The organism is Enterobacter chuandaensis (genome assembly GCF_003594915.1).
Taxonomy (GTDB): domain Bacteria; phylum Pseudomonadota; class Gammaproteobacteria; order Enterobacterales; family Enterobacteriaceae; genus Enterobacter; species Enterobacter chuandaensis.
Map to the genome: position 1 here is coordinate 459,099 of NZ_QZCS01000002.1, position 43,298 is coordinate 502,396.

41 protein-coding genes, 2 tRNA genes and 2 pseudogenes (1 of these 45 only partly in view) are annotated in these 43,298 nt (G+C 55.0%); 13 read left to right on the forward strand and 32 right to left on the reverse strand.

What is annotated here, in order from left to right; genetic code table 11:
* From D5066_RS05385 to proB, 4 genes are all read right to left on the reverse strand, one after another.
* Positions 1-837, reverse strand: partial view of a tyrosine-type recombinase/integrase gene (locus D5066_RS05385; protein WP_114260541.1) — the 5' portion only. It extends 345 nt beyond the left edge of the window; 837 of the gene's 1,182 nt are visible here — the first part of the coding sequence; its start codon is at positions 835-837; its stop codon lies off the left edge, out of view.
* Positions 838-999: 162 nt separating this feature from the next.
* Positions 1,000-1,075 (reverse strand) — tRNA-Thr (locus D5066_RS05390).
* Between the two features lie 111 nt (positions 1,076-1,186).
* Positions 1,187-2,440, reverse strand: a complete 1,254-nt coding sequence (proA, locus tag D5066_RS05395) for a glutamate-5-semialdehyde dehydrogenase (protein ID WP_119915288.1) — start codon at positions 2,438-2,440, stop codon at positions 1,187-1,189.
* Between the two features lie 11 nt (positions 2,441-2,451).
* Positions 2,452-3,555: a glutamate 5-kinase gene (gene proB / locus D5066_RS05400; protein WP_014882684.1), complete on the reverse strand. Its 1,104-nt coding sequence runs from the start codon at positions 3,553-3,555 to the stop codon at positions 2,452-2,454.
* 305 nt (positions 3,556-3,860) lie between these two features.
* Here proB and phoE point away from each other — a divergent pair, with 305 nt between their 5' ends.
* Complete coding sequence (gene phoE, locus D5066_RS05405; RefSeq protein ID WP_028012086.1) at positions 3,861-4,913, forward strand: phosphoporin PhoE; 1,053 nt, start codon at positions 3,861-3,863, stop codon at positions 4,911-4,913.
* A 110-nt stretch (positions 4,914-5,023) separates the two neighbouring features.
* On the opposite strand, the gene crl is transcribed toward phoE, so the two are convergent.
* From crl to gpt, 3 genes are all read right to left on the reverse strand, one after another.
* Positions 5,024-5,425 carry a sigma factor-binding protein Crl gene (crl, locus tag D5066_RS05410; protein WP_119915289.1) on the reverse strand — a complete coding sequence of 134 codons (402 nt, stop codon included), beginning with the start codon at positions 5,423-5,425 and terminating at the stop codon, positions 5,024-5,026.
* A gap of 57 nt (positions 5,426-5,482) precedes the next feature.
* A complete protein-coding gene (gene frsA, locus D5066_RS05415; RefSeq protein ID WP_080328114.1) occupies positions 5,483-6,727 on the reverse strand; it encodes an esterase FrsA in 1,245 nt (414 codons plus the stop codon).
* Positions 6,728-6,831: 104 nt separating this feature from the next.
* Positions 6,832-7,290 carry a xanthine phosphoribosyltransferase gene (gpt, locus tag D5066_RS05420; RefSeq protein WP_003863205.1) on the reverse strand — a complete coding sequence of 153 codons (459 nt, stop codon included), beginning with the start codon at positions 7,288-7,290 and terminating at the stop codon, positions 6,832-6,834.
* Between the two features lie 257 nt (positions 7,291-7,547).
* Between gpt and pepD the strand changes: the two genes are divergently transcribed.
* Positions 7,548-9,005 (forward strand): cytosol nonspecific dipeptidase, encoded by a 1,458-nt coding sequence (gene pepD / locus D5066_RS05425; RefSeq protein WP_119915290.1) that lies wholly within the window; start codon positions 7,548-7,550, stop codon positions 9,003-9,005.
* A 61-nt stretch (positions 9,006-9,066) separates the two neighbouring features.
* On the opposite strand, the gene dinB is transcribed toward pepD, so the two are convergent.
* The gene (dinB, locus tag D5066_RS05430; RefSeq protein WP_119915291.1) at positions 9,067-10,125 is read right to left on the reverse strand and encodes a DNA polymerase IV; all 1,059 of its coding nucleotides are present in this window, start codon (positions 10,123-10,125) and stop codon (positions 9,067-9,069) included.
* A gap of 158 nt (positions 10,126-10,283) precedes the next feature.
* Here dinB and D5066_RS05435 point away from each other — a divergent pair, with 158 nt between their 5' ends.
* Positions 10,284-11,147 carry a glycerophosphodiester phosphodiesterase family protein gene (locus D5066_RS05435; RefSeq protein WP_119915292.1) on the forward strand — a complete coding sequence of 288 codons (864 nt, stop codon included), beginning with the start codon at positions 10,284-10,286 and terminating at the stop codon, positions 11,145-11,147.
* Between the two features lie 30 nt (positions 11,148-11,177).
* Here the strand turns inward: D5066_RS05435 and nqrM are convergent, their stop codons facing one another.
* From nqrM to D5066_RS05470, 7 genes are read right to left on the reverse strand one after another with little or no spacing between them, the layout of a single operon-like run.
* Positions 11,178-11,378, reverse strand: a complete 201-nt coding sequence (gene nqrM, locus D5066_RS05440; protein WP_119915293.1) for a (Na+)-NQR maturation NqrM — start codon at positions 11,376-11,378, stop codon at positions 11,178-11,180.
* A 2-nt stretch (positions 11,379-11,380) separates the two neighbouring features.
* Positions 11,381-12,604 (reverse strand): NADH:ubiquinone reductase (Na(+)-transporting) subunit F, encoded by a 1,224-nt coding sequence (gene nqrF / locus D5066_RS05445; protein ID WP_080328119.1) that lies wholly within the window; start codon positions 12,602-12,604, stop codon positions 11,381-11,383.
* A 10-nt stretch (positions 12,605-12,614) separates the two neighbouring features.
* Positions 12,615-13,211, reverse strand: a complete 597-nt coding sequence (gene nqrE / locus D5066_RS05450; protein WP_003863217.1) for an NADH:ubiquinone reductase (Na(+)-transporting) subunit E — start codon at positions 13,209-13,211, stop codon at positions 12,615-12,617.
* 6 nt (positions 13,212-13,217) lie between these two features.
* The gene (locus tag D5066_RS05455) at positions 13,218-13,847 is read right to left on the reverse strand and encodes an NADH:ubiquinone reductase (Na(+)-transporting) subunit D (protein ID WP_119915320.1); all 630 of its coding nucleotides are present in this window, start codon (positions 13,845-13,847) and stop codon (positions 13,218-13,220) included.
* A gap of 1 nt (position 13,848) precedes the next feature.
* Complete coding sequence (locus tag D5066_RS05460; RefSeq protein WP_119915294.1) at positions 13,849-14,643, reverse strand: Na(+)-translocating NADH-quinone reductase subunit C; 795 nt, start codon at positions 14,641-14,643, stop codon at positions 13,849-13,851.
* Positions 14,636-15,871, reverse strand: coding sequence for an NADH:ubiquinone reductase (Na(+)-transporting) subunit B (locus D5066_RS05465; RefSeq protein WP_119915295.1), 1,236 nt, complete (start codon positions 15,869-15,871; stop codon positions 14,636-14,638). The genes D5066_RS05460 and D5066_RS05465 overlap by 8 nt, the downstream gene beginning before the upstream one ends.
* A gap of 2 nt (positions 15,872-15,873) precedes the next feature.
* A complete protein-coding gene (locus tag D5066_RS05470) occupies positions 15,874-17,217 on the reverse strand; it encodes a Na(+)-translocating NADH-quinone reductase subunit A (RefSeq protein ID WP_119915296.1) in 1,344 nt (447 codons plus the stop codon).
* A 298-nt stretch (positions 17,218-17,515) separates the two neighbouring features.
* On the opposite strand from D5066_RS05470, the gene dpaA reads away from it, so the two are divergent.
* Positions 17,516-18,256 carry a peptidoglycan meso-diaminopimelic acid protein amidase gene (dpaA, locus tag D5066_RS05475; RefSeq protein ID WP_080328124.1) on the forward strand — a complete coding sequence of 247 codons (741 nt, stop codon included), beginning with the start codon at positions 17,516-17,518 and terminating at the stop codon, positions 18,254-18,256.
* Here dpaA and D5066_RS05480 read toward each other — a convergent pair.
* Positions 18,227-18,994 carry a class II glutamine amidotransferase gene (locus D5066_RS05480; protein WP_080328125.1) on the reverse strand — a complete coding sequence of 256 codons (768 nt, stop codon included), beginning with the start codon at positions 18,992-18,994 and terminating at the stop codon, positions 18,227-18,229. The two genes, dpaA and D5066_RS05480, sit on opposite strands and share 30 nt — an antisense overlap.
* Positions 18,995-19,042: 48 nt before the next feature.
* Positions 19,043-19,621: a D-sedoheptulose 7-phosphate isomerase gene (gene lpcA, locus D5066_RS05485; RefSeq protein ID WP_119915297.1), complete on the reverse strand. Its 579-nt coding sequence runs from the start codon at positions 19,619-19,621 to the stop codon at positions 19,043-19,045.
* A gap of 239 nt (positions 19,622-19,860) precedes the next feature.
* Here lpcA and fadE point away from each other — a divergent pair, with 239 nt between their 5' ends.
* From fadE to D5066_RS05500, 3 genes are all read left to right on the forward strand, one after another.
* Positions 19,861-22,305, forward strand: coding sequence for an acyl-CoA dehydrogenase FadE (gene fadE / locus D5066_RS05490; protein ID WP_119915298.1), 2,445 nt, complete (start codon positions 19,861-19,863; stop codon positions 22,303-22,305).
* Positions 22,306-22,711: 406 nt separating this feature from the next.
* The gene (locus D5066_RS05495; protein ID WP_119915299.1) at positions 22,712-23,806 is read left to right on the forward strand and encodes a DUF8093 domain-containing protein; all 1,095 of its coding nucleotides are present in this window, start codon (positions 22,712-22,714) and stop codon (positions 23,804-23,806) included.
* A complete protein-coding gene (locus D5066_RS05500; RefSeq protein ID WP_119915300.1) occupies positions 23,803-24,063 on the forward strand; it encodes a MarR family transcriptional regulator in 261 nt (86 codons plus the stop codon). The genes D5066_RS05495 and D5066_RS05500 overlap by 4 nt, the downstream gene beginning before the upstream one ends.
* 316 nt (positions 24,064-24,379) lie before the next feature.
* Here D5066_RS05500 and D5066_RS05505 read toward each other — a convergent pair.
* Positions 24,380-24,628, reverse strand: a pseudogene (locus D5066_RS05505) (Tn3 family transposase); the annotation flags it as partial.
* Between D5066_RS05505 and D5066_RS23300 the strand changes: the two are divergent.
* Both D5066_RS23300 and D5066_RS05515 read left to right on the forward strand, forming a co-directional pair.
* A pseudogene (locus D5066_RS23300) lies at positions 24,628-24,780 on the forward strand (IS4 family transposase); the annotation flags it as partial. The pseudogenes D5066_RS05505 and D5066_RS23300 sit on opposite strands and share 1 nt — an antisense overlap.
* 95 nt (positions 24,781-24,875) lie before the next feature.
* Entirely contained in the window at positions 24,876-25,646 is a 771-nt protein-coding gene (locus D5066_RS05515) for an amidohydrolase (RefSeq protein ID WP_041911141.1), read from the forward strand.
* A 76-nt stretch (positions 25,647-25,722) separates the two neighbouring features.
* Here D5066_RS05515 and D5066_RS05520 read toward each other — a convergent pair whose 3' ends face one another.
* The 9 genes from D5066_RS05520 to dnaQ all read right to left on the reverse strand — a co-directional run bounded on the left by D5066_RS05520 (position 25,723) and on the right by dnaQ (position 34,816).
* Complete coding sequence (locus D5066_RS05520; protein ID WP_119915301.1) at positions 25,723-27,324, reverse strand: gamma-glutamyltransferase family protein; 1,602 nt, start codon at positions 27,322-27,324, stop codon at positions 25,723-25,725.
* A 9-nt stretch (positions 27,325-27,333) separates the two neighbouring features.
* Positions 27,334-28,209, reverse strand: a complete 876-nt coding sequence (locus tag D5066_RS05525) for an ABC transporter permease (protein ID WP_119915302.1) — start codon at positions 28,207-28,209, stop codon at positions 27,334-27,336.
* A 2-nt stretch (positions 28,210-28,211) separates the two neighbouring features.
* Positions 28,212-29,153, reverse strand: a complete 942-nt coding sequence (locus D5066_RS05530; RefSeq protein ID WP_119915303.1) for an ABC transporter permease — start codon at positions 29,151-29,153, stop codon at positions 28,212-28,214.
* An 18-nt stretch (positions 29,154-29,171) separates the two neighbouring features.
* Positions 29,172-30,686, reverse strand: coding sequence for an ABC transporter substrate-binding protein (locus D5066_RS05535; protein ID WP_208861678.1), 1,515 nt, complete (start codon positions 30,684-30,686; stop codon positions 29,172-29,174).
* A gap of 2 nt (positions 30,687-30,688) precedes the next feature.
* The gene (locus D5066_RS05540; protein WP_119915305.1) at positions 30,689-31,771 is read right to left on the reverse strand and encodes an ABC transporter ATP-binding protein; all 1,083 of its coding nucleotides are present in this window, start codon (positions 31,769-31,771) and stop codon (positions 30,689-30,691) included.
* On the reverse strand, positions 31,768-32,781 hold the full coding sequence (locus D5066_RS05545) for an ABC transporter ATP-binding protein (protein WP_119915306.1): 1,014 nt from the start codon (positions 32,779-32,781) through the stop codon (positions 31,768-31,770). The genes D5066_RS05540 and D5066_RS05545 overlap by 4 nt, the downstream gene beginning before the upstream one ends.
* Positions 32,778-33,497 carry a FadR/GntR family transcriptional regulator gene (locus D5066_RS05550; RefSeq protein WP_080328132.1) on the reverse strand — a complete coding sequence of 240 codons (720 nt, stop codon included), beginning with the start codon at positions 33,495-33,497 and terminating at the stop codon, positions 32,778-32,780. Before D5066_RS05550 ends, D5066_RS05545 begins: the two co-directional genes overlap by 4 nt.
* Positions 33,498-33,875: 378 nt before the next feature.
* Positions 33,876-33,952 (reverse strand) — tRNA-Asp (locus tag D5066_RS05555).
* Between the two features lie 132 nt (positions 33,953-34,084).
* Positions 34,085-34,816, reverse strand: a complete 732-nt coding sequence (gene dnaQ / locus D5066_RS05560; protein WP_080328133.1) for a DNA polymerase III subunit epsilon — start codon at positions 34,814-34,816, stop codon at positions 34,085-34,087.
* A 64-nt stretch (positions 34,817-34,880) separates the two neighbouring features.
* Here dnaQ and rnhA point away from each other — a divergent pair, with 64 nt between their 5' ends.
* Entirely contained in the window at positions 34,881-35,348 is a 468-nt protein-coding gene (rnhA, locus tag D5066_RS05565; RefSeq protein ID WP_010426635.1) for a ribonuclease HI, read from the forward strand.
* On the opposite strand, the gene D5066_RS05570 is transcribed toward rnhA, so the two are convergent.
* A complete protein-coding gene (locus tag D5066_RS05570) occupies positions 35,349-36,065 on the reverse strand; it encodes a class I SAM-dependent methyltransferase (protein ID WP_119915321.1) in 717 nt (238 codons plus the stop codon).
* Positions 36,066-36,097: 32 nt separating this feature from the next.
* Between D5066_RS05570 and gloB the strand changes: the two genes are divergently transcribed.
* Together gloB and mltD are read left to right on the forward strand one after the other, a co-directional pair.
* Positions 36,098-36,856 (forward strand): hydroxyacylglutathione hydrolase, encoded by a 759-nt coding sequence (gene gloB / locus D5066_RS05575; protein WP_119915307.1) that lies wholly within the window; start codon positions 36,098-36,100, stop codon positions 36,854-36,856.
* A gap of 68 nt (positions 36,857-36,924) precedes the next feature.
* A complete protein-coding gene (gene mltD / locus D5066_RS05580) occupies positions 36,925-38,289 on the forward strand; it encodes a murein transglycosylase D (RefSeq protein ID WP_080328135.1) in 1,365 nt (454 codons plus the stop codon).
* Positions 38,290-38,341: 52 nt separating this feature from the next.
* Here mltD and D5066_RS05585 read toward each other — a convergent pair whose 3' ends face one another.
* The 3 genes from D5066_RS05585 to D5066_RS05595 form a co-directional block, all read right to left on the reverse strand.
* Entirely contained in the window at positions 38,342-39,115 is a 774-nt protein-coding gene (locus tag D5066_RS05585) for a class I SAM-dependent methyltransferase (RefSeq protein ID WP_119915308.1), read from the reverse strand.
* 75 nt (positions 39,116-39,190) lie between these two features.
* Positions 39,191-39,991: an endonuclease/exonuclease/phosphatase family protein gene (locus tag D5066_RS05590; protein WP_047347395.1), complete on the reverse strand. Its 801-nt coding sequence runs from the start codon at positions 39,989-39,991 to the stop codon at positions 39,191-39,193.
* Positions 39,992-40,127: 136 nt separating this feature from the next.
* Positions 40,128-41,303, reverse strand: coding sequence for an MFS transporter (locus D5066_RS05595; RefSeq protein WP_119915309.1), 1,176 nt, complete (start codon positions 41,301-41,303; stop codon positions 40,128-40,130).
* 104 nt (positions 41,304-41,407) lie between these two features.
* Between D5066_RS05595 and yafC the strand changes: the two genes are divergently transcribed.
* Complete coding sequence (gene yafC, locus D5066_RS05600) at positions 41,408-42,313, forward strand: DNA-binding transcriptional regulator YafC (protein ID WP_080328138.1); 906 nt, start codon at positions 41,408-41,410, stop codon at positions 42,311-42,313.
* 28 nt (positions 42,314-42,341) lie between these two features.
* On the opposite strand, the gene dkgB is transcribed toward yafC, so the two are convergent.
* Positions 42,342-43,145, reverse strand: a complete 804-nt coding sequence (dkgB, locus tag D5066_RS05605) for a 2,5-didehydrogluconate reductase DkgB (RefSeq protein WP_119915310.1) — start codon at positions 43,143-43,145, stop codon at positions 42,342-42,344.
* Between the last annotated feature and the right edge of the window lie 153 nt (positions 43,146-43,298).

Sequence of the window (43,298 nt, forward strand, 5' to 3'; positions counted from 1 at the left end):
AGTCGACAATGGCACAAGGTGTGCCCTACGCATTTTCATCCTTTCCGCAGGAATTTCCCAAATAGCGTTATCTAGATCAAATTCTGACCATAAGGACGCACGTAATTCGATGGTTCTAACGCCAGTAATCATGAGTAATTTTGTGGCTATCTGGACAATCCGACTTCCGGTGTAACCGTTTAAAGCACGCAGAAAATCAGGTATTTCATCAGCCTTTAGGAACGGGAAGTGATTTGATTGATGCACTTCGAGAGCACTAGAGAGATCTGCTGCAGGATTAAATTCAGCCCTTCCTGTAGCTATCGCATAACGAAATACCTCTGAACAACGCTGTCGAACTTTCCGCATTTTCTCTAACGCACCGCGTTTCTCAATTTTACGCAGCACATTAAGCAGTTCTAGAGGCTTAATTTCGCCGACAGGTCTTTCCCCTACATAAGGAAAAATGTCGTTCTGAAACGCTTCCATTATGTCTGAGGCATAGCCCTCTGACCATTTGGTAGACTTCATCTGATGCCATTCTGTGGCTATCTTTTCAAACGCGCTCTCGGATTCCGTTTGTAAAGCAAGCTTTTGCTCTTTTCGAACCTCGCTCGGATTCTTTCCTTCGGCTACCAGTTTTCGGGCATCGTCGCGACGAGAACGCGCATCGGCAAGTGTGATCGTCGGGTACACACCCAGCGAGATCATTTTTGGTTTACCGGCAAAACGATAACGGAACCTCCAACTCTTGCTTCCATTAGGTTCTATAAGCAAAGACAGCCCTTGCCCATCTCCAAGTGTATAGGCTTTAGCTTCAGGCTTAGCGCGGCGAATCTGCATATCGTTTAAAGGCATGTGTATAGAAATCCGGACCGAACAGGAACATATACACAATCCTATACACATTCAGTACCGGATTCTACTGGATGGTTACGGACACCCATGGACTTAAAAGAATAAAAAACGTTATAAATCAGATGTGTTATGGACTAATACGGACGTTTGAAGAAGTTGAGATGGTGCCGATAATAGGAGTCGAACCTACGACCTTCGCATTACGAATGCGCTGCTCTACCAACTGAGCTATATCGGCCCTGAAAGGCCAGTTACGAATGTAACCACGGGGCAAAAGGTTAGATCTATCCGGGTGACGCGTCAATGCCCTTTTGAATCAAACGGCTATTTTTGCATCACCCGTGACTATTTACGCACGAATCGTATCGTCACCGAAGCCGATCCACTTGTAAGTGGTCAGTGCTTCCAGCCCCATCGGACCGCGCGCGTGCAGTTTCTGCGTGCTGACAGCGACCTCTGCGCCAAGCCCAAACTGACCGCCGTCGGTGAAGCGGGTAGAGGCGTTCACATATACCGCAGAGGAATCCACTTCGTTCACGAAGCGATCGGCATTGCGCAGCGTGCGCGTCAGGATGGCGTCAGAGTGCTGCGTGCCATGTTCACGGATGTGCGCAATGGCGTCGTCGAGATCGGCAACAATCTTCACGTTCAGATCCAGTGACAGGAACTCGTCGTCATACTGTTCCGTTTTTACTGGAACAACGTTTGCCGGGCCATCCTGAAGCAGCGCGATCGCGTTAGTATCAGCGTGCAGCGTCACGCCGCTTTCCGCCATCTGTTTGCTCAGCGCTGGCAGGAAGGTGCTCGCAATCCCCTGATGCACCAGCAGCGTTTCCACGGTGTTACAGGTGCTTGGACGCTGGGTTTTGGCGTTGACGATAATCTTCAGCGCCGGTTCAATCTCGGCGCTGTCGTCCACCACGATATGGCATACGCCGATACCGCCCGTAATGACCGGAATGGTCGACTGCTCTCGGCACAGCTTGTGCAGGCCCGCGCCACCGCGTGGGATCAGCATGTCGATGTATTTGTCCATACGCAGCATTTCATTGACCAGCGCGCGGTCAGGACTTTCGATCGCCTGTACGGCACCCGCCGGTAAGCCACACTCTTCCAGCGCCTGCTGGATGACTTTTACCGTCGCGGCGTTGGTGCGCCAGGTCTCTTTCCCACCGCGCAGAATGGCGGCGTTACCGGTTTTCAGGCACAGGGAAGCGACGTCGACCGTCACGTTTGGACGGGCTTCATAAATCACACCGATGACGCCGAGCGGCACGCGGCGACGCTCCAGACGTAAACCGCTGTCGAGCAGTCCACCGTCAATTACCTGCCCTACCGGGTCGGCCAGATTACAGACATGACGGACATCGTCGGCGATACCTTTGAGGCGCGCCGGGTTCAGCGCCAGACGGTCGAGCATCGCTTCGCTCAGACCGTTACGACGCGCTTCCAGCAAATCCTGCTCGTTGGCGAGCAGAATGTCCTGGGACTGAGCTTCCAGATAATCAGCGATTTTTTCCAGCACGCGGTTTTTCTCGCGGCTGGAAAGGAGCGCCAGTTTGTAAGAGGCGGCCTTCGCGGCAGCGCCCATTTGTTCCAGCATGTTCTGGCTCCTTAACGAATAATCATGTCATCGCGATGCACGGCAACCGGGCCATATTCATAGCCCAGAATGGCGTCGATCTGCTGCGAGTGGTGACCCGCAATGCGGCGCAGAGCATCGCTGTTATAACGGCTTACGCCGTGGGCAATGTCGCGGCCTTCCAGGTTACGGATGCGGATCACTTCACCACGGGAGAAGTTGCCTGTCACGCTTTTAATTCCTTTAGGAAGCAATGAACTCCCTCGTTCCAGAATCGCGGCGGTTGCCCCTTCATCAACGGTGAGTTCACCCGCAGGAGGCGCGCCAAAGATCCAGCGCTTGCGGTTCTCCAGCGGGGATTCCTGGGCGTGGAAGCGGGTTCCCACAGAGATACCTTCCATGACGTCACCAATCACGCCAGGGCGACTCCCCGCCGCAATAATGGTGTCGATACCAGCGCGGCATGCCACGTCGGCGGCCTGCAGCTTAGTCCCCATACCGCCCGTTCCCAGGCCAGACACGCTGTCACCGGCGATAGCGCGCAGGGCATCATCGATGCCGTGAACGTCGGTAATCAGCTCGGCTTCCGGGTTGGAGCGCGGATCTGCGGTGAACAGCCCCTGCTGATCGGTCAGAAGCAATAATTTATCGGCACCGGCCAGAATCGCGGCCAGCGCAGAGAGGTTATCGTTGTCACCCACTTTGATTTCGGCAGTGGCAACGGCATCGTTTTCGTTGATCACGGGAACGATATTGTTATCAAGCAGCGCACGCAGGGTATCGCGGGCGTTCAGGAAGCGCTCTCTGTCTTCCATATCGGCACGCGTCAGCAGCATCTGCCCGACGTGAATGCCGTAGATGGAGAACAACTGTTCCCAGAGTTGAATGAGTCGGCTTTGTCCCACGGCGGCCAGCAGCTGTTTAGAGGCGATCGTCGCGGGGAGTTCGGGGTAGCCCAGGTGTTCACGCCCGGCGGCAATTGCCCCGGAGGTAACAATCACGATTCGATGCCCTGCGGCATGCAGCTGAGCGCACTGACGTACAAGCTCAACAATGTGGGCGCGATTTAGGCGGCGCGATCCGCCTGTTAACACACTGGTACCGAGTTTTACCACCAGCGTCTGGCTGTCACTCATGATTCTCTGCCGTTCAACGATAAGGGAAAGTAATGTCGAACGAACGTTTTAACAGGAGTCAGCCCGGTTGCCAACTGCCTTAGTGCATCACCAGGCACTTTGTTGCGCGGGATCAGGAAGCGTAGCGGCAGAATTTGACAAATTTATTACCGAAATAATAAATCACAGTTTTTTAAAATTATTCTTAGTTTGTCATAAAAGTTTCATTCCAGAACGATAAAACCCTTCCTGTTTTTTCACGGGACTTAAGCATGAGCTTATCGTCCAGCGAATTTTTAAAGCGCGTTTATAAGACAGGATCGAAAATGAAAAAGAGCACTCTGGCATTAGTGGTTATGGGCGTGGTAGCTTCCGCATCTGTTCACGCAGCAGAAGTTTATAATAAAAACGGTAATAAACTGGACGTGTACGGCAAAGTGAAAGCTATGCACTATATCAGCGATGATGACACCAAAGATGGTGACCAGACGTACGTTCGTTTCGGTTTTAAAGGCGAAACCCAGATTAACGATCAGCTGACGGGTTACGGCCGTTGGGAAGCTGAATTTGCGGGTAACAAAGCGGAAAGCGACTCCTCGCAGAAAACGCGTCTGGCGTTCGCCGGTATTAAACTGAAAGACTTTGGTTCTCTGGATTACGGCCGTAACCTGGGCGCGCTTTATGACGTCGCGGCATACACCGATATGTTCCCTGAGTTCGGCGGTGACGGCCTGGCACAGACCGACAACTTCATGACTAAACGTGCCTCCGGACTGGCCACCTATCGCAATACCGACTTCTTTGGCATGGTGGACGGTCTTGATATGACCCTGCAGTACCAGGGCAAAAACGAAAACCGCGACGTGAAAAAGCAGAACGGTGACGGCTTTGGTACGTCTCTGGCCTATGACTTCGGCGGCAGTGATTTCTCCGTCATTGGTGCTTATGCTAGCTCCGATCGCACCAACGCGCAGAACCTGCAGGCGCGCGGTGAAGGTAAAAAAGCCGAGGGCTGGGCAACCGGTCTGAAATACGACGCGAACGATATTTACCTGGCCACTATTTATTCTGAAACCCGCAATATGGCCCCTATCTCCGGTGGTTTTGCAAATAAAGCGCAAAACTTCGAAGTGGTTGCACAATATCAGTTTGACTTTGGTCTGCGCCCATCCGTGGGTTATGTACAGTCCAAAGGTAAAGATATCGAAGGCATTGGCGACGAAGATATCGTGAAATATATTGACGTGGGCGCCACGTATTACTTCAACAAAAACATGTCCGCGTTTGTTGATTATAAAATCAACCAGATTGACGACGATAATAAGCTGGGCGTGAGCAGCGATGATATCGTTGCGCTGGGTGTGACGTATCAGTTCTAAGATTATCTAAATAAGAAAATCCCGGCATATAAGCCGGGATTTTTTTGCCCAGGGTAAAGCGGTCTGCTGCCCTCACCCCGGCCCTCTTTCACAGGAAGAGGGAGAAACCATTACGCGGTCAGCTTCACCGCTTCGCTGGAAAAGTCATCCGCTGGCTCGAACTTCAGATCCAGAGTTGCCAGCAGTGCGCTCGCCTTGTCGTGAAACTCTTTCAGGGTATATTCCAGGCGATCGATCACTTCCTGATCTTTGATGATGGCGGCCTGCCAGTTGCCGTCTTTATTAAACAGGCCAAACTGGTAGCTATAGGTAAAACGCTTTTCCTCTGCTTCCATTTCCATCCACCAGCCCCAGAATTCACGTTTTTCGGGTGCAGGCTTCACGTTGACGCAAACAGCCAGGCAGTCGAAAAAAAAGCGATTCTCTTCACACTGCTCTTCTCGAATATACGGGCCGAGAGCCATAAATTTCTTAATCAGCCTACTTTTCGGGTGTCCACTCGGTAACGTCATTGCGATCTCCTTTTGTGAAGCCACTGTTTTATCAAACCAGCGAAATTTAGCAATCTATTAACACAATCTCTGAGCGATCCAGCGCGTGATCTCTTTCAAGGCTTTGTCAAAATTCTGATACACCGGGCTGAACGGCACCTCAAGCAATTTGCCATCCGCAGATGACGAAGTGATTAAGCGTGACTCCTCCTCCGGGCTGAAGGGATCGTTTTTCCAGAAACCGGACAGCATAGGCGTCGGGCAGCGGCGCCCCAGCAACCCTTGCGTTTTTAACGAGTAGCGATTGAGCTCAACGCGCAGCGCTTCGTCTGATGCATCATGCATGCCAAGGCGACTGGCCAGCACGTCAAGATACATCTCCGGCACGCTGCCCTGGCGGGCAGGATCGCTGAGCAGGGCATGAACCACTGGCCCCAGACAGGCAACTGCTTTCAGACGTGAAGATTCAAGGTAGGCCAGACGCACCGCGACGTTCGCCCCAAAACGGAAACCAAATGCCGCCACGCGGGTATGATCAACCCAAGGAACATTTTCCAGCGCTTTAAGCGCATGCTGGTGCAGCAGGCTCGAATCCTGCGTTAACTTCCACTTCGATGAGAAGCCAATGGAAGGCATATCGAGCGTCAGCATCGCGATCCCTTTTGGTGCGAAGTAGCGCTCATACAGGCTGTAATAGTCAATTTGCAGGGAATCCAGACCACCGCACATCAGCACGGTCGGGAACGGACCGTCGCCTTCAGGCATGTGCAGGAAGCCGGTAACGGGCGCACCGCCCGGAACGGCGAACTCAAGCTCGCGCATCTGACCCGGCAGACGCTGAGCCGCCTCTTCATAGGCGCGATTCGCCAGCGCCTGAGCCTGTTCAGCCAGCTCGTCCCCTTTTAAATGCGGGTACGCGGCAATGGCGTAGAGGTTGGCCGCATGCAGCCAGTGCTTGCCGCTTCGCGTGGCATCCTCTTCCTGGCTGGCTTTTTGCTGCCACAGCATCGCCTGTTTAGACCATTCGTAGATCCAGTTTCCGCCCCGGTAGCCCACCACCGTGTCGTAGAGTTCGCTGTCGGTACGCTCAGACTCGCTCATCACGATACGCGCCTGCACATCGAGGATTTCACGGGGATCAATACCGCGCCAGATCCACATCAGGCGGTTAATCATGCGATACCAGTGGGGCACGTTTTTACCGTCTAACGCAGACTGGACGGCAGGCATGGTCCCCGGATTAAACCGACGCACCAGCGTCGACGTTTCAGGGTGTTTGAAACGGGGTTTGAAGAGAGTCTCGGTGAGATTCGCCTGCGTCATTGCGTTGCCTCCATGGATACGTCATATAGTGCCCATTGTAACGCGTGGCGGGGTAAAAAGAACAACGCCCGGCATAGCCGGGCGTGTAAAGTTACGTGCGGGAATTAACGGCCTGAAATAGGCGGTACGAAGACCACGCCCATATCCCATGGCTGTTCAATCCAGGTATCCTGCGGGATATCAATCACGTAATCATCAACCAGCGGGCGGCCTGCCGGTTTGGCGAAGATCGTCACGAAGTGTGCTTTTGGATACATTTCGCGGATAGCCACCGCGGTGCCGCCGGTGTCCACCAGATCGTCGATAACGATGAAGCCTTCACCGTCGCCTTCAGCGCGTTTCAGCACTTTCAGCTCACGCTGGTTGTCATGGTCATAGCTGGAGATGCAGACGGTATCGACATGACGAATACCCAGCTCACGTGCCAGCAGCGCCCCCGGTACCAGACCGCCACGGCTGACGGCAATAATGCCTTTCCACTGTTCGGAAGGCATCAGACGCGCAGCCAGTTTGCGTGCGTGAATCTGCAACATGTCCCAGGTGACGACGTATTTTTCGCTCATGTGAAGTGTCCCAGCCTGTTTTTATACGGCTTAAAAAAATGAGGGTGAACCAGGTTGCGCGAGATTATAGAGATCTGGCGCACTAAAAACCAGTGTTTAGCGCTCCCTGCCTGAGTTTTTACATGCTTTATGCTACCAGCCAGCAGAGAAAGTGGTATTCTCAGTTGCATCTCGCAAGCCTGTCTTGTGGTAACTATTAACCTGCTAACCCTGTGGCCTGCAACCCTGTTTGCAGCGCCTCGACAAGGAGACTTATCGTGTCTGAACTGTCTCAATTATCTCCACAGCCGCTGTGGGATATTTTTGCGAAAATCTGCTCCATCCCACACCCGTCTTACCATGAAGAACAGCTTGCCGAACATATTATGGGTTGGGCGAAGGAAAAAGGTCTGCACGCTGAGCGCGACCAGGTTGGCAACATTCTGATCCGCAAACCTGCCACCGCAGGCATGGAAAACCGCAAACCGGTTGTGCTGCAGGCGCACCTGGACATGGTGCCACAGAAGAACAACGACACCGTTCACGACTTCACCAAAGACCCGATTCAACCGTACATCGACGGCGACTGGGTAAAAGCACGCGGCACCACGCTGGGTGCGGACAACGGCATCGGTATGGCCTCTGCGCTGGCGGTGCTGACCGACGACAGCGTTGAGCATGGCCCACTGGAAGTGCTGCTGACCATGACCGAAGAAGCGGGCATGGACGGCGCATTCGGTCTGCAGGCAAACTGGCTGCAGGCGGATATCCTGATCAACACCGACTCCGAAGAAGAAGGTGAAATCTACATGGGCTGCGCGGGCGGGATTGATTTCATCTCTACCCTGCCGCTGTCCCGCGAAGCGATTCCTGCGGGCTTCCAGACCTTCAAGCTGACGCTGAAAGGGCTGAAAGGCGGTCACTCCGGCGGTGATATTCACCTGGGTCTGGGTAACGCCAACAAACTGCTGGCACGCTTCCTGGCGGGCCACGCGGCCGAGCTGGACCTGCGTCTGGTGGACTTCAACGGCGGTACACTGCGCAACGCGATCCCACGCGAAGCCTTTGCCACCGTGGCGGTGCCAGCGGCGAAAGCGGACGAGCTGAAAAAACTCTCCAGCGTCTACCTGGATATCCTGAAAAACGAACTGTCGGCGAAAGAGAAGAACCTGACCGTGGTGCTGGAATCCGTGTCTACGGATAAATCCGCCCTGACCGCGCAGTCTCGCGACAGCTTCGTTCAGCTGCTCAACGCGACGCCAAACGGCGTTATTCGCAACTCTGACGTGGCGAAAGGCGTAGTGGAAACCTCCCTGAACGTGGGCGTGGTGACCATGAGCGATGACAGCGCAGAGATCATTTGTCTGATTCGTTCTCTGATCGACAGCGGTAAAGAGTACGTGGTGAGCATGCTGGAATCCCTGGGCACGCTGGCCGGTGCGAAAACCTCCGCTAAAGGCAGCTATCCTGGCTGGCAGCCGGATGCAAGCTCTCCGGTAATGGCGCTGGTGCGTGAAACTTATCAGCGTCTGTTCAACAGCACGCCGAACATCCAGGTGATCCACGCGGGTCTGGAATGTGGTCTGTTCAAGAAACCGTATCCGGACATGGACATGGTCTCTATCGGGCCAACCATCACCGGTCCACACTCTCCGGATGAGCAGGTTCATATTGAAAGCGTCGGCCATTACTGGACGCTGCTGACGGAACTGCTGAAGGCGATTCCTGTTAAATAATACCCTCACCCCAGCCCTCTCCCTCAAGGGAGAGGGTGAACAACCTCGTGCCACCGGGCAATTACAATCCCAAAACCAACTGACGTTCCAACTGCGGATCCAGCAGCGTAACGTGCAATCCCACCAGCCTCACCCCTCGCCCGCCCCGGCGTTCTTCCCATGCCTTTTTCGCGGTTGCGATCAGATCCTCTTTATTGAGACGCGGCCAGACGTGCTCCTGCGTTGTCTGTTGAAAGTCATTAAATTTCAGTTTGATGCCCTGTCTGGCAATCAGTAAATCAGGTTTTACTTTGATCAGGCGTCGTTCCAGCTCCGGATAGAGCTGTTCCGTAATAATGGTTTCGCATTCCGACCAGTCATGGATGTCTTCGCTCAGCGTGCGCTCAACGCCGACGGATTTCCGTAGCCGTTCGCTGTTCACATCACGATCGTCAATCCCCTGGCTGCGTTCCCACAGCACGCGGCCAAACTTCCCAAAGCGCTTGAGCAACATCGCAAGGTCGCTTCGCTGCACATCTTCGCAGGTGCGTAATCCCATTTTTTCCAGCTTCGCGGCGGAAACTTTGCCTACGCCGGGGATTTTGCCAAGCGGCAGCGTTTTTAGAAACGCAGGAACCTCTTCAGGAGTGATGACGTACTGGCCGTTGGGTTTATTTAAATCGGAGGCGATTTTGGCAAGAAACTTAACGGGCGCGACGCCTGCCGACGCGGTCAGATTCAGCTCGTTGAAAATCGTCTGGCGGATCTCCTGCGCCATCAGCGTGGCGGAGCCGTGACAGTGCACGCTGTCAGTGACGTCCAGATAGGCTTCGTCCAGCGATAGCGGTTCAATCAGTGAGGTATAGCGAGAGAAGATTTCGCGTATATGGTTTGACGCTTCTTTATAGGCGTCAAAGCGCCCCGGCAAAAGGGTAAGGTGCGGGCAAAGTTTTAGAGCCATTGCCGTCGGCATGGCGCTGCGCACGCCAAATTTGCGTGCAGGATAGTTGGCGGTGCTGATCACACCGCGCTGAACGCGGCTGCCGCCAATAGCGATGGGAATATCCCGCAGCGCCGGGTTGTCGCGCATCTCCACTGCGGCAAAAAAGCAGTCCATATCGACATGGATTATTTTGCGCATCGGTCATACCACACATGTATTTATATACAGTATAACAAAAGGAAAAAAATGCGTCAGCTATTTTCCTTACTCACAGTTGTCATATAAATGTGTTACAAACATGCGTAATAAAACCTTTATATACATATATTTAGCAAATTAATGGAGCGTAATTATTCATGAAGAAAATTCTCTCGATTTCGTTACTGTTTCTGGCGAGTGCTGCATCTGCTAACCCTGCGATCGTTGCTCACCGGGGCGGGACTGCGGATGCACCTGAAAACACCCTGCCAGCCATTAAGCTTGCGCTCGAAAACAAAGCAGATATCGTCTGGATAACCGTGCAATTGAGTCGGGATGGTGTACCGGTTCTTTACCGACCAGTCGATCTGAAAGCGTTAAGCAATCTACAGGGAAAGGTGTCACAGTATACCGCTGAGGAACTGGCGAAGGCGGATGTCAGCGTTAAGTGGAAAGATAAGAACCTGCCGGAAAGCCTGCTGAATGCCTCAATACCCACCCTGAAGTCGGTACTGACCACCTGGCCAAAAACGCGGTTTTTCATTGATATTAAATCCCCGGATGCCGATCCGGCGACCATGGGCATCGCGCTGCTGAACGTGTTGAAAGAGACCAACAGCCTGAATCGCATTCGCGTCTATTCTACGGAGGATCGCTATCTGGATGCGTTGCCTGCTGAAATCCCCCGCTTTGTCACACGCAGCGAAACCCGCACGCGTCTGGCCACTGTTTCGTTGAGCCACGAATGTCTGTCCCCCTCGAAAAAAATGGACGATTACTGGTATGGACTTGAGTTAAACCGAAAAGTAGAGGTAGTCGAGAAATTCACCTTAGGCGAAGGTATCTCCCCCGCAACGTTAACGTGGGACAAAGAGGCCGTTGACTGCTTCCGCTCTCAGGGCAATGCCCATCTGATTTTTATCGGTGTGAACTCTGAAGAAGATTACCAGAAGGCGAAAACATTGGGTGCCGACGGTGTTCTTGTGGACTCACCAGCCAAAGCCAGAAGCTGGGCAAAATAAATGATAAAGGCCGCATGAAGCGGCCTTTTTCTAGATGATCCTCTGCTGGTCCCGGGCCATCCGTTTTTTACGTGCATCGCACGGTTCGGGGCAGTCGCACACCTTTTCCATTCCGATGGAAGAGATACCGCCACAGCTGCCCTGAATGCTTTTACGCTTGATGATCCAGCCTAATGACATGCCGAAGATCACCAGAAAAAACACCGCAAAGGTTGCCAGAAAGGTCAGCATGATCAGCCTCCGAAATCATCAAGGAGGATGTTCTCATCTTCCACACCGAGATCTTTCAGCATCTTGATCACGGCGGCGTTCATCATTGGCGGACCACACATATAGAACTCGCAGTCTTCCGGTGCCGGATGCTGTTTGAGGTAGTTTTCATACAGCACGTTGTGGATGAACCCCGTATAGCCCGTCCAGTTATCTTCCGGCTGCGGATCGGAAAGCGCCACGTGGAAGGTAAAGTTCGGATTCTCACGCGCCAGCTGTTCAAACTCGTCGTCGTAGAACATTTCTCGCAGCGAGCGCGCACCGTACCAGAAGCTAATTTTACGCTTGCTGCTAAGACGTTTGAGCTGGTCGAAAATGTGCGAGCGCATAGGAGCCATACCCGCACCGCCGCCGATAAAGACCATTTCAGCGTCAGTATCTTTGGCAAAGAACTCACCGAACGGACCGGAGATCGTCACTTTGTCACCCGGCTTGAGGGACCAGATATACGACGACATCACGCCCGGCGGCGCGTCAGGCACATTCGGTGGCGGCGTGGCGATACGCACGTTGAGCATAATAATGCCCTTCTCTTCCGGGTAGTTAGCCATGGAATAGGCGCGAAGCGCAGGCTCTTTGACCTCAGAAACAAAGCGGAAGAGGTTAAATTTATCCCAGTCAGCCCGGTACTCTTCAGGCACATCGAAATCGGCATACGCCACGGTGTGCGCAGGACAATCAATCTGGATATACCCGCCTGCACGGAACGGGACGCTCTCCCCTTCAGGGACACGCAGCTTGAGCTCTTTGATGAACGTGGCTTTGTTATCGTTCGAGATAACCTCGCACTCCCATTTTTTCACGCCGAAAATCTCTTCCGGCAGCTCAATCTTCATGTTCTGACGCACCGCGACCTGGCAGGCCAGACGGCAGCCCTCTTTGGCTTCACGCTTCGTGATATGCGACAGTTCAGTAGGCAGAATATCACCGCCCCCCTCTTTCACCGTCACACGGCACTGCCCGCATGAGCCACCGCCGCCGCAGGCTGATGAGACAAAAATCCCGTTGCCCGAGAGCGTATTAAGCAGCTTATCACCTGCCGGTGTGCGGATCTGGTTCTGCGGATCGTCATTGATATCAATAACCACATCCCCGGAATTGACCAGCTTTGCGCGCGCCGCCAGAATCAGCCCTGACAGCACCAGTACTATCAGCGTGAACATCACCACGCCAAGAATAATTTCCATCTGTTAGCCCTTATAGCTGCACACCGGAGAAGGACATAAAGCCCAACGCCATCAGGCCGGTGGTGATAAAGGTGATCCCTAAGCCACGCAGCCCCGCAGGCACGTTGGCATATTTCATTTTTTCACGGATCCCCGCCATGGTGACAATCGCCAGCATCCAGCCGATACCGGAACCGAAACCATACACTACCGATTCACTGAAGTTGTAATCGCGCTGAACCATAAACGAGACGCCACCGAAGATGGCGCAGTTCACCGCGATCAGCGGCAGGAAGATCCCCAGCGCGTTGTACAGCGACGGGAAATACTTATCGAGGATCATCTCCAGGATTTGCACCAGCGCCGCAATGACACCGATAAAAGTGATGAAGTTCAAGAAGCTAAGATCGACTCCCTCCACCAGCGCGCCGTCCCGCAGCACGAAGTTGAACACCAGGTTGTTAATCGGAACTGAAAGCCCCAACACAACGGTGACCGCCACGCCCAGGCCAAATGCCGTCGAGACCTTTTTAGAAACGGCCAGGAACGTACACATGCCCAGGAAGAAGGCGAGCGCCATGTTTTCAACAAACACCGCGCGCACAAATAAACTCAGGTAATGAGCCATTGTCGGTTACTCCTTTTCCTGCTGTTCAGGCTTCAACGTACGAATCAGCCAGATCAGCAAACCGATAATGAAAAACGCGCTTGGGGCCAGCAGGAACAGGCCGTTCGGCATATACCAGCCGCCGTTCTGCACCGTATCCAGTACCTGAACGCCAAACAGCTTGCCGCTGCCAATCAGCTCGCGCAGAAAACCAACCGTCAGCAGGATCACGCCATAACCCAGACCGTTGCCGATACCGTCCATAAAGCTCGCCAGCGGCGGCATTTTCATGGCGTAGGCTTCTGCGCGGCCCATCACGATACAGTTGGTGATGATCAGCCCGACAAACACCGAAAGCTGCTTCGAGGTTTCGTAGGCGAAAGCGCGCAGCAGCTGATCGACCACGATCACCAGCGAGGCGATGATCGCCATCTGCACGATGATCCTCACGCTGTTAGGGATGTGGTGGCGGATCATGGAGATAAACATGCTGGAGAACGCCGTAACCAGCGTTACCGCCAGCGTCATCACAACCGCCGTTTCCAGTTTTGTCGTTACCGCCAGAGCTGAACAGACGCCCAGCACCTGCAGGGTTATCGGGTTATTGGCTAAAAGTGGGCCAATCAGTACTTTTTTAACTTCTTTCAGTTCACCCATATCAGCCATTGTTCAGCGCTCCTTCACGTACATTTTTCAGGAAGGGACCAAAGCCCAGTTCACCCATCCAGAAATCAAAACTGTGCTGTACCCCGTTAGAGGTGAGCGTGGCGCCGGAAAGGCCGTCAACGGCGAATTCATCCCCGGCACGCGCGCCCCCTTTCACCAACTTCAGCGCAGGCTGACCGTTGTCGTCGAGCACTTTTTTACCGACAAACTGCGCTCGCCAGTTAGGGTTTTCCACTTCGCCACCCAGCCCCGGCGTTTCGCCCTGATCGTAATACGTAATGCCTTTGACCGTGCGGCCATCTGTATCCAGTGCCACAAAAGCGTACATCATTGACCACAGCCCGTTACCGTAAATCGGCAAAACCACTTCCTGTACGCGTTTTTGCTCGTCACGGACCAGATAGATCTCCGCGATGTTGCTGCGGCGCTTTATACCTGCCGGATCCTGTGAAGCGTCAAGCACGGTGCTCATCTGCGGATCTTTCAGCGCCAACGCCTGGTTATACTTCGCCGGGTCTTTATCCATCAGCTCACCGGTTTTTAAATCCACCAGCCGTGGGGTAATACGTTCGGCAAACACGTCGGCGACCTCGTCCTTCGTCATGCCTTCCTGCATCAGCCCGGCCACGGCCAGAATGTTACGCTGTTTATCCAGCGCGCGTTGCTCCTGCTGCAGCGGTTTTAACCCTACGGCAGAACCCGCAACCACGATGGAACAAACCAGACACAGTACCAGCACCACCAGCAGCGTTTTGCTGATGCTATCGTTATTTTTAACCTCAGCCACGCGCCTTCCTCCGCTTAATGTTGGCGCGCACGACCAGGTAGTCGAACAGCGGCGCAAACAGGTTGGCAAACAGAATGGCCAACATCATCCCTTCCGGATAGGCCGGGTTGACCACGCGAATCAGAACACACATCACCCCAATGAGCGCGCCATAACACCATTTACCTCTGTCGGTAAACGAGGCCGAAACGGGATCGGTGGCCATGAACATCATGCCAAACGCAAAGCCCCCCAGCACAAGGTGCCAGTACCACGGCATGGAGAACATCGGGTTCGTGTCTGAACCAATGAAATTGAACAGCGTGGCGGTAAGCACCATGCCGAGCATAACGCCCGCGACGATCCGCCATGAGGCCACGCGGCCAAAGAGAATGATGGCCCCGCCGATCAAAATCATCAGGGTAGATACTTCGCCAATGGAGCCCGGAATGTTGCCAATAAATGCATCAAACCAGGTCACCGGTTGGCCGGTCGCATTGTTCACCAGCGTTTCGCCGCCGCCTGCCGCCCACTGAGAAAGCGGCGTCGCGCCGGAGAAACCGTCCGCAGCCGTCCATACCAGGTCACCTGAGATTTGCGCCGGGTAAGCAAAGAACAGGAACGCACGCCCCGCCAGCGCCGGGTTGAGGAAGTTACGTCCGGTTCCGCCGAAGATCTCTTTGGCAATCACCACGCCAAAGCTGATCCCCATCGCCGCCTGCCAGAGCGGCAGCGTTGGCGGAACAATCAGCGCAAACAGAATGGAGGTAACAAAGAAGCCTTCGTTGATCTCATGTTTGCGGATGATGGCGAACAGCACTTCCCAGAAGCCGCCCACGATAAAGACGGTCATGTAAATCGGCAGGAAGAAGACCGCGCCCAGCGTCATCATGCTGACCCAGCCAGCATCAGCGGCAAAGCTGACGCCCAGCGACTGCGCCAGACGATAGTGCCAGTCAGACTGAATCACCTGCGCCAGTTGCTGCGCATCGTATAGATGATGCAAGGCAGGAATGGTCTGCAGACCGACGTTGTACATGCCCCAGAACATAGCCGGGAAGACGGCAAACCACACCAGAATCATCATTCGCTTCAGATCGATGGCATCGCGAACGTGCGCCGCGCCTTTCGTCACCAGGCCTGGCGTGTAGAAAATGGTGGTCGTCGCTTCATACAGCGGGTAGTACTTTTTGAGCTTCCCTTCGGTAAAGTGCGGCTCAATTTTTTCAAAGAGATGTTTTAAACCCATGGTTATCCTTCCTGCTCAATGCGGGTTAACACCTCGCGCAATACGGGTCCATATTCGTATTTACCTGGACACACATAGGTGCAGAGCGCCAGATCTTCTTCGTCCAGCTCCAGACAGCCGAGCGCCTGCGCGCCATCGGTATCGCCAGCCAGGAGATCGCGCAACAGCACGGTAGGCAGAATATCCAGCGGCATCACGCGCTCGTAGTTGCCAATTGGCACCATAGCGCGCTCTCCGCCATTCGTGCTGGTGGAGAAGTTAAACAGCTTATGACGCAGGAAATGGCCCAGCGTGGTGCGGGTGACCGAGAATTTTTCCGCGCCGGGCAGCACCCAGCCGAACAGTTCTTTTTCACGCCCTTCCTGCACAATGCTGACCTGCAAATGGAAACGCCCCAGGTACGCGTGCGCGCCAAGGGCATGGCGGCCACTGAGTACCGAACCGGAAATCAGGCGGTTTTCACCCTCTTTCGTTTCCCCGACGAGCAGTTCATTTATGTCTGCTCCCAGAAGCGTTTTCACCAGGCGCGGATTTGCCGCCTGCGGCCCACCGATAGCGATGGTCCGTTCAGCGCAGAGCACACCCGTGGTGAAGAGCTTACCGATGGCAATGACATCCTGATAGTTAAGATGCCAGACCTGTTTTGTCAGGCTCACCGGCTCAAGGAAATGGATGTGCGTCCCGACCAGCCCCGCAGGATGCGGGCCAGAAAATTCATTAAACGTGACCTGACCCAGCGGATGACCACCAAGCTTGCCGCCACCAGCCTGGCAGACGTGCACTTTTCCAGGGGTCAGACGCGTTAAAACGGTCAGACCGGCATCAAAATCTTTGCGCTGCGCCAGAATAACAGGCTGCGGATCCGCGCTGAGTGGGTTGGTGTCGAGGGCCGTAACGAAAATGGCGGCTGGTGCGGTATCAGGAACAGGAGATTTGCTGAAAGGGCGCGTGCGGAGCGCCGTCCACAAACCGGATGCCAGCAGTTGAGCCTGCACATCTTCGCGGCTAAGCGACGCGAGTTCCGCGACTTCATAACGCGCGAACTCACGCTGTTCATCGCCTTCAATGCGGATAACCACCGACTGCAGCACGCGTCGCTCGCCACGATTAATCGCGACAACGGTGCCGCTGGCGGGTGCGGTGAACATGACGCCGGGATTTTTTTTGTCTTCAAAGAGCGCCTGCCCTTTAATAACGCGATCGCCCTCTTGTACCAGCATTGAAGGCCGCATTCCCAGATAATCGTCACCTAATATAGCGACATGACGGACGCTTGCACCTGACGAGACGTGCTGCTCAGGCACGCCTGCAATCGGCAAATCAAGTCCTTTTTTTATTTTAAACATGTGGTTAGCAGGTTTCCATAAACAACAATCCAGTGGACGCGAAGTGTAACATTTTCCCCTTCTGACGGGCAGGTAATCCAGCGTCGAGCGCGCCAAATTGCGAGCTATTACGCAAAGTTCCTGGAGCCAGCACGATTTTGATGGTTTATAAAGTAAAACTAATTTGTAAACTCACCGCCCGGCTCTTGCGAAAATCTATAGCGGTGCTAATGTGAGCGCTCCTAACAGAATAATCTGATTTCGGGTCTCTTTTGCCGTCCTGGCAAGTTGGTCATGGTTTTATCAAGGAACTAGTAGTATGCGTAAAATCGCATTGTTCATTGCGATGCTTCTGATTCCGTGCATGTCGTTTGCCGGGCTGCTCAGCAGCAACAGCTCCACGACGCCGATCAGCAAAGAATATAAACAGCAGTTAATGGGATCCCCGGTTTATATTCAGATCTTCAAGGAAGAGCGCACGCTCGATCTGTATGTCAAAATGGGCGAAACATATCAGCTGCTTGATAGCTACAAGATTTGTAACTATTCCGGCGGGCTGGGCCCGAAACAGCGTCAGGGCGATTTCAAAAGCCCGGAAGGCTTTTACAACGTTCAGCGTAGCCAGCTCAAACCCGACAGCCGCTTCTATAAAGCCATTAACATTGGTTTCCCGAACGCCTATGACCGTGCTCACGGTTATGAAGGTAAATACCTGATGATCCACGGCGCCTGCGTGTCTGTCGGCTGTTATGCGATGACCGACGCCGGTATTGATGAGATTTTCCAGTTTGTAACGGGCGCGCTGGTGTTTGGGCAGCCTAACGTTCAGGTCAGCATCTATCCGTTCCGCATGACCGATGCCAATATGGCGCGCCATAAGTACTCATACTACGCAGAATTCTGGAAACAGTTGAAGCCAGGTTTTGATTACTTTGAGCAGACCCACAAGCCGCCGGTAGTCTCTATCGTCGATGGGCGTTACGTGGTCAGCAAACCGCTGAGCCACGAAGTCGTTCACCCGCAACTGGCGTCAAATTACACGGTCCCCGAGACAAAATAGTACCCACTCGCCTGGCATGATCTTCTGCCAGGCTTCGTTGCCCGTCAGCGGCTGCGTCGCAATGACTGTGACCACATCGTTCGGTGTGGTCTCTTTCTGAAAGTCTATCTCCACATCCTGATCGAGCAGCTTTGCCACCCCAAACGGCGCGCGGCGGGTGATCCAGAACAGGTTCGTCGAGCAGAACGCCATCACGTAGCGCCCGTCAGACAGCAGCATATTAAACACGCCTTTTTCACGCAGCTCTGATGCCAGCGAAGCGATGTATTTAAACACGGCAGCCATGTTGCCTGGCGTGCGGGGATAGCGCTCCGTCAGCTTGTGCAGCAGCCAGCAGAAGGCTTTTTCGCTGTCCGTTTCGCCGACCGGACGGAAATTGCCCGTCTCCAGTGATTTATAGCCCGTAAGCTGCCCGTTGTGCGCGTAGGTCCAGTTACGGCCCCACAGTTCTCGGGTAAAGGGATGGGTGTTTTCCAGCGCCACTTCGCCGCGGTTTGCCTGGCGGATGTGGGCGATCACCGAACAGGATTTAATGGGGTAGTCCTGTACCAGTTTGGCAATCGGTGAGTTAAAGCTGGGCTGTGGATCTTTGAACGTGCGACACCCTTTGCCTTCGTAGAAGGTGATGCCCCAGCCATCTTTATGCGGCCCGGTTCCCCCACCGCGCTGAACCAGCCCGGTGAAACTAAAGCAGATATCGGTTGGCACATTGGCGCTCATCCCGAGCAGTTCGCACATACGTCACCTCCACAACAGCGGGGGACACAGGCGTCCCCCAGCGAAGTCTTACTTAACCATCTCTTTTTCGATCAGCTGGATCAGGATGTGGATCACTTTGATGTGAATTTCCTGAACGCGATCTGCATAACCGAAGTGCGGAACGCGAATTTCGATATCCGCGCTACCGTCCATCTTACCGCCATCTTTGCCGGTCAGGGTGATGACCTTCATCCCTTTTTCGCGCGCGGCGGCGATCGCTTTGATCACGTTAGCGGAGTTACCGGAGGTAGAGATACCCAGCAGCACATCACCTTCACGGCCTACCGCCTCAACGTAGCGGGAGAAGATGTGGTCGTAACCGAAGTCGTTGCCTACGCAGGAGATGTGGCTCACATCGGAAATCGCAATCGCCGGGTAGCCCGGACGGTTTTCACGGTAGCGTCCGGTCAGCTCTTCGGCGAAGTGCATGGCGTCACAGTGGGAGCCGCCGTTACCGCAGGAGAGCACTTTGCCACCGGCTTTGAAACTGTCGGCCAGCAGGACCGCTGCGCGCTGAATAGCGTGGATATTGGCATCATCTTTCAGAAAGTTCGCCAGCGTTTCCGCCGCTTCGTTCAGTTCGTTACGAATAAGATCCTGGTACATGAGGATAATCCTTCAGTATTGATGAAATAACACAGTGGAGTGTACCGGATAGCGGGAAAAGCGAGAAGCTAAAGCCATGCGAATCGTCCGGCGTTTTGATTTTTTGTGCCGGCTAAAACGCGAACAATGTGAACCAGGTTGTAATTATTTTGTAAACACATTGCTAAAGGAATTCACATCAACTACAACCATATCATCACAAGTGGTCAGACCTCCTACAAGCAAGGGAGCTTTTCTTTATGATGATTTTGAGCATTCTCGCAACCGCTGTTCTGCTCGGTGTGCTGTTCTATCACCGCGTAAGTTTATTCCTGAGTAGCCTGATTCTTCTGGCCTGGACGGCTGCGCTTGGCGTCGCAGGTCTCTGGAATATCTGGCTTTTAGTCCCTCTTGCCATCATTCTTCTGCCGTTTAACCTGGCCCCGATGCGTAAGTCGATGATCTCCGCGCCGGTGTTCAAAGGCTTCCGCAAAGTGATGCCGCCAATGTCGCGCACCGAGAAAGAAGCGATTGATGCGGGCACCACCTGGTGGGAAGGCGATTTGTTCCAGGGCAACCCTGACTGGAAAAAGCTGCACAACTATCCGCAGCCGCGCCTGACCGCCGAAGAACAGGCCTTTATTGACGGCCCGGTGGAAGAAGCGTGCCGCATGGCAAACGACTTTGCTATCACCCACGAAATGGCCGACCTGCCGCCGGAGCTGTGGGCCTACCTGAAAGAGCATCGCTTCTTCGCGATGATCATTAAGAAAGAGTACGGCGGTCTTGAGTTCTCCGCTTACGCTCAGGCTCGCGTGCTGCAAAAGCTGGCGGGCGTCTCCGGGATCCTGGCGATTACCGTCGGCGTGCCGAACTCCTTAGGCCCGGGTGAACTGCTGCAGCACTACGGTACGGAAGAGCAGAAAGATCACTATCTGCCGCGACTGGCGCGCGGTCAGGAAATCCCGTGCTTCGCGCTGACCAGCCCGGAAGCAGGCTCCGATGCGGGCGCAATCCCGGATACCGGCGTGGTCTGTATGGGCGAGTGGCAGGGCCAGCAGGTGCTGGGCATGCGCCTGACCTGGAACAAACGCTATATCACCCTGGCACCTATTGCCACCGTGCTGGGCCTGGCCTTTAAGCTCTCCGACCCGGAAAAACTGCTGGGCGGCGAGGAAGACCTCGGCATTACCTGCGCGCTGATCCCAACCTCTACCCCAGGCGTTGAAATTGGTCGCCGTCACTTCCCGCTGAACGTGCCGTTCCAGAACGGTCCGACCCGCGGTCAGGATATTTTTGTGCCGATTGACTACATCATCGGCGGTCCGAAAATGGCCGGCCAGGGCTGGCGCATGCTGGTGGAATGTCTGTCGGTTGGCCGCGGTATTACCCTGCCGTCGAACTCAACCGGCGGCCTGAAGTCGGTAGCAATGGGGATTGGTGCGTACGCCCACATCCGCCGTCAGTTCAAAATCTCCATCGGCAAGATGGAGGGTATCGAAGAGCCGCTGGCGCGTATCGCGGGCAACGCTTACGTGATGGATGCCGCTGCATCGCTGATTACCTACGGCATCATGCTGGGCGAAAAACCGGCCGTGCTGTCCGCGATTGTGAAGTACCACTGTACCCACCGTGCGCAGCAGTCGATCATTGACGCGATGGATATCGCGGGCGGTAAAGGCATTATGCTCGGCGAAGGCAACTTCCTGGCGCGCGGCTATCAGGGCGCACCGATTGCCATCACCGTGGAAGGGGCAAACATCCTGACCCGCAGCATGATGATCTTCGGTCAGGGGGCGATTCGCTGCCATCCATATGTGCTGGAAGAGATGGCCGCCGCGCAGAACAACGACGTGGACGCCTTCGACAAGCTGCTGTTCAAACATATCGGTCACGTGGGCAGCAACAAGGTGCGCAGCTTCTGGCTCGGCCTGACGCGCGGTCTTACCAGCGCGACGCCGACCGGCGATGCGACCAAACGTTACTACCAGCATCTTAACCGTCTGAGCGCCAACCTGGCTCTGCTGTCTGACGTCTCCATGGCGGTGCTGGGCGGTAGCCTGAAGCGTCGCGAGCGTATCTCTGCCCGTCTGGGCGACGTACTGAGCCAGATCTTCCTGGCCTCGGCGGTGCTGAAACGCTACGACGACGAAGGCCGTCAGGAAGCGGATCTGCCGCTGGTCCACTGGGGTGTCCAGGATGCAATGTATCAGGCAGAACAGGCTATTGACGACCTGCTGGCCAACTTCCCGAACCGCTTCGTGGCGGGCACACTGCGCGCGGTGATCTTCCCGACCGGACGTCACCATCTGGCGCCGTCCGACAAGCTGGATCACAAGGTGGCGAAGATCCTGCAGGTACCGAGCGCAACCCGCTCCCGCATTGGCCGCGGTCAGTATCTGGCTCCAACGCCGCATAACCCGGTAGGTCTGCTGGAAGAGGCGCTGCTGGACGTGATGGCTGCCGATCCGATTCACCAGAAAATCTGCAAACAGCTGGGCAAAAACCTGCCGTTTACCCGTCTGGACGAACTGGCGAAACAGGCGCTGGCCGGTGGCATTATCAACAAAGATGAAGCCGCGCTGCTGGTGAAAGCCGAAGAGAGCCGTCTGCGCAGTATCAACGTGGATGATTTCGAACCGGAAGAGCTGGCGACACAGCCGGTAAAGTTGCCGGAGAAGCACCGCAAACCTGAAGCGGCATAACGCGTTTCGCTTATACAAACCCCGCCTCGCGCGCAATGCCGATCAGTTAAGGATCAGTTGACCGATCCTTAAACTACGGCACTATAACGGCTTCCACCACAGGGAGCCGTTTTCTTATGCCACTTCTCAACGATCTGCTCGATTTCAGTGACCACCCTCTTATGCCACCGCCATCTGCCCAGATGTTTGTCAAACACCTTCCCGCTGAGTGGATACAACACTGTCTGACTTATCTGGGGTAACCAATGATCGGCACGCCAGCAGCTGCGTGGAGCCATTCTTGATGGGGTACGCCTGGAAAACGGAGCCCAGAATTTCCGATCTCCAAACTGCCCCCTGAATGGTTGATTAACAAGCAGAAAGAGCGGAAAATCCATACAGGACACATGGATGAAAAGGACGTTTGATGTTCAGATTGTACACTCTGTGGGAACTCGAACGGGAGCTCTCTCCCGAAGATTTCCAGCATATCCTGACACCGGAAGCGACACTGGAAAAAGCGACGGTAAGCTATGACCTGGACTACCGAAACTACACGTCACCACCAGTAAATGAGGTTCCCAGACAGAAGGACGGTTTTAACAACAAACCCTATCAGCAAACGGGTTACGACCCGGTTTATGATGATCTGGAAATAAACCTGATGGAGGGCTGGGTTATCGGTCTGGATACAGACGAACAGTGGGACGAAACGGTAAACCCTTTCCACATCGACACCGGTGGTGAGCTGATTTTTAATAATGCAGATCCGTTCTGCTGGATTGTCAGTGATTTTCAGCGCGCTTTTCGACATGCCATCAATAACCAGAACGGTAGAAAACCCGCACCAACCGTGAAGTTCCGCACTTCCGGAGAACCCGTGCAGCACGCTCAGGCGGGCAAAGTAATCAACAGCAAAATAGCTGGAGGATTGATGGCCGGTGGAGGTGTGTACAACGGCAATATAGAGGGATTCCATCAGGCCGCACAGCAGCTAGGCGGCGACACGTTAGCTGGTTACGATCAAGTCATGGATAACAAAGGACTGATCATTGCTGGCGCATCTGTCGTGGCAGGGCTGACGATGGGCAGGATGCGATTCCCAGAACTGGAAGAGCTTGAGCATTTCGGGGCGAGAGGGGCTGCATCAGGAAGAACGTTTGATCCCGAACTGGCAGGTGGACCGATCGAAAATCTGACGACAGATGGGGTGAATGTCACTCATGAAGGGATCGCAACCGTAGAAAAACATATATCACGATTCGACCACGACCCTGCTAACGATGTGATGATTGGTAGGCTAAAAAACATTGCAAAAGGTGAATTTCCCCCCGAACAAGCAGATCTAAATTACTACACACACGAATGCAGAGAATTCCAACGTTATTGCAATTTAGGTTGGGAATCAGGTGAACCTGAAGGGCCTGCTAGCTATGACCTATGGAACAATGCACACACAGCAACGTTAGAAGATTTTAAACTTAAAGACGGTGACCTATTCCACCCGGACGCACTGAAATGACGATCACGAAGACAGAAATTAACGTACTAAAAGTCATGTCTGAAAAAGACATGGATTGGAGCTGGATAATTCTAGACCGCGCACTTTCTATGAAAGGGATCCCCGGATTTGGCAACGTAGCGAGAATTGTCACTAATTTAGTCGAACATGGTTTAGTCGATGTAATTTACAACGAAGAAACAAAGCACTCTCGTTATAGAGTGTCAGAAAATGGGTTTAAAACACTCAAAGCACTGGACCTGACAGAACACGATTAAATATAACATCTGTTATCAGCACCGCCAGATCACCACTGGCGGCGTTTCCGGGGTCTGACGTGCTAAAGTCGTGGCTGGTAAACCGCAAAACCACCGGCAACGCACCTGAAAAATTTTCATCCTCTGCATATTTATGCAGCCAAGTGAATCACCTCCAGTTTCGTCGAAAAATGGCACTGAAAGTGCCGTTTCCGGCAAGTTAACGCGTCATTGATGACCCTAACGCTGCTTCTGTTTTGCTCCATCTCAAGCGTTTTCTGATGCCGAACAGTCCATTCATGTTGGGGTCCGCCAGGAATCCGTAAATTATCCTACGTTAAGCCTGTTTTTTGTACAGACTACTATCCACTGAGCGTAACGTACGGTATTTACCCTGTCCCAGCTTGAGGTTTGTTCGCCAGACGTAATCCCCGCTGAGATTTATGTGCTCCCATCCTGGCGGGGACAGATGCGCAATAAGCTGTTCATTTAGCGGGAGTCCTTTTCGCTTCAGAGAATCTATGGCTCTTTCTATATATACCGTATTCCATAGTGAGATCGCCGCAGTCAGCAATGTCAGACCATTCTCCGGGGACAATCTCGCAACGACCGGAGCATCTGCGGGGAAATCTGGAAGCGTTGTTCATCACAAAACGCCCCCGACCATAAAGGCCGAGGGCGGTTAAGATGTCAAAAGCCCGCTATCCGGTGGACATCCATGCCGCTCCGCTTAAGTGAACGGCATTGCACCTCGCGCGGGGTTTTTTATTGCCACATTTTCTCGTAATGACGTGCTACAGTGTCAAAAAGGGGTCGTTTGAGGAGTCTGTATCGTGCCTGGTCTGAAGATTTCGATTTTGCAGCAACCTTTAGTGTGGATGGATGGCCCTGCCAACCTGCGCCACTTTGATCGTCAACTGGAAGAGATTACCGGGCGAGATGTGATTGTCCTGCCGGAGATGTTCACCACCGGCTTCGCCATGGAAGCGGCTAAACAGTCGATGCCCCAGGAAGAGGTAGTCGCCTGGATGCATGCCAAAGCACAGCAAACCAACGCGCTGATCGCCGGGAGCGCCGCACTGCAAACGGAACGCGGCCCGGTGAACCGCTTCCTGCTGGTTGAGCCGGAAGGGAAAGTGCATTTTTACGATAAACGCCACCTGTTCCGCATGGCCGATGAACATCATCACTATGAAGCGGGTAACGAACGCGTGGTGTTCGAGTGGCGCGGCTGGCGCATCCTGCCGCTGGTCTGCTACGACCTGCGCTTCCCGGTGTGGTCGCGCAACCGCAACGATTACGATCTGGCGCTGTATGTCGCCAACTGGCCTGCGCCGCGCTCGCTGCACTGGCAGGCGCTGCTGGTGGCGCGCGCGATTGAGAACCAGGCGTACGTGGTGGGCTGTAACCGCGTGGGGACGGACGGTAACGGACATCACTACCGCGGCGACAGCCGGGTGGTGAACCCGCAGGGCGAGATTATTGCCACAGCCGAGCCGCATCAGGCGACGCGCATTGATGCGGAGCTGTCATTGACGGCGCTGAAGGAGTATCGGGAGAAGTTTCCGGCCTGGCAGGATGCGGATCCGTTTAGCATTGGATGAAATTTTCCCCTCACTCTAACCCTCTCCCCAAAGGGGAGAGGGGATTGTTCGCTGCTCGCATTAGGGGGATAAAGTATTAACTCACTAACGCCTGACCGTCTTTGCGGCTTTCCGTCGCGGCAACGTAGTGCCCTTCCGGCATACGATAGATCACCTGCGCCCCGCCGAAGTTGTAATCCTGGAGCGGATCTTCCACCACGATCTGATGCCCACGCTCGCGCAGCGCCGCGATAGTATTGCGATCGAACGTCGATTCGACGATCACCTCCCTGCCCTGCACCACGCGCCAGCGCGGCGCGTCGATAGCCGCCTGCGGGTTTTGCCCGTGCAGCATAATGCGCAGCGCCATTTGCATGTGCCCCTGCGCCTGCATCGGGCCGCCCATCACGCCGAAGGACATCAGCGGCTTGCCGTTACCGTCCATCGCAAAGCCCGGAATGATGGTGTGGAACGGACGCTTGCTGCCCGCCAGCGCGTTCGGGTGATTGGGATCCAGCACGAACCCGCAGCCCCGGTTTTGCAGGCTGATCCCCGTATCCGGCACCACGATGCCTGAACCGAAGCCCATATAGTTGGACTGAATAAACGAGACCATCATCCCGCTGGCATCCGCGGTGCTGATGTAGACCGTGCCGCTCTGCGTCGGGGAACCGTAGACAAAATCAGAGGCTTTATCGTGGTCGATAAGCGCCGCGCGCGACTTCAGATAGTGGTCGCTCAGCAGCTCTTTTGCCGCGAACGCCATGTGTTCTTCATCCGCCACGTAGCGGTCGAGATCCGCCAGCGCCAGCTTCATGGCTTCAATGGACAAGTGCAGAGACTGCACGGAGTCCGGATGATGTTTCTCAATGCCGCACTGTTCCAGAATGCCGAGCGCAATCAGCGTGGCGATCCCCTGGCCGTTTGGCGGCAGCTCCTGCACCGAACCGCCCGCGAAGTCGCGCGACAGTAGGTCTACCCAGTCCACGCGATGGTTTGCCAGATCTTCAACCGTCAGGTGCGCACCGTGTTCTTTGGCAAAAGCAGCAATTTTCTGCGCCAGCTCGCCGCGGTAAAAAGCGTCGCCGTTAGTTTTAGCAATCAGCTCCAGCGAGTTGGCCTGCGCCGGGTTACGGAAGATTTCCCCCACGCGCGGAGCGCGGCCTTCCGGCGCGAAGCAGGCGCTAAAGCCCGGCTGATCTTTCAGCTTGCTATAGCCGCGCTGCCAGAGATGACCAATCAGCGGCGAGACCGGGAAGCCGTTACGCGCGTAGTCAATCGCAGGCTGCGCCAGCGTGGTCAGCGGCAGCGTGCCGAAGCGTTCCGCCAGCGCGACCCAGCCCGACACCGCACCCGGCACCGTTACCGCGTCCCAGCCAATTTCCGGCACCGCGGTTTTACCGGCAAACAGATCCGCATGCCAGCTGGCAGGCGAACGGCCGGACGCGTTCAAACCGTGCAGCTTTTCACCGTCCCAGACGATGGCAAAGGCATCGCTGCCGATCCCGTTGCCGGTCGGCTCAACCACCGTCAGCGCCATCGCGGTGGCAATGGCCGCATCGACGGCATTTCCCCCCAGCTGCAGCATCTTCATGCCTGCCTGCGCCGCCAGCGGCTGCGACGTGGCAACCGCGTTGTGGCCCATCATCGGCGGGCGTCGTGAATCATAACCGGACGTAAAATCAAGCGCTTTGGTCATCATGACTCCTTAGTCGTGGCGCGGATCGAGCGCATCGCGCAGCCCGTCGCCGAGTAAATTAAAGCCCTGCACGGCAAGGAAAATCGCCACGCCGGGGAAAACGGACATCCACGGCGCCTGCTCCAGAAACCCTTTCGCGGTATTGAGCATGGAGCCCCAGGATGGATTGGGCGGCTGCTGCCCCAGCCCCAAAAACGACAGGCTGGCTTCGGCGATAATCGCCGAGGCAATCGCCAGCGTGGCCTGAACCAGGATCGGCGACATCACGTTTGGCAGGACGTATTTAATGATGATCCAGCGATCCGGCAGGCCAATCGCCCGCGCGCCGTCGATATACTCTTCGTTGCGAATGGCGATCACCTGTCCGCGCGTCAGGCGGGCGAAGATCGGCATCGCCGAAAGACCGATGGCGATCATCGCGTTGGTGAGACTCGGGCCTAAAAATGCCCCCAGCGCGATCGCCATGATCAGGAACGGACAGGCCAGCAGCGCCTCGATAAACCGCGAGATGACGCCGTCCCACATCTTCTGGAAGTAGCCCGCCACCAGCCCCAGCGGCACGCCAATGACCACCGCGATAACCACTGACATACAGCCCGCCATCAGCGAGGTTCGCGCTCCCCAGATAATGCGGGACAAAATGTCGCGCCCCAGCTCGTCGGTGCCGAACCAGTACATCGCCGACGGCGCTTTGCGCACCGCGAGGAAGTTGGCTTTAACCGGGTCGAACGGGGCGATCCACGGTGCCAGCAGCGTCACCAGCACAAAAAAGCCCACCACCACCGCACCGATCACCGCGCTTTTATTGGCGAGGAATTTCTTCAGCACCCGGTTCTGCGCGCGCGGCAGCGCGGGGGCTACGGTTTGCGTCGTCAGTTCCGCCATCGTTAACCTCGCATTTTCGGGTTGATAAGGACGTAAAGCACGTCGGCCAGCAGGTTGAGCATCAGGAAGCCAATCGCCACGATCAGCACCACGCCCTGCACCACCGCGTAGTCACGGTTGAACACCGAGTCGACGATCATCTTGCCAAAGCCCGGAATGGTGAACACCTGCTCGGTCAGCACCGCGCCGCCCAGCAGTTCGCCGAACAGCAGCGTGGTGAGGGTGATCACCGGTACCAGCGCGTTGCGAAACGCGTGCTTTAGAATGACCGCCTTCGGCAGAAGCCCCTTGGCGCGTGCGGTACGGATATAATCCGCTTTCAGTACCGCAATCATCGACGCGCGGGTATGGCGCATCAGCGTTGCCGCCAGCCCGGTTCCGAGCACAGAAGCGGGCAGCAGCAGCGTGCGCAGGTTCTGGAGCGGATCTTCACTGAACGGCACATAGCCGGACGCGGGCAGCCACTGCAGGTTCACCGAGAAGACCAGAATCAGCAGGATCCCCAGCCAGAAATGCGGGATCGAGATCCCCGAGATCGCCACAAAGTTCGCCCCGTGATCGACCCAGCTGTTTTTGTTCACCGCCGCGACGATCCCCATGCTGATGCCAAACACCAGCGCGATAATCATCGCCAGCAGCGACAGCTCAAGCGTGACCGGCAGCTTGCTGGCGATAAGCTCGGTCACCGGTTCATGCGTGCGCAAGGAGACGCCCAGATCGCCCTGCAGCGCCCGCGTCAGCCAGTGGAAATACTGCACCGGGATCGGCGCATCCAGGTTCAGCTCCGCACGCAGCTGGGCGATCACCGCCGGATCGCGCTCCTCTCCGGCCATCGCAATCAGCGGGTCGCCGGGCAGCAGTTTTTGCAGCCCGAAGACCATCATGCTCACCAGCAATAGCGTCGGGACGGCCAGCAGCAGACGTTTGCAAATCAGTTCCAGCATGGGTTCTCCTCAGGACGTTTATTTCGCCAGCGTCAAACCCGCCAGACGCACGATGCCGTCCGGGTACGGCTTAAAGCCCTGCACGCTTTTGTTCAGGCCGAAAATGCGCGGCTCGAAGTAGAGGTAGGCAATCGGCATATCGGTTTGCAGCTGCTTCACTACCTTGTCGTACAGCGGCTGGCGTGCGGCCTGGTCGGTGCTCTGGCGCGCCTGCGTCAGCCACTCATCGACCTGTGCGTTGCTGTAGCGGCCATCGTTCAGGGTGCCGTTGCTATGGATAAAGCCGTAGATGCTGCCGTCCGGATCCGGACGACCCGACCAGCCGGAGAAGCTCAACTGATAATCGCCGCTCTGCTGGCGATCGAGCAGCGTGGCGAATTCGGTCATCTGCAGGTTCAGGGTAAAGCCCGCCTCGGCAACCATAGCCTGCAGCACCTGTCCCACCTGCTGCGAGGTTGGGTTGTTCGGCACCAGCAGGTTGACGGTCAGCGGCGTGGTGACGCCTGCCGCTTTCAGCAGCGCTTTGGCTTTATCGACGTCGCGCGGCGGGACCGGCAGGTTAACGTGATACGGACTGACCGGTGAAAACGCCTGGTTTGCCGGGGTGTACAGCCCTTCAAAGACCACCTGGTTTAACGCATCGCGATCAATGGCCTGAGAAAATGCCTCGCGCACGCGAGCGTCCTTAAACGGATCGTTGGCCGGCACCTTGCCGTTGTTGATGTTGAAGGTGATGCCCTGGTAGCCCAGGCCCGTCACCTTCGCCAGCGCCAGCTTGCTGTCGGCTTCGACGGTTTTGACGTCGCTGGCGGCGATGCCTTCTGTCAGGTCGAGATCGCCCGCGCGCAGGTTCGCGAGGCGCACGGAGGCATCCGGGATCGGCAGATAGATGATTTTGTCGAAGTGATAGGCGTCTTTGTTCCAGTAGTTGTCGAAGCGGGTCAGAACGATGCGGTCCTGCGACACGCGGCTGTCGAATTTGTACGGCCCGGAGCAGACCGGATGGGCGGCAAAGTCAGGCTTTTTCGCGGCTTCGGGCGCCATCATCGCGCCCGCGCGGTCGGTGAGCTGCATCAGCAGCGCGGCATCGGGCGTTTTCAGGTGCAGCGCAATCTGCATCGGGCCGGTGACCTCTACCGACTCCACGGAGGAGATCTCGCTTTTACGCAGGGAGCCTTTCAGGGTCAGAGCGCGATCGAGATTGTATTTTGCCGCGGCGGCATCGAATTTTTCGCCGTCGTGGAAGGTCACGCCTTCACGCAGATCCATGGTTAGCGTTTTGCCGTCCTCGCTCCAGGCCCAGGATTTTGCCAGACCCGGCACGACCTTCAGATGCTCATCGACATCCACCAGCCTGTCGCACAGGGAGGCAAACACGAAGCGGCCATAGTAGGTGCGCGCCAGATGCGGGTCGAGCATGTCCGGGTCAGCGCCCAGGCCGATCCGCAGCACGCTTTCAGAATGGGCGGGCAGCGCCGCGCCAAGCAACATAACACTTCCCAGTACGGTCAAAAGAGAATTACGTATTGTCATTATCATGAGTTCCTTGAAGGAAGGGACGAGTGAGTGGCCGCGTGTTCAAACAGCGCGCGGCGGCGCAGAAAAGCGGCGGATGGCGGTGCGATCTGGATAACGCTGCGATCGCGATTGATCTCCTGCCAGCGGTGGCAGGCAACCTGCCGCCCGCCGTCGAGTACCTGATTAATCGGCTCGACCTGGCGGCATTCATCGGTGACGTACGGGCAGCGGGTGTGGAAGCGACAGCCCGACGGCGGGCTGGCCGGATTGGGCAGATCCCCCTGCAGCAGCGGCGCGTCGCGCTCAACGCCCGGCTGCATCTGCGGGGCCGAGGCGATCAGCGCCTGGGTATAGGGGTGCAGCGGCGCGTCAAAAATTTCATCGACGGTGGCAAGCTCAACGATTTGCCCAAGGTACATCACCGCCACGCGGTCGCTCATATGGCGAATCACAGCCAGACCGTGGGCAACGATCACCATCGTCAGCCCCAGCTGGTGCTTCAGGTTTTCCAGGAGGTTGACCACCTGCGCCTGAACGGAGACGTCCAGCGCGGAAACCGGCTCATCACCCAGCAGCAGCTTCGGTCCCGAGGCCAGCGCGCGCGCAATGCCGATGCGCTGACGCTGTCCGCCGGAAAACTCGTGCGGGTAGCGCCCTGCCCAGGCGGCAGGCAGACCAACGGTCTTCAGGAGTTCGGCAACGCGATACTGGCGATCCGCTTTCTTCATGTTTTGATGCAGCCATAGCGGCTCGCCGACGATCTGCTCTACCGTCATGCGCGGGTTCAGCGAGGCGAAGGGATCCTGAAAGATAATCTGCAGCTCTCGCCGGAGCTGGTTCAGACGGGCGCCCGAGGCATCGGTGATCTCCTCCCCCTGATAAAACACGCGCCCTTCGCTGGCGGCCAGCAGACGCAGCAGCAGACGGCCGAGGGTGGATTTCCCGGAACCGGATTCGCCAACAATCGCCAGCGTTTCGCCCGGCATCACGGCAAGCGAAACGCGATCGACCGCCGTGACAAACCGCGCCGGGGAGAAGAGTTTTTTCGGGCCTGGGAAGCGCTTGCTCAGATCGCGGGCTTCAAGAATGGGCGTGGTCATGCGGTCTCTCCCAGGGCAATGTGGTGTTCGAGCGGCACGCGGAAGCAGGCGACCTGATGGCCCGCGCCGAGCGTGGTGAGCTGCGGTTTTTCATCGTGGCAGCGCGACTGCGCAAACGGGCAGCGCGTCGCGAAACGGCAGCCTTTCGGCATGGATTCCGGGAGCGGAACCGAACCGGGAATGGTGGAAAGCTGGCCTTTGCGTGCGCCCAGAGAAGGGATCGAGCCCATCAGGCCAATAGTGTACGGGTGCTGCGGGTCGGCAAAGATGGCTTCGACACTCCCCTGCTCCACTACCTGCCCCGCGTACATCACGGCGACCTGCTGCGCCACTTCTGCCACCACGCCTAAATCGTGAGTGATCATCAGGACCGCCGTGCCGGTTTCCTCTTTTAAGGTGTTCAGCAGGGTCAGGATTTGCGCCTGGATGGTGACGTCAAGCGCGGTGGTCGGCTCATCGGCAATCAGCAGTTTGGGATGGTTAATCAGCGCCATGGCAATCATCACACGCTGGCGCATGCCGCCGGAAAGCTGATGCGGATATGCCTTGAGCCGCATCTCTGCCGCCGGGATCTGCACCTTCTCGAGGATCTGCAGGGCAACCTTCATTGCCTCTGCGCGCGAGACGTTCTGGTGTCGCATAACCGCTTCGCTAAGCTGATCGCCCAGCGTAAACGCCGGATTGAGCGAGGTCATCGGCTCCTGGAATATCATCGCGAGCTCGCTGCCGCGCAGATCGGCATATTCCCGCGGCGAGAGCTTGCGCAGGTCGTGGCGGCGAAACTGCATCTCGCCGCTGACAATCTGCACGCTGGCGGGCAGTAAACCCATCAGCGCCAGTGAGGTGATACTTTTTCCACAGCCGGACTCCCCCACCAGCGCCAGCGTTTCGCCCGCTTTGACCGTCAGGGAAATGCCGTCAAGTACGCTCACCGGCGAGCCGGAAAACCTGACGTTGAGATTATTCAGCCGCAGTACTGGCGTGGAATCCTTAAACGGGATCGTCGTCATAGCGTGAAGTCATCCTCAAGGTGGATCGCCTGAATCAGGGCGTTTTGCAGGCTGAGCAGGTGCTCGCGCATGGCAGCCGCGGCTTCATTAGGCTGGCGATGGATAATCGCAGACATGATCTTGTGATGGTGGTCGTTATAGCTGTCGACACGTTCGGGCGTGCGGGCCAGCTCGCGCAGGTGCTGCCAGCCGGGTTCGCGCCGCACGGCATCAATGGCGTCAAACAGGCCGAGCATCAGGCGGTTGCCCGCCGCCTCGGCAATGGCGCGGTGAAAGGCGCTATCCCAGAGTTCGTTGAGATCGCGGTCGTCCGGACTGACCTTGTCGATGCGTTCCAGCATGCGCTGCATGAGCGCGAGATTTTCCCTGGTGGCACGCAGTGCCGCAAGCCGGGCTAAGCCGGGTTCGAGCTGTAGACGAGCTTCCATCACTTCCAGCAGGTTGGTCTGCTGAACCAGTCCCTGAAGGGCCAGCGGTTCAACCGGTGCAGCCGGGCCAATAAAGGTGCCTTTGCCCTGCTTGCGCCAGATTCGCCCTTCTTCTTCCAGCACGTCCAGCGCGCGACGCACTTCGCGTCGTCCTACGCCGAGTGTTTCCGACAGCTCACGTTCCGTGGGCAGCGGAGTGCCTGGTGTTGACTCATGCTGGTTGATTAGCCCGCGCAGCTGCTCAAGCGCGGTGCTGGAATTGGCCAGAAACCGTGACGGCTTTTCCATATTGGTTCGCTCGCTATCATCATTATTTTGTTTTTATTAACGATAAGTTATTGATATGGAATGAAGCTTATCGTGCTAATGATTAAGCAATAACCGAACCAATACGTTATTGGTTCATGAACTTTTATGAACAAGACGGGTAAGCGAATGATTTCCCGATAATTATTTTTACAACTGGAAACAACCTGACGGGCTACGCAAAGATGACGAGACGAAAGAATGCACAGAGTTAGTGCAAATAACGCACTAAAGTTGTGCAAATGTTAAATAATTGCACCACATAAATTAACTTTTTGTTAATAAAAAGAAGAGAAAAATGAAGAGGAGAGCTGAAACGACGAAGGCCTGAATCATTTCTGATTCAGGCCTTCTGAATAGTGGCGGAACGGACGGGACTCGAACCCGCGACCCCCTGCGTGACAGGCAGGTATTCTAACCGACTGAACTACCGCTCCACTGTTCCCGTTTGGGGAACGAGGCGCATATTACGGTGTGCCTCGGATCTCGTCAACGCTTTTTCTCATGTTTTGAATCGTTTGCTGCAAAAATCGCCCAACAGATGATTTTACAGGCATTCCGGCGTTTTTTCAGGCACGCCACATACAGCTTCCGCCCTTCTTCTGCACAAGGTCGAGGCGGGATTCGTGATCAAGTAACTCTGCATCGCTGGCTAAAACAACCCGCAAGCGGCTTGCCTGACGAACAACGCGCTGAATTCCCGCTTCGCCCTGCGTCTGCTGCGACTCATTTTCCATGCTGAACTTCATTGAAGTCTGTCCGCCGGTCATCGCCAGATAAACGTCAGCCAGGATCTGGGCATCGAGCAGTGCCCCGTGCAGCGTTCGCTTGGTGTTATCTATTTCATAACGTGAACAGAGCGCATCGAGGCTGTTACGCTTGCCGGGAAACATCTTCCTCGCCAGCGCCAGACTATCGGTCACTTTGCAAAAGGTGTTTGTTTTCGGAATATCGCGATGGAGCTTACTAAACTCATAGTCCATAAAGCCGATATCGAACGAGGCGTTATGAATGATGAGCTCGGCGCCTGTGATGTATTCCAGAAACTCGTCTGCCACCTCGGCAAAGGTCGGTTTGTCCAGCAAGAACTCATCGGCAATACCGTGAACGCCGAACGCTTCTGGATCCACCAGCCGATCGGGTTTGAGGTACACGTGGAAGTTGTTCCCCGTGAGACGACGGTTCACCACTTCAACGGCACCGATCTCAATGATCTTATGCCCTTCGTAGTGCGCGCCGATCTGGTTCATACCGGTGGTTTCGGTATCGAGGACAATCTGGCGAGTAATTGCAGTGCTCATAGCGGTCATTTATGTCAGACTTATCGTTTAACTGAACGTTTCGAATACAGGAAGTCTACCAGAGATGCGTAAACAGGTAGAGATTTTCACCGATGGATCTTGTCTCGGCAACCCGGGGCCTGGCGGCTATGGCGCGATTATGCGCTATCGCCAGCACGAAAAAACTTTTAGCGAAGGCTATTTTCTGACCACCAATAACCGGATGGAGTTAATGGCGGCCATTGTGGCGCTGGAAGCCTTGAAAGAACACTGCGACGTGGTGCTCAGTACCGACAGTCAGTACGTGCGCCAGGGCATAACCCAGTGGATCCATAACTGGAAAAAACGCGGCTGGAAAACGGCTGATAAGAAGCCAGTTAAAAATGTCGACCTCTGGAAGCGTCTGGATGCGGCATTAGGTCAGCACCAAATTAAATGGGAATGGGTAAAAGGCCACGCCGGTCACCCTGAAAACGAACGCTGCGACGAACTGGCGCGCGCGGCGGCCTCAAACCCGGCCCATGAGGATGCAGGCTATCAGCCTGAATCCTGATCAGGGTTTTTTATACTGCCGCGTTGCGCCTACGGTCTGCCGAAGGGGGGTTTTCGATTTACTCTGCTTCATCGGGTTAAGCGTAAGGGGGATGGTTCGCTTACGCGCGACGATAAATTGCATGCAGCCTAAGGCAGGCAAATGCGTACTTAACACTACGCCCCCCTGCCGCGCCCACGGCAGCACCTGAAAGCCGCCGTAGCTGAGCACTTCAAAATTCAGCAGTGAAAGCCAGTCAAGCTGACGCATCATGGTGAACATCCGGCTGTTGTAGGGTGGCGTACGGCGCAGGACAGGCACCAGCTTACGCAGCCCCATCAGGCTAAGCGGATTGAATCCGCTGAGTATCAGCCAGCCGTCATCAATCAGCACGCGATCGGCTTCACGCAGCATACGGTGAGGATCGCTGCACCAGGGCAGCGTGTGCGCAAGTAGACACGCATCAACGGATTTTTCCGCAAACGGCAGATGCAAGGGGTCCGCCTTCACCTGAACCGGCGAACCGCCGAGAGAAACATTGACCTGATGGGAGATAGCGCAGCTTTCGGTATTGATTTCCGCGCTGAGATTGCCAATCTTAAGCAGGTGAAAGCCATACATTTTCGCGAGCCAGGGCTTCAGCTGTTGTTCTAACGCCTCGCGATAGTATTCGCCCCAGGGCAATTCCGCCCAACGTTCCGGTGCTATGACAGTCTGAGGTATCCTTGCCGGTTTCATCAAAACACCCGCCACGCTATAAGAGGTAATGTATGAATCTTATCAATATTCCTGCTTTTGAGGACAATTACATCTGGGTTTTGGTCGATGACGAACGTCGATGCGTCATTGTCGATCCCGGAGAATCCGCCCCTGTACTGCGCGCAATAGAAGAGAATGGCTGGCAGCCAGAAGCCATTCTGTTAACGCATCATCATAACGATCACACAGGCGGTGTGCCGGAACTGCGCGCCCATTTTCCGCATCTTGTGGTTTACGGACCGGCTGAAACACAAGATAAGGGAACCACGCAAGTAGTCGAAGAAGGCGAAAATATCCTCATCCGCGAGTGGGAGTTTTCCGTATTTGCCACACCAGGTCACACTTTGGGACATCTGTGTTTCTACAGCAAACCTTATCTTTTTTGTGGCGACACGCTCTTCTCGGGCGGCTGCGGAAGACTTTTTGAAGGTACGCCAGAACAGATGTATCAGTCTTTACAAAAGATTAACGCTCTACCGGATGATACCCTTATTTGTTGCGCACATGAGTATACATTAGGGAATATGAAGTTTGCCGTAAGCCTCTTACCTGAGGATCGGGCGATTCAGGATTATTATCACAAAGTGAAGGAGTTACGTGCAAAAAACCAAAATACACTGCCCGTTATTCTGAAAAATGAGCGTCAAATTAATTTATTTTTACGAACTGATGATATTGATTTAATTAACAAAATTAACCAAGAAACAAATTTGCAACAACCAGAACAGCGATTTGCATGGTTACGGTCAAAGAAAGATAACTTCAGATAAATGCGGGTTGCCTTTTCAAAATTTCGCCGTTATCATCGCTCGTCTTTTAAGCAACTATTGACACACACATGAAGGCAAAAGCGATATTACTCGCCTCTGTCCTGCTTGTAGGTTGCCAGTCGCAGAACGGCAGCAACGTACAACAGCACGCACAGAGCCTTTCTGCAGCTGGTCAAGGGGAAGCAGGGAAGTTTACGAGTCAGGCGCGATGGTTGGACGATGGGACATCTTTCGCGCAGGAGCAAGACTTGTGGACCTCTATTGGCGACGAGCTAAAGATGGGAATTCCGGAAAACAGCCGGATTCGCGAACAGAAACAGAAGTATTTAAGAAATAAGAGCTATCTCCACGATGTAACGTTACGGGCAGAGCCGTATATGTACTGGATAGCCGGGCAAGTTAAAAAACGTAACATGCCTATGGAGCTGGTACTCCTACCCATAGTGGAGAGCGCTTTTGACCCACACGCGACGTCTGGCGCCAATGCCGCAGGCATTTGGCAGATCATTCCGAGCACCGGGCGAAACTATGGTCTGAAACAGACCCGCAACTATGATGCGCGTCGCGATGTTGTCGCTTCAACGACAGCCGCTCTCGACATGATGCAACGTCTGAACAAGATGTTTGACGGTGACTGGCTGTTAACGGTCGCAGCGTATAATAGCGGCGAAGGTCGTGTACTGAAGGCAATGAAAGCGAATAAAGCACGGGGTAAATCCACCGATTTTTGGTCGCTCTCACTGCCACAGGAAACAAAGATTTACGTACCGAAGATGCTGGCATTGAGCGATATTCTCAAGAACAGCAAGCGTTACGGTGTACAACTGCCAACACCAGACGAAAGTCGTGCACTGGCGCGCGTTCGCCTCAGCAATCCGGTTGATATTCAACAGGTCGCTGATATGACGGGTATGTCGGTAAGTAAATTGAAAACCTTTAATGCAGGCGTTAAAGGCTCGACGCTGGGGGCAAGCGGCCCGCAGTACGTAATGGTTCCGCAGAAGCATGCTGAGCAGTTACGTGAGTCTTTAGCATCGGGTGAGATTGCCGCCGTTCAGTCAACGCTGATCGCGGATGCTTCCTCCGTAAACAGCCGCAGCTATAAGGTACGTTCAGGTGATACGCTTTCAGGCATTGCCTCACGCCTTGGCGTGACGGCGAAAGATCTGCAGCAGTGGAATAATCTGCGCAGCTCCGGCCTGAAAGTGGGTCAGACACTGACGGTGGGTGCAGGTAACAGCGCACAGCGTCTCGCCAGCAACAGCGATAGCATTACCTATCGCGTGCGCAAAGGCGATTCACTGTCCAGTATCGCAAAACGGCACGGCGTGAACATCAAAGATGTGATGCGCTGGAATAATGATACTGACAATCTGAAACCGGGCGACCAGCTGACGCTGTTTGTGAAGAACAGCGCCACGCCAGACTCCTGATAACACGATCGAAAGATAAAAAGGCACCGATTCCCCTCGGTGCCTTTTTTATTTATCCCGCCTTTTGTGCTTCAGCCATGATGGTATCGCTGGTAAATGAGCCATCGGCCTGCAGTTCAAAGTACGCCTTCACCTCTGCGGACGCACTTTCCTGGTAGAGCCTGATCGCCTGGCTTAACGCCTCCGGGGTACGCATACGCGCGATCCACGAGCCGAACTCCAGCGGTAAACGGTCTGTTATTAACGAGCGCGCAATCAGCCCGGCTTCAGTGATAAACGATAACCACTCCCCGCTGGCGTAGTTTTGCACGTGCGAGGTATCGCGCAGCGCTTCGACCGTCTGCAGCCAGATATTACGCACCGGATGCCCGGGAGACATCACATCCATAATGATGAAGGTGCCACCCGGCTTGAGAACTCGTCTGACTTCGCGCAATGCCTGGCCAACATCATGCCAGTGGTGTGCGGAATAACGGCTGATCGCGACATCAAACGACGCATCATTAAACGGTAAAGACTCCGCATAGCCCTGCCGCGTATCAATGTTGTTCAGCCCTTTCGCTTTCGCCGCCTCAGCAACGACGTCCAGCATCTGGCTCGATAAATCATACGCGGTAACGTGGGCTACCTGCTGCGCAGCCGTAAAGCTCGCGTGCCCTGCCCCACAGCCCAAATCCAGCACGTGCGCCTGTGGAAATGCCGCCAGACGTTCACCGAGACGCACCAGATCGCGGCCTGAGGCATGCACGGCGCTGCTCAGATAAGCACTTGCCTGAGAACCAAACTGTTTTTCTACGTTGTCATGATGGGAGTGTGTTGTTGTCATCGTACTGTCCTTTGTTGGTTAAAATAAAAGGGCAGCACCCGCGCAGGCCTGCCCCACGGCAGACCTGACACACCATTATTTATCAGGTTTGCCGGGACTGAATTCAACTAGTAGAGGATTGTGATCGGAGGCGCGCGTCACCAGAACAGAAGCGTCGTGCACGCTCAAACCACGATAGAAGACAAAATCGAGAGGACGACCAAAGGCTTTTTTGCGCTGATCATCGTTAAAACGAACTTCACGCAGCGACATTTCGCGCGCAAAACGATACAGCGCATTCATGCGCGGACGGCTCCAGGCGTTGAAATCGCCAGCCATGATGATGGGCCCGCTGTGATGCGCAATCTGATCGCCAATTGGAAGTAACTGCTTACTATACACATCCACACCGAGGCTAAAGTTTACCGCGTGGATATTGACGACCATCAGCATTCGGGTATCCGGCAGCGGATAGACCGTCACCAGCGCTGATTTCGCCAGACGCAGGATAGGCTCGCGCTCGCGGAGCGGGCAACAGTAGACCGGATGGGCAGCAGAAAGCGTCATCACGCCAGAGGGATGTTGCGGCAGGACAAATGCCGGTACCTGGTCGGCGGCAAGATAGTTCGTGGTGGCAAACCGGACCAGTTCAGGGGTAGTTTGCGCTTCCTGGAGCAGAACCAGATGGGCATCTTTTCCAAAATTTTTGAGTACCGATAACCATTCCGCGCGCTGCTGCTTGAAGATATTCCAGACCAGTACCCGAATTTTTTCATCGCTGCTTAACGGTGTGCCGGCGGGTAATGCCTGGCTTATGCTCGCAAACGACCCCGGAGGTAAGATCCTCTCCGCAGGCATTCCGGCAACATAACGCATGGCATAGGTATTTTTTCGCACTTTTGGAAACAGCCCCTGTAACATGAACCAGCCCGGAAAACGGACTGGTTCTAATGTTATAGGGACTTTAGGTCACACTTTCAACGCAATTTCTGAGAAACCGTTTTCCAGTTTTGTAAGCAAGCACTTACTGATGTTATCCCAGCGCTACGCGGGCTGGCTTATCCAGACGTCCACTCAGGCCAATCAGCAGGAATGCCACCAGGACAATCACCGCCCCAATCCATGGGGTCTGGGTTAATCCGAAGTGTTCGACGGTTTGTCCACCAATGATGGAGCCCAGCGCGATACCAATATTGAAAGCCGCAATATTCAGACCAGAAGCCACATCCACCGCATTTGGCGTATAAAGCTCGGCTTTTTGTACAACGTAGACCTGAAGCCCGGGCACATTACCAAAAGCAAAGATCCCCATGACCAGCACCGTGACCAGTGCGGCGTAGTGTATCGAAGCGGTAAACTGGAAAATCATCAGCAGGACAACCAGCGCGGCGAAGATGAATTTCAGCGCCGGTACCGCACCATGCTTATCTGCAAGTTTTCCGCCCCAGATATTGCCAATAGCAACGGAAATACCATACCCCAGCAAAATCCAGCTCACGGCGTTCGGGGAGAAACCCGCCAGGTCCTGCATCATCGGCGCCAGGAAGGTGAAGGCGGTGAATACGCCACCATAGCCCAGGGCAGTGACCGCGTAGATGATCAGCAAACGCGGATGAGTGAGTACCTTCAGCTGATCGCTCAGGCTGGCGCTCGCCCGGCCTGGAATATGCGAGGGTACCAGCAGCAGGCTAGCCACGAGAGCAATAACGCCCAGTAAGGAGACGGCCAGGAACGTTTCACGCCAGCCGAAATGCTGTCCGATAAACGTTCCCAACGGCACACCCGTCACAAGGGCGACGGTCAATCCACCGAACATGATTGCGATAGTTGAGGCTGCTTTCTCTTTGGGCACCAGGCTGGTTGCGATGGTGGAACCAATCGAGAAGAACACGCCGTGCGCCAGGCCAGTCAGCAGGCGGGCAATCACAAGGGTGGTATAGTCCGGTGCCTGCCAGGCCAGAATATTGCCGGCGGTGAACAACACCATCAGCGCAACTAACAGTTGCTTACGCGGAAAACGTCCGGTCAGGGCCGTCAGCACCGGTGCGCCGACGGCGACGCCCAGAGCGTAGATGGACACCAGCAGCCCGGCGGAGGGCAACGAGATCGCAAGCTGGTTCGCAATAGTGGGAACCAGCCCCACGATAACAAATTCGGTCGTGCCAATTGCAAAGGCACTGATCGTCAGGGCAAGTAACGCCAGTGGCATAAAATACTCCGTATCATCAGGATTAAGATGACAGGCAGTATGCGCCAGTGCTTAAATAACAAAAATGGTCAAAATATCAATAGAATTTTGCGGGTGGTGCAACAATGAAAGCAACGTCGGAAGAGCTAACAATCTTTGTCGCCGTCGTCGAAAGCGGCAGCTTTAGCCGCGCAGCCGAACAGCTGGGACAGGCTAACTCGGCCATCAGCCGCTCGGTGAAAAAGCTGGAGATGAAGCTTGGGGTGAGCCTGCTCAACCGAACGACGCGACAGCTGAGCCTGACGGAAGAAGGAGAGCGTTATTTTCGCCGCGTGCAGTCGGTGCTGCAGGAGATGGCCGCAGCGGAGACGGAGATTATGGAAAGCCGCAGCACGCCGCGCGGGTTGCTGCGTATTGATGCGGCCACGCCGGTTGTGCTTCACTTTCTGATGCCGCTGATTAAACCTTTTCGCGAACGTTATCCGGAGATGACGCTCTCTCTGGTCTCATCAGAAACGTTTATCAACCTCATCGAGCGGAAAGTGGATGTGGCAATCAGGGCGGGAACACTGACGGATTCCAGCCTACGTGCCCGGCCGCTGTTTGCCAGCTACCGCAAAATTATCGCGTCGCCACAGTATATTGCTGAACATGGTAAACCGGAGACGGTAGAAGAGTTAAAGCAGCATCTGTGTCTGGGCTTTACGGAACCTGTGTCGCTGAACACCTGGCCTGTTGCCTGTCATGATGGTCAGCTCCATGAAATTACCTGTGGATTATCCTCTAACAGCGGAGAGACGCTGAAACAGCTATGTCTGGAAGGGAACGGTATCGCCTGTTTATCGGACTATATGATTGATAAGGAGATAGCGCGGGGCGAACTGGTGGAGCTGATGGCCGATAAGCGTCTGCCGGTAGAGATGCCTTTTAGCGCGGTGTATTACAGCGACAGAGCGGTGAGTACGCGTATACGCGCCTTTATCGACTTCCTGAGTGAACATATAAAAACAGCTCCCGAAGGAGCTGTGTGAGGGTTCTGGGTACAGAGGGAGGGTCTTATTAATCCCAGTTCGGCGCTAAACCTTCCGGGCTCACCAGGCGATCGTTGCACTCCAGCGCTGCGATCGCTTTTTTATCCTCTTCATCCAGCTGGAGATCCAGCGCCAACAGGTTGCTGGCCAGGTTTTCGCGCTTGGTTGAGGACGGGATCACGGCATAACCTTCACCCATTGCCCATGACAGAATGACCTGCGCAGCAGTCGCGTTATGTTTCTCTGCGATGCGGATAATCACTTCGTCTTTCAGAGCCTTACCGTAAGCGAGCGTCATGTATGAGGTGATGTGGATCCCGTGCTGTTTTGCCCAGTCCACGACGTTGCGGTTTTGCAGATATGGAGACAGCTCAATCTGGTTGGTCGCAATATTCTCAGCGCCAACAGCGGCAATCGCTTTTTCCATCAGCGGGATGGTGAAGTTGGAAATACCAATTTCACGGGTCAGGCCCTGCTTTTTCGCTTCCAGCAGTGCCTGCATGAATTCTTCCACAGAAACGGCATCGTTCGGTGATGGCCAGTGGATCAGCGTCAGATCGACGTAGTCAGTACGCAGTTTTTTCAGGCTCCCTTTCAGGCTAGGGATAAGCTTGTCTTTGCTGAGATTCTCAATCCAGATTTTCGTGGTGATGAACAATTCATTACGCGGTACACCACTCTCTTCGAGAGCTTGTCCAACGGCAGCTTCATTTTCATAGATCTGTGCCGTATCAATTGCGCGATAGCCAAGTTCAAGAGCGGTTTTAACAGATGCGATAACAACGTCGTCTTTCAGGCGGAAAGTGCCCAGACCAAATGCAGGGAGAGTCATAATATTCCTCAATCGTTATGTTCGTAAACTGAGGAGGATTATCGCTGGCTCTGTTATAGAGAAAAAGATCGCAAAACGCAGAGGATTTTTGCTAATTTCGCAATAATGAGACGACAGATAAGAAAAAAAGCCCTGAGCGTTAACTCAGGGCTT

What these genes read in the sequence shown, in the direction of transcription:
- proA (WP_119915288.1), bottom strand. Translation starts at nt 2,440, where the DNA reads ATGCTGGAACAAATGGGCGCTGCCGCGAAGGCCGCCTCTTACAAACTG.
- proB (WP_014882684.1), bottom strand. Translation starts at nt 3,555, where the DNA reads ATGAGTGACAGCCAGACGCTGGTGGTAAAACTCGGTACCAGTGTGTTA.
- phoE (WP_028012086.1), top strand. Translation starts at nt 3,861, where the DNA reads ATGAAAAAGAGCACTCTGGCATTAGTGGTTATGGGCGTGGTAGCTTCC.
- crl (WP_119915289.1), bottom strand. Translation starts at nt 5,425, where the DNA reads ATGACGTTACCGAGTGGACACCCGAAAAGTAGGCTGATTAAGAAATTT.
- frsA (WP_080328114.1), bottom strand. Translation starts at nt 6,727, where the DNA reads ATGACGCAGGCGAATCTCACCGAGACTCTCTTCAAACCCCGTTTCAAA.
- gpt (WP_003863205.1), bottom strand. Translation starts at nt 7,290, where the DNA reads ATGAGCGAAAAATACGTCGTCACCTGGGACATGTTGCAGATTCACGCA.
- dinB (WP_119915291.1), bottom strand. Translation starts at nt 10,125, where the DNA reads ATGCGCAAAATAATCCATGTCGATATGGACTGCTTTTTTGCCGCAGTG.
- D5066_RS05435 (WP_119915292.1), top strand. Translation starts at nt 10,284, where the DNA reads ATGAAGAAAATTCTCTCGATTTCGTTACTGTTTCTGGCGAGTGCTGCA.
- nqrM (WP_119915293.1), bottom strand. Translation starts at nt 11,378, where the DNA reads ATGCTGACCTTTCTGGCAACCTTTGCGGTGTTTTTTCTGGTGATCTTC.
- nqrF (WP_080328119.1), bottom strand. Translation starts at nt 12,604, where the DNA reads ATGGAAATTATTCTTGGCGTGGTGATGTTCACGCTGATAGTACTGGTG.
- nqrE (WP_003863217.1), bottom strand. Translation starts at nt 13,211, where the DNA reads ATGGCTCATTACCTGAGTTTATTTGTGCGCGCGGTGTTTGTTGAAAAC.
- D5066_RS05455 (WP_119915320.1), bottom strand. Translation starts at nt 13,847, where the DNA reads ATGGGTGAACTGAAAGAAGTTAAAAAAGTACTGATTGGCCCACTTTTA.
- D5066_RS05465 (WP_119915295.1), bottom strand. Translation starts at nt 15,871, where the DNA reads ATGGGTTTAAAACATCTCTTTGAAAAAATTGAGCCGCACTTTACCGAA.
- D5066_RS05470 (WP_119915296.1), bottom strand. Translation starts at nt 17,217, where the DNA reads ATGTTTAAAATAAAAAAAGGACTTGATTTGCCGATTGCAGGCGTGCCT.
- dpaA (WP_080328124.1), top strand. Translation starts at nt 17,516, where the DNA reads ATGCGTAAAATCGCATTGTTCATTGCGATGCTTCTGATTCCGTGCATG.
- D5066_RS05480 (WP_080328125.1), bottom strand. Translation starts at nt 18,994, where the DNA reads ATGTGCGAACTGCTCGGGATGAGCGCCAATGTGCCAACCGATATCTGC.
- lpcA (WP_119915297.1), bottom strand. Translation starts at nt 19,621, where the DNA reads ATGTACCAGGATCTTATTCGTAACGAACTGAACGAAGCGGCGGAAACG.
- fadE (WP_119915298.1), top strand. Translation starts at nt 19,861, where the DNA reads ATGATGATTTTGAGCATTCTCGCAACCGCTGTTCTGCTCGGTGTGCTG.
- D5066_RS05495 (WP_119915299.1), top strand. Translation starts at nt 22,712, where the DNA reads ATGTTCAGATTGTACACTCTGTGGGAACTCGAACGGGAGCTCTCTCCC.
- D5066_RS05500 (WP_119915300.1), top strand. Translation starts at nt 23,803, where the DNA reads ATGACGATCACGAAGACAGAAATTAACGTACTAAAAGTCATGTCTGAA.
- D5066_RS05520 (WP_119915301.1), bottom strand. Translation starts at nt 27,324, where the DNA reads ATGACCAAAGCGCTTGATTTTACGTCCGGTTATGATTCACGACGCCCG.
- D5066_RS05525 (WP_119915302.1), bottom strand. Translation starts at nt 28,209, where the DNA reads ATGGCGGAACTGACGACGCAAACCGTAGCCCCCGCGCTGCCGCGCGCG.
- D5066_RS05530 (WP_119915303.1), bottom strand. Translation starts at nt 29,153, where the DNA reads ATGCTGGAACTGATTTGCAAACGTCTGCTGCTGGCCGTCCCGACGCTA.
- D5066_RS05535 (WP_208861678.1), bottom strand. Translation starts at nt 30,686, where the DNA reads ATGACAATACGTAATTCTCTTTTGACCGTACTGGGAAGTGTTATGTTG.
- D5066_RS05540 (WP_119915305.1), bottom strand. Translation starts at nt 31,771, where the DNA reads ATGACCACGCCCATTCTTGAAGCCCGCGATCTGAGCAAGCGCTTCCCA.
- D5066_RS05545 (WP_119915306.1), bottom strand. Translation starts at nt 32,781, where the DNA reads ATGACGACGATCCCGTTTAAGGATTCCACGCCAGTACTGCGGCTGAAT.
- D5066_RS05550 (WP_080328132.1), bottom strand. Translation starts at nt 33,497, where the DNA reads ATGGAAAAGCCGTCACGGTTTCTGGCCAATTCCAGCACCGCGCTTGAG.
- dnaQ (WP_080328133.1), bottom strand. Translation starts at nt 34,816, where the DNA reads ATGAGCACTGCAATTACTCGCCAGATTGTCCTCGATACCGAAACCACC.
- rnhA (WP_010426635.1), top strand. Translation starts at nt 34,881, where the DNA reads ATGCGTAAACAGGTAGAGATTTTCACCGATGGATCTTGTCTCGGCAAC.
- D5066_RS05570 (WP_119915321.1), bottom strand. Translation starts at nt 36,065, where the DNA reads ATGAAACCGGCAAGGATACCTCAGACTGTCATAGCACCGGAACGTTGG.
- gloB (WP_119915307.1), top strand. Translation starts at nt 36,098, where the DNA reads ATGAATCTTATCAATATTCCTGCTTTTGAGGACAATTACATCTGGGTT.
- mltD (WP_080328135.1), top strand. Translation starts at nt 36,925, where the DNA reads ATGAAGGCAAAAGCGATATTACTCGCCTCTGTCCTGCTTGTAGGTTGC.
- D5066_RS05585 (WP_119915308.1), bottom strand. Translation starts at nt 39,115, where the DNA reads ATGACAACAACACACTCCCATCATGACAACGTAGAAAAACAGTTTGGT.
- D5066_RS05595 (WP_119915309.1), bottom strand. Translation starts at nt 41,303, where the DNA reads ATGCCACTGGCGTTACTTGCCCTGACGATCAGTGCCTTTGCAATTGGC.
- yafC (WP_080328138.1), top strand. Translation starts at nt 41,408, where the DNA reads ATGAAAGCAACGTCGGAAGAGCTAACAATCTTTGTCGCCGTCGTCGAA.
- dkgB (WP_119915310.1), bottom strand. Translation starts at nt 43,145, where the DNA reads ATGACTCTCCCTGCATTTGGTCTGGGCACTTTCCGCCTGAAAGACGAC.